Origin of the sequence: Streptomyces sp. NPDC048392, from assembly GCF_043200575.1 — a bacterium.
GTDB lineage: Bacteria > Actinomycetota > Actinomycetes > Streptomycetales > Streptomycetaceae > Streptomyces.
Window position 1 is genome coordinate 1 of record NZ_JBICYB010000022.1, and the last position, 56,973, is coordinate 56,973.

Sequence of the window (56,973 nt, forward strand, 5' to 3'; positions counted from 1 at the left end):
CCTCCGCGTCCCCGGGCGCCCAGGAGTCCACACCGGCGGACGCGTCCGACACCGCCGAAGTCTACCGCCCGCCGGCCCCGGACCCCACCCGGCCCCCGGGCCCCGGCCCCGCCCCCCCCCCGGGCGGCCCCCCCCCCCCCCGGCGGGGCCCCCCCCCCCCCCACTGTTCTCTGGTGACTTGCGGGATCAGAAGGCGCCGCGCGTCGGCAGTGGCCTGCCGTACCAGAGTTCGATGAGGCGGGCCGCGATCGAGATGCCGTAGGGCGGCAGCACCTCGCCGGACTCGAAGGCGGCGCCCAGCTCGTCGCGGGAGAACCAGCGGGCCTCGTGGATCTCGTCGCCGTCGACGTTGATGTCGGTCGAGGTGGCGCGGGCCATGAAGCCCAGCATCAGGCTGGACGGGAAGGGCCAGGGCTGGCTGGCGACGTACTCGACCGGACCGACGGTGACACCGGCCTCCTCCTGCACCTCGCGGCGCACCGACTGCTCGATGGACTCACCGGGTTCCACGAAGCCGGCGAGGGTGGAGAAGCGGCCCTCGGGCCAGTGCATCTGGCGGCCGAGCAGGATCCGGTCCTCGCTGTCCGTGACCGCCATGATCACCGCGGGGTCGGTGCGCGGGTAGTGCTCGGCGCCGCAGGCGGGGCAACGGCGGATGTGGCCGGCCGCTGCGATGACGGTGCGCTCGCCGCAGCGGGAGCAGAACCGGTGCAGGCGCTGCCAGTTCTCCAGGGCCACCGCGTGGGCCATGAGACCTGCGTCGCGTGGCGACAGGAGCAGGCCGGCCTCCCGCAGGCCCGCCGGGCGCGCGGACTGGTCCATGCGGCCGGGCAGTGAGTCCTTCTGGAGGGCGAAGTAGCTGACCCCCTCCTCGTCGGTGCCCAGGAAGTAGCGGTGTGCCTCGGTGAGCGGGGCCTCGAAGGAGGGGGTCATGACGATCTCGGTGCGCCCGTCGGGCGTCTCGTCGATGAGGACCTGGCCGCCGGAGACCACGAAGCAGCGCGTCGAGGGGTGACTCCACGCCGCCGCGAGCCAGGCCTCGTCGAGGCGGTGGTGGGCGGCGCGGTCGATGCCGCCCGGGGCGGTGAGCGAGACGGGACGGTCGGCGGTGTGGTCGGTCCAGGTGGTCACGGGTGCTTCCAACTCCCCCGGTGAGCGGTTCGGTTCGGCAGGCGGGTTCAGCGGTTCGTACGGCGGGTGGTGACCGGGTTCGGGAGGGGCTCGGCGGCGCGGACCGGCCATTTCCAGTGTGCCGCGCGCGATGCCCGTCGGGCCCCGGACCCCGTGCGGTGGGCTCAGGGCGCGTGACGCCAGTGCTCCGCCAGGTCGCTCCAGAGGTGGGCGGAGGTTTCGGCACCCTTGAGCAGCAGATCCAGTTCCACCTTCTCGTCGGGGGCGTGCCAGCCGTCGGACGGGACGGAGATGCCGAGGAACAGCACCGGAGCGCCGAGGACCTCCTGCAGGTCGGCGGCCGGCCCGGAGCCGCCCTCGCGGGTGAAGCGGACCGGTCTTCCGAAGGCCCGGCCCATCGCGCGGACCACGGATTGCAGCGCCGGGTGGTCCAGCGGCGTCAGGCAGGGACGGGTGGCCGAACCGAAGTCGGTCTCGCAGCGGATGCCCGGGGGCACCTGTTCGGCGACCCAGGCACGGACGGCCTTCTCCACGTGGTCCGGGTCCTGGCCCGCGACCAGGCGGAAGGAGAGCTTCACCATGGCGGACGACGGGACGACCGTCTTGCTGCCTGGTCCCTGGTAGCCGCCGCCGATGCCGTTGACCTCGGCGGTCGGGCGGGCCCAGACGCGCTCTAGGGTGGTGTGTCCGGTTTCACCGTGGGCGGCGTACGACTTGGCCGTGCGCAGCCACTGCCGCTCGTCGAAGGGCAGCTCGGCGAAGAGCTCGCGTTCGTGGCCGGTGAGTTCGATCACGCCGTCGTAGAAGCCGGGGATCGCCACGCGCGCGTGCTCGTCGTGCAGGGCGGCCACGAGGCGGGCGAGGGCGGTCGCCGGGTTGGGGACCGCGCCGCCGAAGGATCCGGAGTGGATGTCCTGGTCGGGTCCGTGCAGCCGGATCTCGCACTCGGCGAGGCCGCGCATGCCGGTGCAGACCGTGGGGGTGTCCTCGGACCACATGCCGGTGTCGGAGACGATCACCGCGTCGGCGGAGAGCCGCTCGGCGCGCTCCTCGACGAGGGCGCGGAAGTGCGGGGAGCCGGATTCCTCCTCGCCCTCGATCAGCAGCTTGAGATGCACCGCGGGGGCGGTACGGCCGGTGGCGGCGAGATGGGCGCGGACGCCGAGCGTGTGGAAGAACACCTGCCCCTTGTCGTCGGCCGCCCCGCGCGCGTAGAGACGGTTGTCGCGGACGACGGGCTCGAAGGGCTCGCTGTTCCAGCCGTCCTCGCGGGCGGCGGGCTGTACGTCGTGGTGGCCGTAGACGAGGACCGTCGGCGCCTGCGGGTCTTGGGCGGGCCACTCGGCGAAGACCGCGGGGGCGCCCGGGGTCGGCCAGACCTCCGCGGTCGGGAAACCGGTCTCGTTCAGCTTGGCGGCGAGCCAGTCGGCGCTGCGGCGCACATCGGTGGCGTGGTCGGGCTGGGCCGACACGGACGGGATGCGCAGCCAGTCGGCGAGGTCGTCGAGGAAGGCGGCGCGGTGCTGCTCGATGTACGTGCGGACAGCGCTGACAGCATTGTCAACGGGGTGGCTCATGCCCACGAGCCTATCGGCCCGCACGGACACCCCGATCGTGCGGTTCGTCACCGACCTGCTCGGCCAGCAGCAGCTTCTCCAGCGCCGCGCGGTCCGGCAGCCCCTTGGGCCGTACGACCTCGCCGGTGCGTACGTACAGGAAGGCGGCCGTCACCGAGGCCGGTGGTACGTGCTGCTGCTCGGCCCAGGCAATGCGGTAGAGCGCCAGCTGAAGGGGGTCCGCCGTGGCGGCGCGGTTCGTCTTCCAGTCGACGATCTCGTACGTCGCCGTCCGCCCGTCGCCCTCCTTGTACACCGCGTCGATGCGGCCGCGGACGACCCGGCCGGCGAGCGAGAGCTGGAACGGCGCCTCGACGCGGAACGGGGTGCGGCGGGCGTATTCGGTGCGCTCGAAGGCGTCCTTCAAGAACTCCAGATCGTGTTCGTCGGCGATCTCGGCGTCGCTGCCGGGCAGGTCGTCCGGTTCCAGCAGGGGCAGCGTCAGCGGTTCGAAGCGGGCCTCCACCCAGGCGTGGAAGCGGGTGCCGCGGCGGGCGGCGGGCTGGGGCGGGCGGGGCATGGGCCGGGCCAGCTCCTGTGCGAAGCCGTCCGGGTCGGCGGCCAGGCTCAGCAACTGGGAGGCGGTCAGCGACGCGGGAAGAGGCACGTCGGTGACGCTCTCGCGGGCACGCAGGAGTTCGCCGGTGAGCGCGTCGAGGTCGCGGTCCCAGGAGGCGACGGTACGGGCCTCCTCCGGCGTGAGACGGGCGGGGCCGGCGCCACGAGGCTGTTCGGGGGGCGTCGCCTGGTGCGGGACCGTGGGGCTGTTCGGCGGGACGACGGGGCTGTCCTGGGGGCCGGCGGGCCGGGCCGTGGTCCAGGAGTCCCAGTCGGCGGGGTCCCCGGTCCGGTCGGGATCCGCTGTCTCCGCGAGTGCCTCCTCGCCCTCGGGGGGCGGCGGCCAGTCCGGGTCGTCGTAGGTGTCGGGGATGGCGGGGAGGCCGCCTGCCTGGGAGGCGAGGCCGTCCAGGTGGGCGAGGACCGTCTCGGCGGCGGCCCGGCGCCGGGCGAGTGCCGCCTCGTCCAGGGGCAGGGGCCAGACCTCGTCGACGGCCGCCCGGTGCAGGGCCGGGTTCTCCTCGTCCTCGGCGGGTTCGTCGGCCCAGGCCTCGATCTCGCCGTTTCCGGCGGCGCAGTGCTCGTACAGCGCCGTGAGGAAGTCGGACGGTCCGCGGGGTTTCTTCTGGCTGGGGCCCCACCAGTGGCCGGAGCCGAGGAGGAGGGAGCGGGGGCGGGTGAAGGTGACGTAGCCGAGGCGGAGCTCCTCGGTGTGCTGGTGGTCCTTCATGGCCTCGTGGAAGGCCTTCAGTCCCCGGGAGTCCCAGGAGTCGACGTCGGGCAGGGTCTCGGCGTCGCCGCGCAGGCCGTGCGGCAGCACCTTGCCCTGGGCGGTCCACTTCTCGCGGCCCTGGCCGCTGGGAAAGGCGCCGGTGACCAGGCCGGGCACGGCGACGACGTCCCACTCCAGGCCCTTGGACTTGTGCGCGGTGAGCACCTTCACGGTGTTCTCCCCGCCGGGCAGCGCGTTGTCGAGGCCCTTCTCGTACTGGGCGGCGGTGCGCAGGAAGCCCAGGAAGGCGAGCAGCGTGGCCTCGTCGTCGCCCGCGGCGAAGGACGCGGCGACGTCGAGGAAGTTCGACAGGGTCTCGCGGCGGCGGGCCGCCAGTGCGTGCGGGGACGCCGACAGCTCGACCTCCAGGCCGGTGACGGCGAGGACTCGGTGCAGGACGTCCATGAGCGGGTCGGACAGGGCCCGGCGCAGCTCGCGCAGTTCGGTGGCCAGCCGCGCGAACCGTACGCGCGCGTCCGGTGAGAAGGGCAGCCCGTCGTCGTCCCCGGTGCCGTCCAGCGGCGTTTCCAGGAAGGTGTCGAGGGCGTCCGCCAGCGATATCACCTCGGACGGGTCGACTCCCTCCACGGCCTCGGCGAGCCTTCGGTCGGGGTCGTCGTCGCCGTCCACGCGCGCGTGGCTCACCAGCAGCCGGGCGCGGCGGCCCAGGAGGGCGAGGTCGCGCGGTCCGATGCGCCAGCGCGGGCCGGAGAGCAGTCGGACCAGGGAGGCGTTGGCGCCCGGGTCCTGGAGGACCTCGCAGACGGCGACCAGGTCGGCCACCTCGGGAAGGTGCAGCAGCCCGGAGAGGCCGACGACCTCGACGGGGACGTCGCGGGCCACCAGCGCGCCCTGGATCTCGGCGAAGTCGGTCGCGGTGCGGCACAGGACGGCGATCTCACCGGGCGCCTTGCCGGTGCGCACGAGGTGGGCGACGGAGTCGGCGATCCAGTCGATCTCCTCGGCGTGGCTGCGCAGCAGGGCGCAGCGGACCGTGCCGTCGCGTTCGGCGCCCGGGGCGGGCCGCAGGGCCTCCACGCCCGCGTGCAGGGCGCGCAGGGGCTCGGCGAGGCCGTTGGCGAGGTCGAGGAGGCGGCCGCCGCTGCGGCGGTTCTCGCTGAGCGCCTGACGGGCGGCGGGGCGGCCGTCCGCGTGGGCGAAGTGTTCCGGGAAGTCGTCGAGGTTGGCGACGGAGGCGCCGCGCCAGCCGTAGATCGCCTGGCAGGGGTCGCCCACCGCGGTCACCGGGTGGCCGGTGCCGCCGCCGAACAGGCCCGCCAGGAGGATGCGCTGGGCCACCGACGTGTCCTGGTACTCGTCGAGCAGCACGACCCGGAACTCGTCGCGCAGGACACGGCCCACCTCGGGGAGTCCGGCGAGCTGCGCGGACAGGGCGATCTGGTCGCCGAAGTCGAGCAGGTCCCGTCGGCGTTTGGCGGCCCGGTAGCGGATCACCAGGTCGGCCAGTTCACGGCGCGCGGCGGCTGCCTCGGGAACCTTGCGCAGATCCGCGTTGCTGAGCCGGACGCCCGTCAGAGCGCCCAGCAGGTCGGCGTCCCAGGTGCGCAGGTCCTCGGGGCGTACGAGGTGCTCGGCGAGTTCGGCGTCTAGGGCGAGGAGGTCGCTGACCAGGTCGGCGAAGGACCGGGTGAGTGCCGGGTAGGGGCCGGGAGCCTCGCGCAGGACCCTCGCGGCGAGCTGGTAGCGGGTGGCGTCGGCGAGCAGACGGGAGGTCGGCTCCAGCCCGAGGCGCAGACCGTGGTCGGTCAGGAGGCGGCCCGCGAAGGCGTGGTACGTCGAGATCGCCGGCTCGCCTGGCGGCTGGTCCGGGTCGATCACGTCCGGGTCGGTCACGCCGGCTCTGATCAGGGCCTTGCGGACGCGTTCGGCGAGTTCGCCGGCCGCCTTGTTGGTGAAGGTGAGGCCGAGGACCTGTTCCGGGGCCACCTGGCCGGTGCCGACCAGCCACACCACGCGTGCCGCCATCACCGTGGTCTTGCCCGATCCGGCTCCGGCCACGATCACCTGGGGCGCGGGGGGAGCGACGATGCAGGCCGTCTGCTCCGGAGTGAAGGGGATGCCGAGGAGCTCCTTGAGCTGCTCGGGATCGGTGATGTGGGCGGGCACGTCAAAGAGGCTAGCGGCGGCCGCTGACAGCGGGTGCCGGATCTCGCTGGGGGCCGGGGGAGTCGCAGGTCAGACTGTGTGGTGCGACTTGTCACACCGGCCCCTCGGCTCGGCTTGTCACCGGTCTGGCCTCCGGTACCGGTCTACGGCACCGGTCTACGGCACCGGTCTACGGCGCCGGTCCCGCTGCCGGTCTACGGTCGCGTCCCCGGGCTGCGGTCGTGTCCCTGGGCCCCGGCTCCGGCCCTGGGCCCCCGCTCCGGTGTCTCACTCCACGACGTGCCGTCCCTCGGGCCGCGCGCTGCACGACGCGCGGAAGGCGCAGTGGGTGCAGTGCTGGCCAGCGGCGGGGGTGAACCGCTCGTCGAGGACCTTGCCGGCGGCCGTGGCCAGCAGGTCGCCGACCCACTCCCGCGCCGTGCCCTCCTGCGTCTCCTGTGCCTGCACCTTGGGCAGGGTCTCGCCGCCGTCCCGCTTGGGCGCGCCCTGGCGCAGGTGGACGAGTTCGGCGCCGCCCGGTTCGGGCCGTACGCCGTCGAAGGCCTCGTCGACGGCGCCCTCTCGGACGGCGAGCTGGTACACGGCGAGCTGGGGGTGGCGGGCCACCTCCGAGGATGTGGGCGCGTGTTTGCCGGTCTTGAAGTCGACGACGTAGGCGCGGCCGTCGCCGTCGGCCTCCACGCGGTCCATCTGACCGCGGATGCGCACCTCGTAGTCGCCCGCCTCCAGGGTCACGTCGAAGTCGTGCTCGCTGGCCACCGGGGTGCGCCCGGCCCGGTCCATGACGTGCCACTTCAGGAAGCGTTCGAGCGCCACGCGCGCGTTGGCCTTCTCCTGCGCCGACTTCCACGGCGCGTCGAAGGCGAGCGCGTTCCACACGGAGTCCAGGCGCTCCATGAGGACGGTGAGGTCGGCCGGGGTGTGCCCGGAGGCCACCTCGTCGGCGAGCACGTGCACCACGTTGCCGAAGCCCTGGGCAGCGGTCGCGGGCGCGTCGGCCTTCACCTCACGGCCCAGGAACCACTGCAGGGCGCAGGTGTTGGCCAGCTGGTCCAGAGCGCTGCCGGAGAGCGTGACGGGCTGGTCGCGGTCGCGCAGCGGCACCTTGCTCTCGGTCGGGTCCCACATGCCCCACCAGCGGTAGGGGTGGGCGGACGGCACCAAGGGACGGCCGTCCTCGTCGGCGAGGGCGGCGAGGCGGGCCAGGCGGCGCGCTGCGGCATCCCTCAGGGGTTCGGAGACGCGGGGATCGACGGTGGTGGCGCGCAGTTCGGCGACGAGCGCCGCGACGGCGAGGGGCCGGCGCGGACGGCCGGTGACGTCTGCGGGTTCGACACCTAGCTCGGTCAAGAACCGGGAGGGTTGGTCCCCGTCGTCGGCCGGTGCCTTCACCGCGGTCACGACGAGCCGTTCACGCGCTCGCGTGGCGGCCACGTAGAACAGGCGGCGTTCCTCGGCGAGCAGTGCTCCGGGGGTGAGTGGTTCGGCGAGTCCGTCGCGGCCGATCCGGTCGGCCTCCAGCAGGGATCCACGGCGGCGCAGATCAGGCCACAGGCCCTCCTGAACGCCCGCGACGACGACCAGCCGCCACTCCAGCCCCTTGGCGCGGTGCGCGGTCATCAGGCGAACGGCGGCGGGGCGTACGGCACGCCGTGTGAGGGTGTCGGCCGCGATGTCCTCGGCGTCGATCTCCTCCAGAAAGTTCAGGGCGCCCCGGCCGCCGGTGCGCTCCTCCGCGCGGGCGGCCGTCGCGAACAGCGCGCACACGGCGTCCAGGTCTCGGTCGGCGTTGCGTCCGGCCGCGCCGCCGCGCCGGGCGGAGCGTTCCAGACGGGTGGGCCACGGAGTGCCGTTCCACAGGTCCCACAGCGCCTCCTCGGCGCTGCCGCCCCCGGCCAGTCGCTCACGGGCCTTGCGCAGCAGCGCGCCGAGGCGCTGGGCACCGCGCGCGTACGCGGGGTCGTGCACGGCGAGCCGCTCCGGCTCGGCCAGCGCCCGCGCCAGCAGTTCGTCCGAGGGCGGCGGCAGTGGAATGCCGGCGGCACGCTGCTCGTCGCGGAGGGCGCGACCGAGGCGGCGCAGGTCCGCGGCGTCCATCCCGGCGAGGGGCGAGGTGAGCAGGGTGAGGGCGGTCTCGGTGGGAAGCCAGCACGGGGCGTCCGCGCGACGGGGGCGCTCACCGCGCGCGGACTTCGCCACCTTCGCGTCGGCGGCGGCTTCGGCGGCGGCTTCGGCGGCGGCTTCGGCGGCCTCGGCGGCTTCGGCTTCCGCTTCGGTATTGGCGGCGGCTTCGGTATCGGATGCTGGCGTGGGCGCGGGCACCGGTACGGGTGCCGCGCTCGGCGATGCCTCGGGGGTGGCCTTCACGGCCGGGCCTGCGTCGACTCCGGCACCGGCACCGGCACCGGCGTCGGCTTCAACGTCGGCTTCGGCATCGGCATCGAGTCCGCCACCGCCCACGTCATCGGCCCCGGGGGCGGACTCCGCCTCCGCCAGGCCACCGCCGTCGGCCGCCCGCCGGGCTTCGCCCGCCCCGGGCCGCTCCCCCGCCTCGGCCTCCGCCACGGCTCGCAGTGCCGTCAGCAGGGGTGCCACCGCCGGTTCGTGGCGCAGCGGGAGGTCGTCGCCGTCGATGTCCAGGGGGACGCCGGCCGCGGTGAGGGCACGACGGAGCGTGGGAATGGTGCGCGAGCCGGCGCGCACCAGGACGGCCATGTCGCCCCAGGGGACACCGTCCTCGAGGTGCGCCCGGCGCAGGATGTCGGCGATGTTGTCCAGCTCGGTACCCGAGGTCGGATACGTGTACGCCTCGACCCGCCCCCCGTCCCGCACCGGGGACAGCTCACGGTGGGCACGCACCTTGTCGGCGGGAAGGCGGGTCAGCGGCATGCGCTGGGTCAGCAGCCGGGTGGCGGCCAGCAGGGCGGCCCCGGACCGGCGGGAGGTCCGCAGTACCTCGACCGGCGCGGGACGGCCGTCCACGCGCGGGAAGGCGGTCGGGAAGTCCAGGATGCCGTTCACATCGGCGCCCCGGAAGGTGTAGATCGACTGGTCGGGGTCGCCGAAGGCGACGAGGGTGCGTCCGCCGTCCGCCAGGGCGTGCAGCAGCCGCACCTGGGCCGGGTCGGTGTCCTGGTACTCGTCGACGTACACGGCGTCGTACTGGGAGCTGAGGCGCGCGGCGACCTCGGGACGGCGGGCGAGGAGCACCGCGCGGTGGACCAGTTCCGCGTAGTCGAGCACTCCCTGGAGGTCGAGCACGTCGAGGTACTCGGCGAGGAAGACGGCGGCGGCGCGCCAGTCCGGACGGCCGATGCGCCGGGCGAAGGCCCCCAGGGCGTCCGGGCCGAGTCCCAGTTCGCGGCTGCGGGCGAGCACCGCGCGGACCTCGTCGGCGAAGCCGCGGGTGGTCAGGCAGGCACGCAGCTCGTCGGGCCAGCGGACGTGGGCGAGCCCGAGTCGCTCCAGGTCCACCTGTCCGGCGAGCAGCTCGCGCACCGTTACATCCTGCTCGGGGCCGGACAGCAGCCGCAGGGGCTCCACGAACAGGTCGCTGTCCTGGTGGGCGCGGACCAGGGCGTAACCGAAGGAGTGAAAGGTCGTCGCCCGGGGGGCACGCGCGGCGCCCATGCGCAGCGCCATCCTGTCGCGCAGCTCGACGGCCGCTTTGCGACTGAAGGTGAGCACCAGGATGCGTTCGGGGTCGCCGCCCCGGGCGATCCGGTCCGCCACCGACTCGACCAGTGTGGTGGTCTTGCCGGTGCCCGGCCCCGCCAGGACGAGCAGCGGTCCGGCCCGGTGGTCAACCACGGCGCGCTGTGTGGCGTCCAGACGAGGGGGGTCCATGCGTGCCGGCGGGGTGCGCACCAGTCGGTAGGCGCCACGGCTCCCCCGTCGCCCCTGGGGGTGCGACGGGTGCCCGGTGGAGGAGGAGGAGCTCACGTGGTTCGCCGGTCCTGGTGGGTGTGCTGGTGTGCCGTCCGCGCCGCGGTCGGGGCGGTGGCCGCGGGATGAGGGGGACGCGTGCGGCCGACGCTACGCCGAGGGAAGCGGCGGAAGCAGCGCTTCCTCTTCTCCCCTCGGGTCACTCACGGCACGAGTGCCCCCCGCCCCACGAACGTACGTCATGCCAGGGTGGTGCCCGAAGCGTCCCTTTTGACTCGTACGGATCACAGGCCGCACAGCGGCCGGTCGGATGGCGGAAGCTGTCAGGTGTGACCCTGTGCGCGTCCGTCGCCGTCCCACCGCGCCCGCTTCAGGTCGAGGCGCGGCAGGTGCCCCTCGGCGGCTCTGCTCGCCTCCTTCAGAGGCGTGCCCTCCTCCCGGTAGCGGTCGAGCGCCTCCAGTTCGTGTCCCGCGAGCAGGGCTCCGTCCGCGCGGACGACACGCCACCAGGGGACACCACCGCCGTAGAGGGACATCACCCGGCCGACCTGACGTGGTCCCCCCTCCTCCAGGTACTCGGCGACGTCCCCGTACGTCATGACGCGGCCCGGCGGGATCAGTTCGGTCACATCGAGGACCCGCTCGGCGTACTCGGGCAGCGCGTCCGCGTTCTCCGGGCGGACGCCGCCCGGAAGGCTCTGCTCGCTCATCCGCCCCATCCTGCCGCACCCCACCGACATCGCGACGCGCTCCCGCCGGTGCGCGTCCCTCGCCCGGAAGCGGCCCTTCGGGCAGACTGTGCGGCCCGCACGGGCACCCTGATGCCTGCCGAGACCGACGCGGCATGCCACCATCGTGCGGGCGGTGACCAGTGATACGAGAGCAAGAAGAGGCGATGGAGCAGCAGGGTGCGCACCCCGAGGACGCCGAGGGCACCTCTGACTCCTCGTCGCGCCCGGACACCGCCGACGGGGACGAGGGGAAGGCCGGCGGGCGGGTAGCCGCAGGCGGAGGGGCGACGGCCGCCGACCCCGACGACGTGGCGCACATCGACGAGGTGGAGGGCGACGAACCGCTGCTCCCCGCGCGCGTGCACCGTCCCTCCGACCTGATGCGCCTCCTGGTGGGCGTACTCGCCGTCGCCGTGCTCCTCGCCGTCGCCGCCTTCGCGCACGGCACCACCTCGGGCCTCGAACAGGACATCAACAAGGGCACGGGGCAAGCACCCGACCTGCTCATCAAGATCGCGGGCCTGGCCTCCAGCATCGCGATCCTCCTGGTGCCGGTCGCCTTCGCGATCGAGCGGCTGATCAAACGGGACGGGCTGCGGATCGCCGACGGCGTGCTGGCGGCGGTGCTCGCGCACGGGGTGACCCTCGCCACCGACCTGTGGGTCGCCAAGGCCGCACCCGGTTCCATCCAGGAGGCGCTCACCCAGCCGTCGCCGGCCAACGTCCACGCGCTGACCGACCCCGTCCACGGCTACCTGGCGCCGGTCATCGCGTACATGACGGCCGTCGGCATGTCCCGCAGGCCCCGCTGGCGCGCGGTGCTGTGGATCGTGCTGCTCCTCGACGCCTTCTCGATGCTCGTCACCGGTTACACGACTCCGTTCTCGATCATCCTCACCGTCCTCATCGGCTGGACCGTGGCCTACGGCACGCTGTACGCGGTCGGCTCCCCCAACGTCCGCCCCACCGGCCGGACACTGATGGCGGGCCTGCGGCACGTCGGCTTCCGCCCGGTGACGGCCGCCAGGCAGGAGGCTCCGTCGGACAGCGTGGAGACCGGGGACCGCGGACGCCGTTATTTCGTGACGCTGGAGGACGGCCGGCCGCTCGACGTGACGGTGGTGGACCGGGAGCAGCAGGCGCAGGGCTTCTTCTACCGCGCGTGGCGCAACCTGACGCTGCGCGGCTTCGCGACCCGCAGCAGCCTGCCCTCGTTGCGGCAGGCCCTGGAGCAGGAGGCGCTGCTCGCCTACGCGGCGATCGCGGCCGGCGCCAACGCCCCCAAGCTGATCGCGACGTCGGAGCTGGGCCCCGACGCCGTCATGCTCGTCTACGAGCACACCGGCGGGCGCTCCCTGGACTCGCTGGAGGACGAGGAGATCACCGACGACCTGCTGCGCGACACCTGGGAGCAGGTGCGGGCTCTGCAGTCCCGCCGCATCGCGCACCGCAGGCTGGTGGGCGACGCGGTCCTGGTGGATCGTTCCGGCACGGTGATCCTCACCGACCTGCGCATCGGCGAGATCGCCGCCGGCGACCTGTTGCTGCGCATGGACATCTCCCAGCTTCTGGTGACGCTCGGCCTGCGGGTGGGCGCCGAACGCGCGGTCGCCTCGGCGGTGGACGCACTCGGCCCCGACGCGGTGGCGGACTGCCTGCCCATGCTCCAGCCCATCGCGCTCAGCCGCTCCACCCGCGCCACCCTGCGCAGACTGGCCCGGGAACGAGCCCAGCGCGAGCGCGATGCGGCCGTGGAGTCGTCGCGGCTGGCCAAACCGGCCCGCGCGGAGGCGGTCGGCGGCGACGACACGAGCCCCGCCCCCGAGCACACCGATAAACCCGCGAAAGCCGGCAAACCGGACAAGAAAACCGTGCGTGCCGAGCAACGTGCCGAGAAAAGGGCTGTGGACGAGGCGCTGGAGTGGGCGCGCGAGGAGGATCTGCTCACCCAGATCCGCCACGCGGTGCTGCGCATCAGGCCGCAGGCTCCCGTCGAGCCGGCCCGTCTGGAGAGGGTGCGGCCGCGCACGCTGATCAGCTTCATGGCCGGCGCGATCGGCGCCTACTTCCTGCTGACGCAGCTCACCCACATCGAGTTCGGCCCTCTGATCGCGAACGCCCAGTGGGGCTGGGTGGCGGCGGCCGTGCTGTTCTCGGCGGCGAGCTACATCGCGGCGGCCATGTCCCTGCTGGGCTTCGTACCCGAAAGAGTGCCGTTCCTGCGGACCGTGGCCGCGCAGGTCGCGGGATCGTTCGTGAAGATCGTCGCCCCCGCGGCGGTCGGCGGCGTCGCCCTGAACACCCGCTTCCTGCAGCGTGCGGGCGTGCGCCCGGGGCTCGCGGTGGCGAGTGTCGGCGCGTCCCAGCTGTTCGGGCTCGGCTGTCACATTCTGATGCTGCTGTCCTTCGGCTATCTGACCGGCACCGAGAAGACGCCGTCGCTGTCGCCGTCCCGGACGGTCATCGCGGGTCTGCTGACCGTGGCGGTGCTCGTGCTCGTGGTGACGTCGGTGCCGTTCCTGCGCAAATTCGTCGTCACGCGCGTGCGGTCGCTTTTCGCCGGGGTCGTGCCGCGCATGCTGGACGTGCTGCAGCGACCGCAGAAACTCGTCACCGGCATCGGCGGCATGCTCCTGCTCACCGCCTGTTTCGTGATGTGCCTGGACGCCTCGATCCGCGCCTTCGGCGACGAGTCGACGTCGATCAGTCTGGCGAGCGTCGCGGTCGTCTTCCTCGCCGGCAACGCCCTGGGCTCCGCCGCGCCGACGCCGGGCGGTGTGGGCGCGGTGGAGGCGACGCTGACGGTCGGGCTGATCGCCGTCGGCCTCCCCAAGGAGGTCGCCGCGCCCGCGGTACTGCTGTACCGGCTGCTCACCCTGTGGCTTCCGGTCCTGCCGGGCTGGCTGGTCTTCAACCACCTGACGCGGAAAGAGGCACTGTAGGGGCCTCACACCCGCACCTCAGGGTCGGGCCCGTACGGCCCAGGGGTCAGTCCGTATGGCCCGGGGGGTCAGGTCCGTACTGCCCGGGGTCGATCCGTACTGCCCGTACCGCCTCCTGGCCCGTACCGTCCCGGGCCAGGAGGCGGCCGCCGGCGCACCGGCAGGGGCCGTCCCTCGTACGGCCCCTGCCCCGAGCGCGCCGTCCGGCACGACCGCACGATGGACGCATGCCGAATCACTCCCGGCTGTGCGCCGCCGCCCTAGCCACCACCGCCGTCACGCTGTCCGTCCTGCTGGCGGCCTGCGGCGGCGGACCCCATGAGGACGACGAGGACCTGACGGACCAGAGGCTCGGCTGGAAGGACTGCCCGGCACCCTCCGAGGCCGAGGGAGGCGGCGCCGCCCCTTCCCCGCTGCCGGACGGTGACGAGTGGCAGTGCGCCACCATGAAGGCGCCGCTCGACTGGGACGACCCCAAGGGCGACACGATCGGCCTCGCGCTGATCCGGGCCGAGGCCAGCGGCCAGGCGGACCGGCGGATCGGCTCGCTCGTCTTCAACTTCGGCGGACCCGGCGGATCGGGCGTCACCACACTGCCCGCGTTCGGGCAGGACTACGCGAAACTACGCACCCGCTACGACCTGGTCAGCTTCGATCCGCGCGGGGTCGGCCGCAGCGACCCCGTGGAGTGCCTGAACGACAAGCAGCTCGACGCCTACTTCCAGCAGGACGCGACCCCCGACAACCGGGCCGAGCGGACGGCGCTGGTGAACAACACGGAGAAGTTCAACGCGGCCTGCGAGAAGCACTCGGAGGAGACCCTGCCGCACGTGCGCACCACCGACGCGGCCCGCGACATGGACCTGATGCGCCAGGTCCTCGGCGACGCGAAGCTGCACTACTTCGGCATCTCCTACGGCACCGAACTCGGCGGGGTCTACGCCCACCTGTTCCCCGAACACGTGGGCCGTGCCGTCTTCGACGCGGTGGTCGACCCGACACAGACCGCGGAACAGGGCTCGCTCGGCCAGGCCAAGGGTTTCCAGCTGGCGCTCGACAACTTCGCCGAGGACTGTGTGTCGAAGGTCGAGGACTGCCCCGTCGGGGACACGGCCGAGGACGTCAAGGCACGCATCGCACGGCTGCTGAAGGAGCTCGACCGCGAACCGATCCCCGGCATCTTCCCCCGCGACCTCACCGAGACAGCCGCGACCGGCGGCATCGCGCAGGCGCTGTACTCGAAGGACTTCTGGGAGTACCTCACCGAGGGCCTGGAGCAGGCGTACAAGGGCGACGGGCGGGTCCTCATGGCACTGTCGGACGCGCTGAACGGGCGCAACGAGAACGGCGAGTACAGCAACATCACCGCGGCCAACGTCGCCATCAACTGTGCCGACGACAAACCGCGGTACGACCCCGCCTATGTCGAACGCAAGCTGCCCGAGTTCCGGGACGCCTCCGCACTGTTCGGCGACTACCTCGCCTGGTCCTTGCTCAGCTGCACGGACTGGCCGGTCTCCGGTGCCGCCGGCCATCCGGACGTCAGCGCGCCCGGTGCACCGCCGATCCTGGTGATCGGCAACACCGGCGACCCCGCGACACCGTACGAGGGTGCCGGGAAGATGGTGGCTGCGCTCGGCGAGGGCGTCGGTGTGGAACTGACCTACAAGGGTCAGGGGCACGGTGCCTACGACAGCAAGAACAAGTGCGTGCAGGACGCGGTGCACGGCTATCTGCTGGACGGCAGGGCACCGGCTGCCGGAACCGTCTGCTCCTGACGCGACCCGCCGCCTGACGAATCCCGGAAACAGCCCCCGGGGCGGGCTGCGGACGGCACCAAAAGTTGAGTGAGTTTGCAGGTCACAGCGTTATCCACAGGGGTCGGCGGGCGCTGCCGGATCCACCTACCATGGCATGAACGCCATCCGCCGCACGGCGCGGACGGCTTGCCAGGGGGGAGAGGACATGGCGCGTCTAGTCCGGTGGACGGCTCTGACGGCCGCCGCCGCACTGCTGACGGCGGGCTGCGGCGGCGGCTCGTCCGGCGACGACAGGGACGACGGGGGCAGGAGCAGCGCGGGACCTTCGGCGGCGGCACCGACAGGAGTGCCGGAATCGCTGGCGTCCCAGACGCTGGACTGGACCCGGTGCAAGGGCACCGCCGATGCCCCCGCGCCCGGCGGCGACTGGCGGTGCGCCACGCTCGAGGCGCCGCTGGACTGGTCCGATCCGGACGGCGAGACGATCGATCTCGCGCTGATCCGGGCCAGGGCGACCGGGGACGAGGGCCTCGGCTCCCTGCTGTTCAACTTCGGCGGCCCCGGTGGCTCAGGTGTCTCCATGATGCCGTCCTACGCCGACACCGTCTCCTCCCTGCACAAGCGGTACGACCTGGTGAGCTGGGACCCGCGCGGGGTGGCCGCCAGTGAGGGCGTCCGCTGCCGCAGCGACGAGGCGATCGAGGACGCCGAGTCGGTGGACTCCACGCCGGACACCCCCGCCGAGGAGCAGGCGTATCTGCAGGATGCCGCCGACTTCGGCCAGGGCTGTGAGAAGGCCGCCGGCAAGCTCATGGGACACGTTTCGACCACGGACACCGCGCGCGACATGGACCTGATGCGGCATGTGCTCGGCGACGAGAAGATGCACTATTTCGGCATCTCCTACGGCACCGAACTCGGCGGCGTCTATGCCCACCTGTTCCCCCGGCAGGTGGGGCGCGTCGTCCTCGACGCCGTCGTGGACCCGGGCGCCGACACGATGGGCCACGCCGAGAACCAGGCCAGGGGTTTCCAGCGTGCGCTGGACGACTACCTGAAGTCCACCGGGCAGGAGCCGGAACAGGGAGCACGGAAGATCACCGACCTGCTGGAGCGGTTGGACGCGGAGCCCCTGCCGACGTCCTCGCCGGGACGGAAGCTGACGCAGACGCTCGCCCTCACCGGGATCGTGCTGCCGCTGTACAGCGAGAGCGGCTGGCCGACCCTGACCAGCGCGCTGGCGGCGGCGGAGAAGGGCGACGGCTCGGAACTGCTGGCGCTCGCCGACGGCTACAACGAGCGTGACCCCTCAGGTCACTACGGCACGACGACCCACTCGCAGCGGGTCATATCGTGCTTGGACGACAAGCAGCGGCCGACCCTGGAGGAGACGAAGAGGCTGTTGCCGAGGTTCGAGAAGGTCTCGCCCGTCTTCGGCCCCTTCCTCGGCTGGGACACGGCCGGCTGGTGCCACGACTGGCCGGTGGCCGGTCAGCACGAGACCCCGGAGGTGAGCGCGCCCGGCGCGGACCCGATCCTGGTGGTCGGCAACACGGGCGACCCGGCCACCCCCTACGAGGGCGCCCGCAGGATGGCGGACGAGCTGGGCAAGGACGTGGGTGTGGTGCTGACCTGGAAGGGCGAGGGTCACGGCGCGTACGGGAGCGGGAGCGACTGCGTCGACTCCGCGGTGGACGCCTACCTGCTGAAGGGGACGGTACCGAAGGACGGCAAGGTCTGCTCATGACGGCGGCGGGGGCTCCGGGCACCTGCGGTGCGCGAAACCCCCGCCGTTCGGTGGACGGGTCCGGAGCCCGGTCAGTAGACGGGCTTCTCCGGCTCGATCTGGTTGACCCAGCCGATCACGCCGCCGCCGACGTGGACGGCGTCCGAGAAGCCGGCGGACTTGAGGACCGCCAGGACTTCCGCACTGCGGACACCTGTCTTGCAGTTCAAGACGATCTTCTTGTCCTGCGGGAGGCTCTCCAGGGCCGAGCCCATCAGGAACTCGTTCTTCGGGATCAGCCTGGCGCCCGGGATGGAGACGATCTCGAACTCGTTGGGCTCGCGGACGTCGATGAGTTCGAAGTTCTCGCCGTCGTCGATCCACTCCTTGAGCTGCTTCGGAGTGATTGTGGAGTCGGCGGCCGCAGCCTGGGCCTCCTCGGACACGACGCCGCAGAAGGCCTCGTAGTCGATGAGCTCCGTGACGGTCGGGTTCTCGCCGCAGACCGCGCAGTTGGGGTCCTTGCGGACCTTGACCTGACGGTACGTCATCTCCAGCGCGTCGTAGATCATCAAGCGGCCGAGCAGCGGCTCGCCGATGCCCGCGAGGAGCTTGATGGCCTCGTTGGTCTGGATGGAGCCGATGGACGCGCACAGCACGCCCAGCACACCGCCCTCGGCGCAGGAGGGGACCATGCCGGGGGGCGGGGGCTCCGGGTAGAGGCAGCGGTAGCAGGGGCCGTGTTCGGACCAGAAGACGGAGGCCTGACCGTCGAAACGGTAGATCGAGCCCCAGACATACGGCTTGTTCAGGAGCACGCAGGCGTCGTTGACCAGGTAGCGGGTCGCGAAGTTGTCCGTGCCGTCGACGATCAGGTCGTACTGGCTGAAGATGTCCATCACGTTGTCGGCCTCGAGCCGCTCCTGGTGAAGGACCACGTCCACGTACGGGTTGATGCCCTTGATCGTGTCACGGGCGGACTCGGCCTTGGACCGGCCGATGTCGGCCTGGCTGTGGATGACCTGCCGCTGCAGGTTGGACTCGTCGACCTCGTCGAACTCGACGATGCCGAGCGTGCCGACACCGGCTGCCGCCAGGTACATCAGGGTCGGCGAACCGAGGCCGCCCGCGCCCACGGCGAGCACCTTGGCGTTCTTCAGCCGCTTCTGCCCGTCCATCCCCACATCGGGGATGATCAGGTGGCGCGAGTACCTGCGGACCTCGTCTACGGTGAGCTCGGCGGCCGGCTCGACCAGGGGTGGCAGCGACACGGGGACTCCGTTGGTCGGTCAGTAATTACGGTAGTTCTCCAAGTAACACTGCCACGGCCTTTTTCATTCCGAGACACCTGTCCCGACCCGCGAGACGATCTCGTCCCAGTAGCCGGGCATGGTCTCCCAGGGACCGGTCCGGCCACCGCGGTCCGTCCGGTCGGTGAAGTAGATCGTCTCGGCTCCCTGCCAGCGGGCGATACGCAGCGCCTCATCCAGGTGACCGCGCGGCACGCCGTGGACGAAGTGGCAGAAGCGCTCGGGGGGATGGTCGGCACTCCACTCGGCCGCCTGCGACCAGCGGTAGTCGGCCCAGGCACCGGAGAAGGTGACGAGTTGATCGGCGTTCTCGGCGTAGCCGGGGTGAGGGTGGGTGCCGTGGCCGAGGACGATGTGGGCATCGTCACGGATCGCCCGGAGGGTGGTGACCGTGCGGCGGACCTCGGGGAGGGCGGCCCGTTCGGACGGGCAGTGGTCGAGGAGGAAGCCGTCGACCTGGTACCAGTCGAGATGCCGGTGGGCGTCGGAGATCTGTTCGCCGAGGCTCCGGGCTCCGTACGCGGCGTCGAGGTGGCCGAGGACCCGGACGCCCGCGTTGCGCAGGCGGCCTGCGGCCTCCAGGCAGCTCGGGTCGGGATGGGCTCCGGGACCGTCGGCGATGTTGAGGACGACCCAGTGCAGCGGGGTGCCTAGGCGGGTGAGACCGGCCCACTCGTCGGGGGCGACGAGGGGGTGGGCCAGTCCCGGGACGCCGAGGCCGGTGTGGACTCCGGTGCGCGCGGTGCCCGTTTTGGTACTGGTCAGATACGGCATGCCGCCTCCATCCAGATATCGGCGAGGGACTCTTCCAGGGCGATCCGGGGCCGCCAGCCGAGCCGGTCGCGCGCGGTGCGCACATCGGCCTGCTGCCAGCTGCCGCAGCCGTCCGGGTACGGGTGGGTGACCGGGGACGCGTGCTCGGGGTCGGTGCGCTCGCCGCGGTTCCCGAGGGGGTCCGGGCGGTGATGGCCGAGTCCGTCGGTGCGGTGGTGACCGAGGGCGTCGATGCGGTGGCCCACGGATTCGGTTCGGGGGTGGCCGATGGTCGGCCGCAGTACGCCGGGCGGTCCGTCGAGCTCATGCAGGGCACCGCCGTAGCCGGCGACCCGGGCGAGGGTGGCTGCGGCGTCGCGCAGGCGGACGGCTCGGCCGGAACCGATGTTGATGACGCCCTGCGCCGCGGAGAGCGAGGCGGCGTGCACGGCGCGGGCGACGTCGCGGACGTCGACGAAGTCACGCTGGGCGCCGAGGCCGCCGAGCCGCAGCTCACCGTCGCCGGACTGCATCGCGCGGCGCATGGCCTCGGCGAGACGGCCCAGCGGGGAGCCGGCGGGCGTACCGGGACCGGCGGGCGAGAAGACGCGCAGGACGACGGCGTCCAGACCGGAGCCGAGGACGAGTTCGGTCGCGGCGAGCTTGCTGACGCCGTAGGGGCCGCCCGGGCGGGGCACGGCGTCCTCCGCGGTGGAGGAGCCGGGCTGGCTGGGGCCGTACTCCGCGCTGCAGCCGACCTGCACCAGGCGGGCGCCGCAGCCGCTGCGGCGCAGGGCCTCGCAGACGGTGGCGACGGCGACGGTGTTGTGCCGGGTGAGTTCGCGGGCGCCGCCCCGGGTGGCGCCCGCGCAGTTGACGACCACTCCGGGATGCACCGCGTCGAGGAAGCGGGTGAGCGCGCCGGGACTCCCGGTGGCGAGGTCGAATCGGACGTCGGCGTCGTCACCGCGGCCGAGGGCGGTGAGCTGGACGGCGGGGTCGGCGAGCAGACGGTCGGCGACGAAGCGGCCGATGTAGCCGTTGGCTCCGATCAGCAGGACTCTCATCGGGCGGCTCCCGGTGCCGAGGCGTCGGGTCGGGAGGTGGTCATCTGGGGGCTCCTTCAAAGGGTGATGCGAGGGGGTTGAGGACGTGTGCGGAGCTGTCCGTGCGCGCGCTCACCGCGCGTGCTCCGTCGGCGCGTGCTCCGTCGGCGCGTGGGCGGAGGCCGTGGTCAGGCGACGCCACGCGTGGACCAGGAGGGTCAGGGCGCCGATGCCGCAGGCGGCCGTCGGGACACCGGCCGGGCCACAGGCGGCGACCACGGCCTCCACGGGGGCGGCCAGGAAGCCGCAGCCGGGGAGGCGGCCGGCGAAGAGCGTGGACAGGGCGGCTGCCTCGGTGGCGGCCGTGGTGGTGAGGACGAGCGTGGCGGCGTGGACGTGTCCGTGTACGCCGAGCAGACGGGCGAGCAGGAGCAGGGCGCCCAGCGTGAGGGCCTGGGGCAGGGCGGCGGGCTCGCCGAGCACCGCGCCGGTCAGCGGGAGCAGGAGCGCGAGGGCACCCATGTAGAGGGCGAACGCGCCGAGCAGCAGCGGACGTACGGAGGCGGAGAAGTCGGCCAGACCTCGACTGGACCTGAGTCTGCGGCGGGCGCGGACGGCGAAGAGGTGGGCGCATCCGGCCGCGGGCGCGCAGGACAGCGCGAGCGCCAGCACGGGGGCGACGGTGACGGGCCACGGTCCGTCGGCGGTGCCGTCGGGCAGGCCGTCGGGGCCGCCGCCGACGGCGCTGCGCAGGAGTCCGTCGCCGAGGAGGGCGTAGCCGACGAGCCAGCAGGTCCATGTACTGGTGGTGCGCTTCGCGGCGCTCAACGGCCCGCGGCGCAGTACCGCCCCCAGGGCCAGGGTCACCGCGAGGGTGCCGACGAAGGCCGCGATCAGGCGCGGCCTGCCCTCGGTGAGGCGCAGTCCGGCCACGGTGGCGGCACACAGCGCGCCGGGCAGCAGGGCGAGGATGATCCAGGCGGTGCCCGGCCGGGGTGTCGGCGCGTCCGCGCGGGGTGCGAGCGTGTCGCCGTCGCGCGGGACCCGGGCGTACATCTCCTCCGCGAGGGAGAAGACGTCCCGGTGACGGAAGCGTGCGGCGGTCCGGTCGGTGACGCCGTGCGCCTCCAGGCCCGCCGCGATCTCCAGCGGGTCCACGGCGCGTTCACAGAGTTCACGGTGCCGGTGCATCAACCCCTTCACGGGGTCCGCGGCGGCGCGGCGGCCGGCGGACGCGGACGGCGGCTGTCTGCCGTCGCGGGCCTTTCCCACAGCGACACCCACTTCACGAACGGCGCCTCCCCGGGATCGCTGCCCGCTCCCCGGTCGCCCGCCGCCCCCCGCGTGCCCGAAGGCCGCCGACTGCCCGCGGGCTACCGGGCTCCAGCCGTCCCTCGGACTCCTGCCGGCGCCGACAGTCCCATCCGTCTCGGCGTTTCCGTCGATCCGGCGAGTTTCATCGGCCCCGTAAGTCACTTCGGCCCCGTCCATCGCATCGGCCCCGTCAGGCCCATCGGTCATGTCGGTCACGTCGGTCACGTCCGTCGCGGCAGCGGCCCCATCCGTCACCTCGGTCCCGTCGGTCACCTCGGCCCCCTCCGTCACGTCGACCGGGAACAGGCGGGAGTGCTTGCCCCACGCGCCAGGGCTGCGCGGGGTCTCGGGCCGGTCGAGTTCGCCGAGGCCGCTCACCGGACCGCTCCCTCGGTCGCCGGGGCCGGGGCCGGGGCCACGCCCCGGGAGGGGGTGTCCGTTGCCCAGCCGGGCCCGCCCCGGTCCGCCCCGGCCCCGCGCCGGCCCGCTTGGGTCCCGCCCCTGGCCGCGACACGGGCCGCGGGGTCGCTCCAACGACCGGGGACGTGGGCCTCGGCGGGGACGGCGAAGGGCAGGGGCTCCCCAGTGTCGTCGAGAACGACGCGGCGTACCGGTGTACGCGAGACGATCTCCAGGTAAATGCCGTGAAATGCCGTGATGTTCTGCTCGACGGTGAACAGCTCCAGCGCGCGGGCGCGCGCGGCGGCGCCCAGGCGTTCACGACGTTCGGGGTCGCGCAACAGCGCGACACACGCTTCGGCGAGCGCCCGCGGGTTGCGCGGGGGCACGACGAGTCCGGTGCCCCCGATGGCCTCCACCACCGCGCCCACGTCCGTGGACACCGTCGCGCGACCGCAGAACATGGCCTCGACGAGCCCGGCCGGAAAGCCCTCGACGACACTGGAGAGCACCACCAGGGCACCCGAGGCGTACGCGTCTGCGCGGGACGGCAGTTCGGGCCCACCGGTCTCCTCGAAGGACACCGGATTGCGGCCGACCGCGTGCGGACCGTCGGCCTCGTCGGGGAACAGCTGCGCGGCCAGGCCCTTGCAGTGGGCGAGATACGCCGCACCCTCGGGGCCGGAGGGAGTGCCGACGATCCTGAGCCGTGAGCCCGGTTCCGCCCTGCGGATCTCCGCGAAGGCGTGCAGCAGCGAGACCAGGTCCTTGGCCGGCTCGACGCGGCCGACCCAGACGAGGGTCTGCGGGTCGGCGCACTCCGGGGACTCCCCCGCCTCCGCGAAGGGAGCGGCGTCCATCCCCGGGGGGACCGTGCGCAGCTTGGCGCGGTCGGCCCCGCAGCGCTCCTGCCAGCGTCGGGCGTGCGTGTTGCCGGGGGTGATCACGGCGGCGCACCGGTAGGTCTCGGCGGCCAGCCGACCGTGGAAGGCGGCGAGCAGAGACCGTATCGCGGGCGAGGCATCGGGTTCCGTCAGGTAGTGCGTCCGCAGCCGCACGCCGTACTCGGTCAGCAGCAGCGGCACGTCCAGGAAGTGCCGGGCGAGCAGCCCGGGGAGGGCGGCCGTGCCGCCGGAGGCCGCGTGGCACAAGTCCACCGCGCCCAGGGCGTCGTCCTCGTACCAGTCGAGCGACAGGGGGCGCAGGGCGTGTTCGAGGCGCGCGGCGACGGTCAGCAGGTCGGGGACGCGCGCCTCGCGCGCGGAGCGGTGGGCGCCGGGCGCGCGACAGGCGCGTTCCAGGGCGCGTACGGCGGTCTCCGAGCGGAGTGCGGCCGGCAGTCCGCCCTCGTCGCGGGCGAGTTCGGCGAGACCGTACAGCGCACTGGCGAAACGGTCCGCCTCAAGGGCCGACCCGCCCTCCCGGCCCCCCTCCGCGCTCCCGCACGGCTCTCCGGGGGCGGTGGTGCACAGGGCCGTGGCGAGTTCGCCGTAGCACTCGGCGAAACGCCGGCGTGCGCGCCGTCCGTGGATGATCCCGTCGTCGTCGGCCTCCCACAGCGGGGCGGTGCGCACGCGGCCGACCTGCGGCGGCAGCGCAGTCCATCCTCCGGCCTCCTGACGCTCGCTGCGACTGAGCGCGTAGACGTCGAACTCGTGCTGCTCCAGCCCGCGCACGAGCCGGTCGCACCAGAGCCCGGCCTCACCGCTCACATACGGATAGCCACCCTCCGTAAGCAGTCCGATGCGCACGCGCGCACCCCCGATCTCCCGTTTGGGGAGCCGCCGTTGGCCCGGCGGCTCGCAGCGGGACGAACGTATGCGGACAAGGAGGTGGCGCGATGGACGGTTGTCCGTCGCACCACCAAAAGGGGTGAACGGTCGTAACTTTCCCGTGCGGGGCGCGTTCGGTCGCGCTAAGGGATCATGCGGTCACCTGCGGTGACGCGTGGGCCATACCTGAGCCGAGCCGGGCGGCCCCGGGCTGGGCTGGGCGGCCCAGGGCCGGGCTGGCCTGCGCCGGGTCGGCGGACCGGTCAACCGTTCGGGTAAGCCCAAGGGTTGGGACGGCAGTCGATTCCGTCGTGATCGACGAACTTCGTCTGTTGCTGCATGACCGGGGCCAGTTCGCCGTCCTTGTCGCAGGTGACGTGGTTGAAGCCGATGCGGTGGCCGATCTCGTGATTGATCAGCATCTGCCGGTACGCGTAGATCGCGTCGCCGTACGGCTCGGCGCCCTGCGCCCACCGGTACGCGTTGATCATCACGCGTTCGGTGGCGGCCGAGTCGCAGGACACGTTGTCCTCGGTGGTGTCAAGGCCGGACTTGGCGCACCACTCGGCGGTGGTGCCGGGGCTGGCCAGCGTGATCACGAAATCGGGCTGCCCCGAGTGGATGCGCTCGAAGGTGCGGGCGCCGTCGTGGGCCCAGCTCCGGTCGTCGTTGAGCGTCATCTGCACGGCCTCGGCGAAGAGTTCGCCGTCGAGACCGAGCCCCTGCTCGACGTCCACGCGGTAGGTGTACTTCTGTCCCCTTCCGGGCGCCTTGGCTATGCCCGGGACCGCGTCGAACGTGCCCGAGGCCTTGAGCGTGGCACTGAGCGGGTACGTCTTGCCCATCTTCTGCTCGTACGTCAGCGGCGCCGCGGCTCCCGACGCGGAGGGCGCCGGACGTTCGTCGGCCCGCGACGCGGAGTCGTGGACGTCCCGGGCCTGGCCGGTGGCGGACTGCGAACGCACACCGTCCCCGTCCGGACCGTCGGTGACCTGACCGGCCACGACGACAGCCAGCACGGTGGTGACGGCGGCCGCCGCGATGCCGGTGAAGGTCCGGCCCTTGCCGCCCTTGACCGGCGCCGGTTCACCCGTGGGCGGCTGGTCGTCCGCGTCCGGACCGGCATCGGCATGGACGCCGCCGCCCCCGTCCCCGTGGCCGTCGCTCCAGTCGGTGACGGAGGCATACGGGTCGGCGGGCTGCACCACGTCGGAGGTGTGACGCGGGGGGCGGGCCGCGAAGGCATCGTCGTTCCCGCCGAAGGCGTCCAGGTAGTCCTGCCGCGGCCCTCCCGGAGGCGCCTGCCGCTGTCGTGGGAAAGGCAGGCCGGGCCTCGCGGACCGACCGGGTGGCGCGGAAGCCCCGGGGGCCCCGGACGGAGCAGAGGGCCCGGACCGGGCAGACCGCCCGGACGGTGCGAAGGACTCGGGGGCGTCGGTGCGTGGGCTCCCCGCCGGCCCGCCCCCGGTACCGGGCCGCCCGCTCAAGTCGCCCCAGCCGCCACCGGCTTCGCGTTGCTCGGGGTGGCCGCCCCGGACCCGCGGCACACCGTGCGCCGGGGTGCCGCCGGGGAACCTGGGGGCCCCGCCGGCGGGCGTACCGCCGGGAACCCTCGGGACGCCCTGCGCGGGCGAACCGTCCGCCGTCCGCGGGAATCCCCGCCCCGGCGTACCGTCCGGGACGCCCGGAAGATCATGCGCGGGCGTCCCGCCGGAGACCGTCGGAAACCCGTGGGCCGGCGTGCCGTCCGGCAATCTTGCACCTGGGCCGGGGCGCGGGCTCGCGTACTCCTGGTCGCTATCGGGGGCAGCACCCGGCGCCCCGCCGGGCGCGGCACCGGACCTGTCATTCGTCGGCGGTGTCTGCGGTCCTCGCGAGGTCCCGGCCTGGCGGCGGTCCGGCCGTCCGGGCCGGTTCTCGCGTGTTGCGGCGGCGTCCGCGGCCTCGGCCTTCGGTGCGGGTCCGCGGCGGCTGTGGCGTCCCACGTCGTGCCTCAGCCTCCTGTGGTCTGGTTGGCGGGCTCGTCGTCGACGACCCCGTCGGTCCTCTCGCCGACCGCCGGCTTCCCGGTAGCCGCGGTGTTCGCGAGAGCGGTGTCCGCGGTGTCCGCGAGGAGTTCACGGAACGCCGTGGCCACGGTCTCCGGGTACTCCATCATCGCCACGTGGCCCGCGTCCGGCAGGGTGAGCAGCCGGGAGTCGCGGAAGGCCCGGGCGGCACGCTGGGCCATGCGGTAGCCGACGAGTTGGTCCCGTCCACCGTAGACCAGGAGCGTGGGTGCGAGAACCCGTTCGGCCTGACGCCACAGCGCGTGCTGGCCGCCCAGCGTGTACGCGTTGACGATTCCGCGCGCGGAACGCGCCATCGCGTCCCAGAAGTACGGCAGCCGCAGGCGCCGTTCCATCTCCTCGACGGCGTTGCGGAAGCCCTCCTCGCTCACGCTCCCGGGGTCGCCGTAGCAGAGCGCCGTCACGCCGCGCACCCGCTGCTCCGCGGTCCACTCCCGGGTGAGCCGCGTGAAGAGCGCCGCCACCCCCGGCACCGCCAGCAGCCCCGTCGGCACGGCGCTGCGCTGCACGCGGATCTCCGGCAGCGCGGGCGATACGAGGGTCAGCGTCCGCACCAGGTCGGGCCGCACAGCGGCGGCGCGGGTGACGACGGCACCGCCGAGCGAGTTGCCGAAGAGGTGCACGGGGCCGCGCCCGGAGGCGTCGAGGTAACGGATGACCGCGCGCGCGTGGCCCGTGATCGAGTAGTCGCCGTCGTCCGGTGGCGGGGAGTCGCCGAAGCCCGGCAGGTCGAGCGCCTCGCTGTGGACGACGCCGTCCAGCAGCGGCATGAGCGCGGACCAGTTCTGCGAGGAGCCGCCGAGGCCGTGGACGTAGAGCGCAGGCGGCAGTCCTTCGCGGGCGGGCGGTCTCGACCGCACCGACAGGGTGACGCCGGGAAGGTGGACCGGCCTGAGCCGCTCCCCGCCCGCGACCTTGACGGCCGCGACCTTCGGCAGCACGTTGGCGGGCGGCACGGACGGCGGCTCGGTCGAAGGCATGCGGCAATGTTACGAGACGATCACGCAGTGGTTCATGTGTTCGCCGTCACAGGCTGGGCTGCGGCGGCGCCACGACTGGGTACGCATGCCGACAGCGCGGGGCCGGGCGTCGGCGACGCGTGGCGTCCGGATCGGGTGTCTCCTACGCTCGTGAAGTGGGCACCCGTGTGGCCCCTGCATCCCAGGGACGTTCATAGGAAGGGAGCCCAGCATGACCGTCGACCCGACCGACCCCGAGACCTTCGACGACGAGGCACCGGACCCGGAGGAGCGCGACGTCGAGGCGCCCGACGCCGACACGGCCGAGCAGCGGGCGGAGATCGGGCAGGCTCGCGACGAGCCGCTGACCGGCGTCGAAGCGGACCGCGCCAACGAGGCGGACCTCGCCGAACAGGCCCGGGTGGTCTCGCACGACGAGGACGACTACCGCTGAGGCGACCACCACGACCACCACCCAGGCAACCACCGGGAGAGGCATCACCGGGAGAGACGACCACAGATGAGACCACCACCGTTGAGACCAGAATCTCCGACACGGAGCGGCTGACGCGGAACCGCTGAGACGAAGTCCGAGTCACGGCGCCACGAGGCGGCGGAGAGGCTCTGCCGAGCAGAAGGAAGGTCAGCCTCTGCCCGGCCTGGACCCTTTTGAAACCTGTTGGGCGGCTATCGCCACCGTCCGGTCCGTGAAATTCTGCGCTCGCAGCACACACACCACGGTTACCGAAAAGTACGATGACGACGCGGCGCACACCGCACGAGGACGACTATGGGAGGCGGCGTGACAGCCATCGAGCAGACAGAGGCGGTACGCCCGCGGGGCACACGCCTTCCCCGCCGAGCCCGACGCAACCAGCTGCTGGGCGCCGCACAGGAAGTGTTCGTGGCCCAGGGCTACCACGCGGCCGCGATGGACGACATCGCCGAGCGCGCCGGTGTCAGCAAGCCGGTGCTCTACCAGCACTTCCCGGGCAAGCTCGACCTCTACCTCGCCCTGCTGGACCAGCACTGCGAGGCGCTGATCCAGTCCGTGCGGAGCGCGCTCGCGTCGACCACCGACAACAAGCAGCGCGTCCGGGCGACGATGGACGCGTACTTCGCCTACGTCGAGGACGACGGCGGCGCCTTCCGCCTGGTCTTCGAGTCGGACCTGACCAACGAGCCCGCCGTGCGCGAGCGCGTGGACAAGGTCACGAACGAGTGCGCCGAGGCGATCTGCGAAGTCATCGCCGAGGACACGGGTCTCTCGCGCGCCGAGTCGATGCTGCTGGCCTCCGGCCTGGGCGGCCTCGCCCAGGTGGTGGCGCGTTCCTGGCTGCACAGCGACCGCAGCGTGCCCCGCGACCAGGCGGTCCAGCTGCTCACCTCGCTGGCCTGGCGGGGCATCGCCGGCTTCCCGCTGCACGGCACCGAGCAGCACTGACCGACACGGCGCGACGGGCGGCGGGGGCGCACGGCGAGAATGCGCTCCCGTCGGCTGTTCGCTCCTGGCGTTCTCCGACGCAGCGTGTACGTCCCCTCACCGGGCTAATGTGTGCTGGGTACGGCGCGGAAGATCGCGCACTTCACTGACCGTCGGAGGGACATAGCCGTGGAGGTCAAGATCGGCGTGCAGCACGCGCCCCGCGAGATCGTTCTGGAGAGCGGTCAGAGCGCCGAAGAGGTCGAGCGCGTGGTGGGTGAGGCACTGGCCGGCAAGTCGCAGCTGCTGAGCCTCGTGGACGAACACGGCCGCAAGGTCCTGGTGCCGGCCGACCGTCTCGCCTACGTCGAGATCGGTGAGCCGGCCCCGCGGAAGGTGGGCTTCGGCGCGCTGTAGCCGGCGGACGCGGGACGACGGACGAAGAACGGGTGGGGCCCGGCGGTGATGCACCGCCGGGCCCCACCCGTCTTCCCACCGCGCCGGGCCGCACCCGTCTTCCCCGCCTGCCGTCTCCCCACCGCGCCGGGCCGCAGCCGTCTTCCCCGCCCGCCGTCTTCCCGTTCACGGGCGGAGCACAGTTCACCCACAGAGGGAGGATTGCATTCCGCAGGTCAGGGGTAAGTCGGCTGTGACCGTTTGGGGCAGGCCGGCCATGTGGGAGGGACCTCGACATGCTCTTGGAAGCGCTCAGCGCCGCAATCCTCGGCCTCACCCTGGCATGGGCCGCCGCTCGTCGTCTGCCCCACCGCCTGCCCGCTCCCCTCCTGGTCCTGCCGACCGGGGCGGCCGGAGCCCTCTTCGGGGCGTTCGTCACGCACACCGCGCTGGACGCCGGAGGGCTCGTACTGGTGCTCCTGGGCTCGGTGACGTTCTCCGCGGCCTCGCTGTCGCTGCTGCTGCGCCCCGCGGGAAGACTCCGTCGCAGCTCGGCGACCGCCTGACCGGCAGCCACGGTACCGACCGCGGCCACACACCCGCAGGTCGCACCGCCGGCGACCGTACGGACGCGGATCGCGTCGACTGAGTTCCCGCCAATGGAGACCGCGTCGGCGAAGACCGGCACCGACGGAGATCAGGCGGCCAGCCCCAGTGCCGCCATCCGCTTGGTGTGCGCTTCGGTGATCCGGGAGAACATCCTGCCGACCTCGGCCAGGTCGAATCCGTCCGCGACCCCGCCCACGAGCATCGTCGACAGCGCGTCCCGGTCGGCAACCACCCGCTGGGACTGCGAGAGCGCCTCCCCCATCAGCCGCCGCGCCCACAGCGCGAGCCGCCCGCCCACGCGGGGATCGGCGTCGATCGCCGCACGCACCTTCTCCACGGCGAAACCGGCGTGCCCGGTGTCGTCGAGCACGGCGAGGACCAGCTCGCGGGTGTCCGTGTCGAGGCGGGCGGCGACCTCGCGGTAGAAGTCGCTGGCGATGGAGTCGCCGACGTAGGCCTTGACGAGCCCCTCCAGCCAGTCGGAGGGGTCGGTCTGCTTGTGGAAGGCGTCGTAGGCGGCGACGAACGGCTCCATGGCCCCCGTCGGCTCCTCGCCGATCTCGGCCAGCCGGTCGCGCAGCCGCTCGAAGTGGTGGAACTCCGCGGACGCCATCTTCGCCAGCTCCGCCTTGTCCGCCAGCGTGGGCGCCAGCTTGGCGTCCTCCGCGAGCCGCTCGAACGCCGCCAGCTCGCCGTACGCGAGCGCGCCGAGCAGGTCCACGACCGCGGCGCGGTACTGCGGGTCGGCCGCGGCCGTCGCCCAGTCCCGGGCGGCGACCGTGGTGGCGCCATCGGTTCCGGCGGTCTCGGTGGTTCCGGAGGGGGCGGCTGCGGCGGTGCCAGGCTTGTCAGAGCTCGTCATGCAGCGCACAATAGCCCGCTATTCGGCGGCGGTAAGGCCCTGGTCAGTCAGTGTGACGACGGCTACGTGAGCAAATCGGCCATCGCGTGTGCGCGAATCCGGGGTATGGTGGTAAGGCGCCTGCGGAGTATGTGACGTACGGGTACGTCACATCGTCGTCGGGCCGCACGCATGAGGATGCCCGGTCGGTGGCCCGATCGGCTCCGACCCGACAGCCCTCCCTGCCGTACGCCACGCCGCGTACGCATCCGGAGGGGGACCCTCAGTGGTACGAGCGCTGGAGCGTCGACAGAGGTCCCGTGTCCTACGGCTCACCCGTAAGGCAGCCGACGTCCCCGACACGGTCCGGCACGACCCGCGCGCTCGCCTCGCACCACGTACACAGAAGAGGCAGCACCCTGACTACGACGTTCCGATCCCTCGGGATCCTCCCCGAGACCGCCGAAGCCCTCGAAGCCGTCGGCATCATCGCTCCCTTCCCCATCCAGGAGATGACGCTCCCCGTGGCCCTGTCGGGCACGGACGTCATCGGCCAGGCCAAGACCGGCACCGGCAAGACGCTGGGCTTCGGTCTACCGCTCCTCGAGCGCGTGACCGTGCCCGCCGACGTCGAGGCGGGCCGCGCAGCGCCCGAGGCCCTGACCGACGCCCCGCAGGCCCTCGTCGTCGTCCCGACGCGCGAGCTTTGCCAGCAGGTCACCAACGACCTCCTGACGGCCGGCAAGGTCCGCAACGTGCGCGTCACGGCGATCTACGGCGGCCGTGCCTACGAGCCGCAGGTGGAGGCCCTGAAAAAGGGCGTCGACGTGATCGTGGGCACCCCGGGCCGTCTGCTGGACCTGGCGGGCCAGAAGAAGCTGAGCCTCAAGCACGTCAAGTGCCTGGTCCTCGACGAGGCCGACGAGATGCTCGACCTGGGCTTTCTGCCCGACGTCGAGAAGATCATCAACATGCTTCCGGTCAAGCGCCAGACCATGCTGTTCTCGGCCACCATGCCGGGCGCGGTCATCGGACTGGCCCGCCGTTACATGTCGCAGCCCACGCACATCTCCGCCACGTCGCCGGACGACGCGGGCGCGACGGTCGCGAACACGAAGCAGTTCATCTACCGCGCGCACAACATGGACAAGCCCGAGATGGTGGCGCGCATACTGCAGGCCGACGGCCGGGGACTGGTCATGGTCTTCTGCCGCACCAAGCGCACGGCGGCCGACCTGGCCGACCAGCTCAAGCAGCGCGGCTTCGCCTCCGGCGCGGTTCACGGCGACCTCGGCCAGGGCGCCCGCGAGCAGGCCCTGCGCGCCTTCCGCAACGGCAAGGTGGACGTGCTCGTCTGCACCGACGTCGCGGCCCGCGGCATCGACGTCGAAGGCGTGACGCACGTCATCAACTACCAGTCGCCCGAAGAGGAGAAGACGTACCTGCACCGCATCGGCCGTACCGGCCGCGCGGGCGCCAAGGGTACGGCGATCACACTGGTCGACTGGGACGACATCCCCCGCTGGAACCTGATCAACAAGGCGCTGGACCTGGGCTTCAGCGACCCGCCGGAGACGTACTCCACCTCCCCGCACCTGTACAGCGACCTCGGCATCCCCGGGGGCACCAAGGGCGTGCTGCCGCGTGCGGAGCGCACCCGCGCCGGGCTCGACGCGGAGGTGCTCGAGGACCTGGGCGAGCCGGGCGGCCGCGGTGGCCGCGCGCGCGGCGACCGGGGTGGTCGGGGTGGCCGCGACGACTCGCGTTCCGGCGAGCGCGACCACGACCGTTCGTCCCGTACGGAGCCGCGTCGCCGCCGTCGGTTGCGCGGCGGTGCGCCGGTGGACGCGGAGACCTCCACCTCCACCACCGCGGCCGAGGCCGTGACCGGCGGCGCGGACGGCGCCGCCGACGCGAGCACCGACGCGGCCCAGGGCTCCCGCACGCTGCGCCGTCGACGCCGTACGCGCAACGGTGAGGCGTCGCGCCGTCCGGAGACGGCCACGACGGCCGGCGCCCCCGCGGCGCAGGCCGCCGAGGACACCGCGCTCGCTGCTTCCGAGGCCCCGGTCACCGGTCCCGCGGAGGCCACGGAGGTCGTGGAGGCCCCGGCGAAGTCGCGTCGCCGACGCACCCGCAAGCCGGCGGAGGAGGCCCCGGCCGCCCCGCTGGAGGCCGCTCCTGCCGCGACACCGGCGGCCACCGCCACAGCGGCGGTCGTGGAGGCCCCGGCGGTCGTGGAGGCCGCGGCGGCCGAGGCGCCCGCCGAGAAGCCGCGTCGCCGCACTCGCAGGACCACGGCCGCCGAGGTGACGGTCGACACGGCGGAGGGGGCGCCCGAGCCCGCGTCCGAGCCGATGGAGACGGAACCGAAGCGCCGTACGCGCAAGGCGGCCACCGCCAGGGCAGAGGCCGCCGCCGGCACCGCCGAGGCCGCGGAGGCCAAACCCCGCCGCCGCACCCGCAAGACCGCCGAGACCGCCGAGGTCACCGAGACCGCGGCCGACGTCCCGGCGCAGACGGCGCAGGTGCCGGAAGCGGCCGAGGCCAAGCCCCGCCGTACCCGCAAGACGGCCACCGCCAAGGCAGAGGCCGCCGCCGACACCGCCGAGGGCACGGAGGCTGAGGCCGAAGCCAAACCCCGCCGCCGCACCCGCAAGGCCACCGAGACGGCCGTGCAGGCTCCGGAAACCGAGTCCAAGCCCCGCCGCACCCGGAGGACGGCCACCGCGAAGGCGGAAGCCGTACCGGACGCGGTGGAGGCGGAGGCGAAGCCGAAGGCACGCCGCACCAGGAAGGCCGCCGAGGCGACCGCCGAGATTCCGGCTCAGGCCTCGCAGGAGCCGGAAGCGGCCGCACCGCGGCGTCGGGCGCGTAAGGCCGCGGCCGCCGTCGAGGCGCCCGCCGAGGCCGCCGACACGGCGGAGGCGAAGCCGAAGGCGCGTCGCGCCCGCAAGACGGCCGTGGCCGCGCAGCCCGCGGAGTCCGGCGAAAGCTGACCCGCGCCGCTCAGCCAACGACCGCCGGCCCGGCCCCCCGACCCACGCGGGGCCGGGCCGACGGCGTCGTGACACCCGGAGTACGGCGACAGCGGCCGTACACCGGCGAGCCGACCGGCCGTCCCGCCCTCCCCGGCCCACCCCGCACAGCCCAGCCGCCCCAGCCTCGTCCCGTCCCTCCCGATAGCCTCTGCCCGTGAGCAGGAACGCCGCCTTCGGCCCACCCCCGGACGCACGTGCGTATCGGCTGCGTACCGCGCGTGGTGAGTTCGCCGTCGTCGACTCACCCGTGGCCGGCGGGGCGGAGCCGAAGGGCGTGGTGATGATGCTGCCCGGGTTCACGGGGAGCAAGGAGGACTTCACGCTGCTGCACCAGCCCCTCGCGGCGCGCGGGTACCGCACGGTCGCGGTGGACGGACGGGGGCAGTACGAGTCGGACGGGCCCGAGCACGACGAAGCCGGGTACGCCCGGACCGAGCTGGCCCGGGACGTGCTCGCGCAGGTCGCGGCCCTCGGGACGCGTGTGCATCTCGTCGGGCACTCCCTGGGCGGCCAGATCGCGCGGGCCGCCGTCCTGCTCGACCACGCGCCGTTCCTGTCCCTCACGCTGATCTCCTCGGGTCCGGCGCGCATCTCGGAGTCGCAGCGGCAGCGCGTGAAGCTCCTGCGGGACGCGCTCGGCACGATGACGATGGCGGAGGTCTGGAAGGTGATGCAGGCCATGGGACCGCCCGAGGAGGCCGGCGCCCCGGCTCCCGCCCACGGCCCGGAGGACCCGGAACGGCTGCGCGACCGCTGGCTGGGCACCAGGCCCGCTCAACTGCTCGCCACCGGACGGCAGTTGTGCACGGAGCCGGACCGCGTCGCCGAGCTCGCCGCCGTACGGCTGCCGTACCACGTGCTGTCGGGCGCCTACGACGACACCTGGCCCGTACCCCTCCTGGACGAGATGGCCGTACGGCTGGAAGCGCGCCGGACGGTCGTCTCCGGCGCCGAGCACTCCCCCAACACCGACCAGCCTCTGCCGACCGCCCGCGCCCTCGCCGACTTCTGGGACGACCTCCCCGGACAGAACACCTAGTACTGGGCCCGCAAGTGCTCCCAGAAGCCGTCCCGCAGCGCCCGCCGCAGATCGGCCTGGCCGCGCAGCGAGTACTGGAGCAGCCCCTCCGCCTCCACCAGCAGATCCTGGTCGACCGAGCCGGGGAGGTAGGGGTGGCCGGGGAGCAGTTCCACCAGTGCCGCGCGCCCCCGCGCCGCCAGCCACTTCGCCGCGATCTGCGCGCCCACGAAGCGGACGTCCTCACGGGCCGGACGGGTGACACCCGTCGCCTCGAAGGCATGGGCCGTGCGCCGGGAGACGTACGGCTTGAAGAAGTCGAGGTCGAAGGTGCGCTGGCTGTCGACCTCCCAGAGCAGCGGCTCGGCCTGGTTGCGGCCTTCGGGGGCCTCGATGCCCCACAGGTGGACGCGGGCGCCGTACCCCTGGGCGGCCTCGACCGCGGAGACCAGGTCCTCGTCCCCGCCGAGCAGGGCCGCGTCGCTGATGGCGCGGTGCCGGGCGAGGGACTCCAGGTCGGAGCGGATGAGGGAGTCGACGCCCTTCTGCTGGTTGTTGGCGTTGAGATTGCCCAGCCGCACCTTGACGTCCGGCAGCTCGGCGATGGACTGCTGCTCGGCGGTGTGGATGCGGCGGCGGGCGCCGTCGTACCAGTACACGCGCAGCAGACGGCTGTCCGCGAAGATGGTGCGCGCCTTGTCGATGAGCGCCTCGATGAGTCCCCCGGCGTCCAGGTCGAAGGCCCGGCGGTCCTCGGTCCCGGCCACCAGCCGCCCCGCCGCCGCGTACAGGTAACCGGCGTCGACGAAGATCGCGTGGGTCGAGGGTGTCTTCGCCACCTCGGCGAGCATGCGCTGGAGCAGCTCGTTCGTGCGATCGATGCGAGCGTTCAGGGAGGCGAGGTCGTCGTTCATCACCTCCATTCTTCCGGCGGTCACGCTGCGAACACAACCGGTCCCGGTCAGTCTTGTAACAGACACCTATCCACTCGTAACAAGCGACTTACCTGTCAGTAATTAGTCGAGCGAAAAATTTCCTTAGCGTAGGGAATGTTTGCAGAGGGCACCCCGTTGACCATGACGGAAGCCCGGGCACCGACGACCCAGGAGCCACACCAGTAGTTCTCCGCAGGAGGATGACCAGATCAAGGGAGAGGCCATGCGCTTCGAAGTCATGCGACTCGACGATGTCGACGGGACCCCCGTGGACACGACTGTCGTGGACGCAGCCTCCGTGAACGGCATCGTTCAGCAGGCCGCCGCCATCGGGCAGCGCCTGTGGATCCGCCCCGCCGACACCTCGGCCTTGTAGGGCGGACTCTTCACACACGCTCAGGGCCCCCGCACGGACTACCGTGCGGGGGCCCTGTTCTCGTGCTCACGCGCCCTGGATCACCTGCGTGACGCCGTTGATGATCTGCTGCACGGCGATCGCGGAGAGCATCATGCCGGCGAGGCGGGTCACCAGGACCACACCTCCGTCCTTGATGATCCGGATGATCAGCAGCGAGTACCGCATCACCAGCCAGAGCACCACGTGGATGGCGAGGATCGCCGCCCACACCGAGATCTGCGTGGTCACGCTGCCCGCCTTCTGCACGGCAAGGATGACCGACACGATCGCCCCGGGCCCGGCGAGCAGCGGCATGCCCAGCGGTACGAGTGCGACGTTGACGTCCTTGGTCTGTTGCGGCTCGTCGGTCTTGCCGGTGAGCAGGTCGAGCGCGATCAGCAGGAGCAGCAGCCCACCCGCGATCATCAGGGCGGGCACGGACACGTGCAGGTAGTCCAGGATCTGGTGCCCGAGCAGACCGAACACCGTGATCACGCCACCGGCGACGCAGACGGCCTGGAGGGCCATCCGCTTCTGCACCTTGGCGGGGCGGCCCGAGGTCAGCGCGAGGAAGATCGGAGTGATCCCGGGGGGATCCATGATGACGAAAAGGGTCAGGAACAGGGAGCCGAAGACGGCGACGTCGAACATGGGTGAGCTACTGGCCTTGCGGGAGAGTGGAAGGTGGACGCGCGGGAGGTGAGGTTCAGGCCCCGCCGGCCCCCGGCACGGGGAACGCCCCGAACGCCCGTCGCGTGATTTCCCCGTACACCTCGGGGTCCGTCGTGTACTCGCCGAGCACGCAGGTCTTGCGGCTGCCGTGGTAGTCGCTGGAGCCGGTCACCAGGAGCCCCAGCTCCTTCGCCGTCCCGCGCAGCCGCACCCGGGTGTCCGCGTCGTGGTCCATGTGGTCGACCTCGATGCCGTCGAGCCCGGCGGCGGCCAGGTCCGCGATCGCGGCATCGGGCACCGTACGGCCCCGCTTGGCGGCGGCCGGGTGCGCGAACACGGCGACCCCGCCCGCGCCCTTGATCAGCCGGACCGCCTCGAAGGGGTCGGTCTCGTGCTTCGCCACGAAGGCCCGGCCGCCGTCGGCCAGCCAGTCCTGTGTGAAGGCGTCGCTCACGGTCGGCACGACACCGAGTTCCACGAGTGCGGAGGCCACGTGCGGCCGGCCGACCGATCCGTCCCCCGCGATCCCGGCGACCTGCTCCCAGGTGACGGGCACGCCCAGCTCGTTGAGCCGGGCGACCATGCCCCGGGCCCGCGGCACGCGGTCGTCCCGGACCAGTTCGCGCTCGGCGAGCAGGGCGGGCTCCTCGGGGTCGAAGAGATAGGCCAGCATGTGCATGCTGACGCCGTCGAGACGGCAGGAGAGTTCGGCGCCGGTGACGAGGGTCAGCCCCTCGGGCAGTGCGGCGACGGCCTCGGCGTGCCCGCGGGTGGTGTCGTGGTCGGTCAGCGCGACGACGTCAAGACCGGCCGCGGCCGCCTTGCGCACCAGCTGGGCCGGGGTGTCCGTGCCGTCGGACGCGGTGGAGTGGGTGTGCAGATCGATGCGCACGACGCTGACTCCAAGCGGTGACGGGACGGAAGGGGACGCTCAAGGGTAACCGGAACCCGACCCCCGCCGTCACACCCGCAGCGACCCTGCGCCCCCTACGCGTCCCGCCGACTACGGCGCCGACGGATCGATCAGCCGAGGCGACAGCGCCCCGCACGGCACCAGGTCCACCTCGGCCCCCGCGTCCCGCAGGTCGGTCAGCACCAGTTCCTCGTACATCAGCAGCCCCGACCGCTCCGGCCACACCACGGCCCACAGCCACATCCCGAGGGCCTCCCCGGCGAAGACTGCGCGGTCGACCGGGCCGCCGGAGACGTGCCAGAGAGGGGTCGGACGGCCCGCGGCCAGGACCTTGGCCTGGGGCGGCTTCTCGACGTCCAGGTACGGCCCGGGGTCCGGGCCGTCGAGGCCCGCGTACCGCGCGCCGAGGCCGACACCGAGCTCCTCGGCCACCAGGATCAGCTCACCGATGCCGCCGAGCGGGCCGGGTCCGGAACAGGCGACGGCGGTGGCCCTGCCGCCGCTGCGGTCGTCGCCCGCGCAGGCCACGCCGGTGAACAGCCAGCCGACCGGCAGCGGCCAGGGCATCCACACCGGCACCTGGGTGCGGTGCACCACCACGCCGAGCGCCTCCACGCTGGGCGGGAGTACGGGCTGCAGCGGGTGCACGGTGCCGTGCAGGTCGCACTGCCAGGAATCGGCGAAGAGGCCGGGAGCCCTGACCCGGCCACCACACTTCGGGCAACTGGGTTCGCCCCTCATAGAGCCCCACGGTCCTACCCTCGCTCCCCCACGTCAAGGACGATCACCCATCCGGGCGGAAGGGCGCCGACCGGACGATGACCGGACGATGACCGGCGAATCCGGTGCATGTTGCATTAATTAGCGAAGCTAACTTACTATGTGCATACACCAACCATTCGTGGACCATCTCGTCGGCATTGGAGAGCAGGCATGGACCCCTTCGACGCGGGTGCGGGCGGTATCCTGCGGCAGCCCAAGGCCGTGTGGGCGACCGCGGGCGCGTCCGTCGTGGCCTTCATGGGCATCGGGCTCGTCGACCCGATCCTTCCGTCCATCGCCAAGGGCCTGGACGCCGACGCCGGCCAGGTCTCCCTCCTGTTCACCTCGTACTTCCTCATCACCGCCCTGGCGATGCTGATCACCGGCTTCGTCTCCAGCCGCATCGGCGGCCGCAGGACCCTGCTCCTCGGCCTGGCCTTCGTCGTGGTCTTCGCGGGCCTCGCCGGCACCTCCGACACCGTCGGCCAGCTCGTCGGCTACCGGGCCGGCTGGGGCCTGGGCAACGCTCTGTTCGTCTCGACGGCCCTCGCGGTCATCGTCGGCGCGGCCGCCGGTGGCAGCTCCGCCGCGATCCTGCTCTACGAGTCCGCCCTCGGCCTCGGCATGGCCTGCGGCCCGCTACTGGGCGCGCTGCTCGGCGACGCCAGCTGGCGCTACCCGTTCTTCGGCACGGCCTTCCTGATGGCGATCGGCTTCCTGTGCATCACGGCGTTCCTGAGGGAGCAGCCGACACCGGCCCGCAAGACATCGCTGCTCGACCCGGTCAGGGCACTGGGCCACGGTGGCCTCGCCTCCGCCGCGGTCTCGGCGTTCTTCTACAACTACACGTTCTTCACGGTGCTGGCCTTCACGCCGTTCGTGCTGAACATGAGCCCGTACTGGTCCGGCGCCGTGTTCTTCGCCTGGGGCGTGCTGCTCGCCGTCTTCTCGGTCCTGGTCGCGCCACGCATGCAGAAGCGCTTCGGCTCGCTGAAGGTGCTCGGCGGCTCGCTGGTGCTGCTCGCGGCCGACGTCCTGGTCCTCGGCTACGGCAACCACTCCGCGGCGATCGTCTGCACGGTCCTGTCCGGCGCCTTCATCGGCGTGAACAACACCGTCTACACCGAGCTGGCCCTCGGGGTCTCGGACGCGCCGCGTCCGGTGGCGAGCGCGGGCTACAACTTCGTGCGCTGGTTCGCCGCGGCGGCCGCTCCCTACTTCGCGCCGAGGATCGAGGAGTGGACCGACGTCCACGTCCCGTTCGTGGTGGCCGCGGTGAGCGCCGTGCTCGGCGCGGTCGTGGTCGTCGTGCGGCGCCGCGCGCTCACCCACGAAGCCGAGGAACTGGAGCCGCGGCACGCGGCCGAGGACTCGGTCACGGTCTTCGCCGACTGACGGGGCGGGACGGGCGTTTTTCTCCGGCTGAACGGGACGGGACTAGCGTGTTTCGACGACTGACGAGACAGGGCGCGTGTTTCGCCGACTGACGAGACAGGACGGGTGCGTTGCGTCACTCCAGCGGGACGGACCTGCGGGACGGATCGCGCAGGTCCGTCCCGTGGGTCAGCCAGCGCTCCTGGAGCGCCGGCGCACCGTGCACGCGCTTCCAGGCGGCCTCGTTCGGTGTCATCGGCAGCAGCGGCAGGAACCGCACGGCCTCCAGCGGGGCGTCCAGCTCCAGGTCCTCGACCAGGCCGCCCGGCTCGGCCACCAGCACCGAGGTGAACGGGGCCCCGGGCCACAGCGCCTCGCCCACGTCGAGAGAGGCGCCCGGCGCCACGATCACGCCCTCGACCTGCGGGGAAGCGGCCAGTACGGCGAGGGGACGCAGCACCCTGCCGGTGTCGGCCACCCCGGCCCGCACGGAGAGCACCAGCTCGGCACGAGGGCCCTTGACCGGGTCGGCGAGCGCGGCCGTGGGGTCCGCCATGGGCTGCGCCGACATGCCGAGGGTGGCGTAGCGGACGACGTCGCCCTCCTGACCGCCGGCGGGGAAACGCAGCACCTCGATGCGGTCGGTGCCGAGGAAGGTGACCGCCGCGCGGGCGTCCGGCTCGCCCAGCGCGCTGCGCAACCGGGCCTCGACCAGAGGAAGAACATCAGCCATGCGGCGAGCATAGAACTCGCCAGTACGCGGCAAAGCGGCGCCTTGACACGTCGGGCGACTGGTACTCTGACCCAGCGGTTCGGGGCAGCACGCAGCGCGTCGCGATCAAGCCCCCGACGCTGTGAACACTCCCCTACGGGGAACCCCTCCAAACAAGGGGAATGGATCGTCCCTCACGAGGGACCGGCCGGAGGAGGTGGGCGGCATGGACCGAAGTCGACCGTGCAGTACCACCCGCTCTTCCGGCCGCTGACGCAGCGGTTCCCGGGTCTTCCCGCTGCCGCTTTTCGTCCGCGCGCTTTACACGGAAGAGCACTTCGTCTCGTACTGCCTGATCTTTTGCCTGATCCGATCCATCGACGCGGCCTGCGTCGATCCGTATCAGCAGCTGAATCAGCAGCGAAGTCGGCCACCGCGACGGTGCGGTGCCCCCCGCTTTGTGGACGCGCCGAGCACGTGTGGTCAGGACGTCCTCATTCCGGGCGGTTCCACCCGTCACCGGCCTCGTTCGCTGCCCGTCGCGAAGGAGCCTGCCATGTCGATGATCCGTGACCTGCGCGCCGCGGTCCGCCCGTCCCGCGTCTCTCTGCGCAAGGACAGCGGCGCCTACGACACCACCCGCGACCCGGCGACGGCCTCCGCCGTCGTCGACTGCGCCGTCTACCGCGACGGCACCCGCGTCGAGACCGGGACACCGCTGACCCCGCACACGGCGATGCGCCAGGTGCGCCGCGACGGCGGCTTCGTGTGGATCGGTCTGCACGAGCCCACCGAGGACGAATTCGCCGGCATCGCCCGGGAGTTCGGGCTGCACCCGCTGGCCGTGGAGGACGCGGTCCAGGCCCACCAGCGGCCCAAGCTGGAGCGCTACGACGACTCGCTGTTCACGGTCTTCAAGACCGTCCACTACGTCGACCACGACCAGCTCACCGCCAACAGCGAGGTCGTCGAGACCGGCGAGGTCATGTGCTTCACCGGGCGGGACTTCTTCATCACCGTCCGGCACGGCGGGCAGGGCTCCCTGCGCGCGTTGCGGCACCGGCTCCAGGAGGACCCCGAGCTGCTCCTCAAGGGCCCCTCGGCGGTGCTGCACACCATCGCCGACCACGTCGTCGACGGCTACATCGCGGTCGCCGACGCGGTGCAGGACGACATCGACGAGGTCGAGACGGAGGTGTTCTCGCCGGGCCGCAAGGGCACCCCGCGCGGCACGGACGCCGGCCGGATCTACCAACTCAAGCGCGAGGTGCTGGAGTTCAAGCGGGCGGTGGCGCCGCTGCTGCGCCCCATGCAGCTGCTCAGCGAGCGGCCGATGCGGCTGATCGACCCGGAGATCCAGAAGTACTTCCGGGACGTCGCCGACCACGTGGCGCGGGTGCAGGAGCAGGTCATCGGCTTCGACGAACTGCTGAACTCCATCCTCCAGGCCAACCTCGCCCAGGCGTCGGTCGCCCAGAACGAGGACATGCGCAAGATCACCTCATGGGCGGCGATCATCGCCGTGCCGACGATGATGTGCGGCGTGTACGGCATGAACTTCGACTACATGCCGGAGACGCACTGGAGGTTCGGCTACCCGCTGGTCCTGTCGGTGACGGTCGTGATCTGTCTGGGCATCCACCGCACGCTCAAGCGCAACGGCTGGCTCTGAGGCCGCCCACGGGCTCCTGGATAGGCTGACCGCATGACAAGTGAGCTGCTCGACCAGGCCCTCGTCGAGGAGGCCACGAAGAAGTCCGGCCTCATCTGGGTCAGGGGCGCCGGGGTGCCCGCCCGGGCGCTGTGGCACGTCTGGCACGAGGGCGCGGCCTGCGTCGTCGGCGACGGGCCCGGCGAGCAGCCGCTGCCGGGGCTGGCCGACGGTGCGGTGGCCGAGGTGACGGTGCGCAGCAAGGACAAGGGCGGCCGGCTGGTCTCCTGGGCGGCCCGCGTCCTCGAACTGCCGCCCGACTCCGAGGCGTGGCGGGCCGCGGTCGGCGGCCTCAAGGGCAAGCGCCTGAACGCTCCGGACGGCGAGGCCATGACCGGCCGCTGGGCCCGCGAATGCCGGGTACTGCGCCTGGAGCCGACCGGGAGCACGGCGCCGCTGCCCGACGGCTCCCTGGCCGAGCCACCGCTGCCGAGTCCGGCGACGACCCGCAAGCCGGCCCCGGAGGGCCTGCCGCGCCTGCTGCTGAAGCGCCGCGGACGCCGCTAGCGGGCGCTCGGTACGCCTCAGGACGTCGGCAGCTGCTTGCCGTAGTCCAGGGTGTCGTCCGTGGCCGGCTGCTCCAGGGCGAAGTCCTTGTTCCAGTCCGAGAAGCTGAGCGTGCCCGCGCTGCCGGCCCGCACCAGCCGCAGCGGGTACGGCCTGCCCTCCAGCGAGACGTCGAGCGAGCCGCCCGCGCCGTCGTCGCCGGTGATCCGGATGGTGCGCACGCCCGCCTGCTCGTGCCGGCCGTCCGTCTTCACCGGGCCCTGCAGGGTCAGCAGACCGCCGAGGAGGACGTCCTTGTCCGTGAACCCGCTGAACTTCTTGTACACGGGGTCGCTCTCCGGCACCTTCACGTACTTGCCGGCCAGCTTGTCGGCCGCCTTGGCGTCGCCGTCGTCGTGGCTCCAGAACGCGGCATCGGCCTTGAGGAAGAGCTGGTCGCCGACGCGCAGCAGTCCGAACGTCGTCCCCTCGGCGGCGACCGACCCGGTCCCTCCGTCGTCCTTGAGCCGCATGTCGAGGGTGTACGTGTTCCCGCCGGCGTCCACCGTGCCGTGCAGGCGGACCGTGTCGGCGGCCTCGGCGGCCGTACCGGCCTTCGCGTGGATCTCGTCGGCCGGAAGTCTCCCGAGGCCGTTGGTGCCCGCGTCGGGGTCCTCGCTGCTGCATCCCGTAAGCCCGGCCCCCGTCACCGCCAGGGCGCACACCGCGCCCAGCCATGCGGCCCTGCGGATTCGGCGCCGGGGAGTCACAGACACAGGTGGGACTACCTTTCTGACCATGCTGGCAGGACCGACCGGCGCCGGCGGGGACCGGCCCCCGGGTCCGAGCGGGCGTACCGCAGCGTACCGGGGCGGTGGACGGCGAACGGAGCCAGTCCGTCCGGACCGGCCACCAGGGCGAGGCCGATCGGGACGGGCTAGCCTGAAGCCCGTCCGAGCGGGCAATTCGGAAAAGAGACACCGTACGAATCAGCTCTCACGCGTCTCTCGCGCGATCTGAGGCACGCCCACGACGTTCGAGAAAAGGAGCCGCGGCCATGGCAGCGGGCGCCCCCCGGATCTTCGTCTCCCACCTCTCCGGCATCGCCGTCTTCGACCCGGCCGGTGACCAGGTGGGGCGCGTACGCGATCTGGTCGTCATGCTCCGCGTCGGCCGCAAGCCCCCGCGCGTGCTCGGGCTGGTCGTCGAACTCACCACCCGCCGCCGCATCTTCCTGCCCATGACCCGGGTCACCGGCATCGAGTCCGGCCAGGTCATCACCACCGGCGTGCTCAACGTCCGGCGTTTTGAGCAGCGGCCCACCGAGCGCCTCGTCTTCGGCGAGCTGCTCGACCGGCGGGTGACGCTCACCGAGACCGGTGAGGAGGTGACCGTGCTGGACCTGTCGGTGCAGCAGCTGCCCGCGCGCCGGGACTGGGAGATCGACAAGGTCTTCGTCCGCAAGGGCAGGAAGGGCAGCGCCTTCCGGCGGGCCAAGGGCGAGACGCTGACCGTCGAGTGGTCCGGCGTCACCGGCTTCTCCGTGGAGGAGCAGGGGCAGGGCGCCGAGAACCTCCTGGCCACCTTCGAGCAGTTGCGCCCCGCCGACCTCGCCAACGTCCTGCACCACCTGTCCGCCAAGCGCCGGGCCGAGGTCGCCGCCGCCCTCGACGACGACCGCCTGGCCGACGTGCTGGAGGAGCTCCCGGAGGACGACCAGATCGAGATCCTCGGCAAGCTCAAGGAGGAGCGCGCCGCGGACGTGCTGGAGGCGATGGACCCCGACGACGCGGCCGACCTGCTCGGCGAGCTGCCCGAGGAGGACAAGGAACGGCTGCTGAGCCTGATGCAGCCCGACGACGCGGCCGACATGCGGCGCCTGATGGCGTACGAGGAGCACACGGCCGGCGGTCTGATGACGACCGAGCCGATCGTGCTGCGGCCCGACGCGACCGTCGCCGACGCCCTGGCCCGTATCCGCAACCCCGACCTGTCCCCGGCGCACGCCGCCCAGATCTACGTCTGCCGCCCGCCCGAGGAGACACCGACGGGCAAGTACCTGGGCACGGTGCACTTCCAGCGGCTGCTGCGCGACCCCCCGTACACGCTGGTCGGCTCGATCATCGACGATGATCTGCAACCCCTGGATCCGGACGCCGCGCTGCCCGTGGTCGCCGGGTTCTTCGCCGCGTACGACATGGTCGCGGCGCCCGTCGTCGACGATTCCGGCGCGCTGCTGGGCGCGGTCACCGTGGACGACGTACTGGACCACATGCTGCCCGACGACTGGCGGGAGACCGAGTACCACCTGGAGGAGACGGCGGGGGAGGTGCGCGCCGATGGTGCCTGAGCGCGAGAGTGCGCCCCGTGAGCGGGCCGCGTCGGGAGCCACCGCGGCCTCCCGCACCCGGGCGCGCCTGGACCAGCCCCGTCCGCCGCGCCGCAGGCTGCTGCCCGAGTACGACCCGGAGTCCTTCGGCAGGCTGTCGGAGCGCGTCGCGCGCTTCCTGGGCACCGGGCGGTTCATCGTCTGGATGACGGTCGTCATCATCCTGTGGGTGGTGTGGAACGTGTCGGCGCCGAGCGGTCTGCGCTTCGACGAGTACCCGTTCATCTTCCTGACGCTGATGCTGTCGCTCCAGGCCTCCTACGCCGCCCCGCTGATCCTGCTCGCGCAGAACCGGCAGGACGACCGGGACCGGGTCAACCTGGAGCAGGACCGCAAGCAGAACGAGCGGTCGATCGCCGACACCGAGTACCTGACCCGGGAGATCGCGGCCCTGCGCATCGGCCTGGGCGAGGTCGCGACGCGGGACTGGATCCGCTCCGAGCTGCAGGACGTGCTCAGGGACCTGGAGGAGCGGCGAAACGGCCACCATCCCGACCGTGGGGCATTCCCGGCGGATCGGTCGCCGGGGCGTGACGTACGCGACCGTTGACGGGGCTTTCCGTGCCCGGCGGGCGGCGCCGTACCATCGACCCCATGGCTACGGAAGACGCGGTGCTTGAAGCACTGGCGACGGTGAACGACCCCGAGATCAACCGGCCCATCACCGAGCTGGGGATGGTCAAGTCGGTGAAGGTCGGCGCGGACGGAGCGGTCGCGGTCGCCGTGTACCTGACGGTGTCCGGCTGCCCCATGCGGGACACCATCACGCAGCGCGTGACGGACGCGGTGGCGCGGGTCGAGGGTGTCACGCGCGTCGACGTCGAGCTGGACGTGATGAGCGACGAGCAGCGCAAGGAGCTGGCCACCGCCCTGCGCGGCGGACAGACCGAGCGCGAGGTGCCCTTCGCCAAGCCGGGCAGCCTGACCCGGGTGTACGCGGTGGCGTCCGGCAAGGGCGGCGTCGGCAAGTCGTCGGTGACGGTGAACCTGGCGGCCTCGATGGCGGCGGACGGCCTGAAGGTCGGTGTCGTCGACGCCGACATCTACGGCCACTCGGTGCCGCGCATGCTGGGCGCCGAAGGACGTCCCACCCAGGTCGAGAACATGATCATGCCGCCTTCGGCCAACGGGGTGAAGGTCATCTCGATCGGCATGTTCACCCCCGGCAACGCGCCGGTCGTCTGGCGCGGCCCGATGCTGCACCGCGCGCTCCAGCAGTTCCTGGCGGACGTGTACTGGGGCGACCTGGACGTTCTGCTCCTGGACCTGCCGCCCGGCACCGGCGACATCGCGATCTCCGTCGCGCAGCTCGTGCCGAACGCCGAGATCCTGGTCGTGACGACCCCGCAGCAGGCCGCCGCCGAGGTGGCGGAGCGGGCCGGCGCCATCGCCGTGCAGACCCACCAGAAGATCGTGGGCGTGGTCGAGAACATGTCCGGCCTGCCCTGCCCGCACTGCGGCGAGATGGTCGACGTCTTCGGCACCGGCGGCGGTCAGTCGGTCGCCGACGGTCTGACCCGCACCACGGGAGCGTCGGTCCCGGTCCTCGGCTCCATCCCGATCGACGTCCGGCTGCGCGAGGGCGGCGACGACGGCAAGCCCGTGGTCCTGTCCGACCCGGACTCCCCGGCGGGCGCGGCCCTGCGCTCGATCGCGGGCAAGCTCGGCGGACGGCAGCGGGGCCTTTCGGGGCTGTCGCTGGGGATCACGCCGAGGAACAAGTTCTGACCGACGCGTCCTGACACCTCGTACGGGACCGGGGGCGCTGTCCGGGAGGACGGCGCCCCTTCGTCGTATCCGCGTCGGTTTCGCCGTACCCCGTCAGGCGTACGCGGCGATGTCCTTGACGACGGCGAAGGCCAGCCCGTAGGCGCTCATGCCCCGGCCGTACGCACCGAGGTGGACGCCCTGCCCGGTCGAGCCCGCGAGCACCCAGCCGAACTCGGACTCCCGGTAGTGGAAGGGCGTCGGCACGCCGTCCACGGGGAGGGACAGCGTCGACCAGTCCGCTCCGTCGAGATCGTCCGCGAGGACCCACGCGGTCTCCGTCTGCTGCTCCAGCCAGTCGTCGCGCAGCGAGTGGTCCATCTGGCCGGGCCAGGTGAAGGACAGCAGCCCCACACCGGCCAGCCAGGCCGCCGAGGAGACCGAGGTGGCCTCCAGCAGGCCCGTGCCGTCGGCACTGCGCCGGTCGGGGTTGGCCGCGACGGTCACGACGACCGCGAACTTCTCCTTGGCGTCCTGCTCGTCGCCCGCCACGTGCTCGTTGCGCACCGACGGTTCGTCGCCGTGCCCGATCGAACCGTGCTCCACGGCCCCGTCGGCCGCCGTACCGACCTGCATCAGCCAGCGCCGCCCCGTGAAAGCCTCGTCGAGGCCGTACCACGGGAAGGGCGCACGCAGGTAGCCGTCGACCGTACGCCGGCCGGAGGGTGTCTCCGCTCCGCCCTCCGCGGCCGGCGTCTGCGCGACTGCCCGACTCGTCGTCTCCATGTGCCCGGACGCCTCCTCGCTCTCGTCGGACCGGAACGGCCCGCCCCCCTTCGGGCGCACTCGTCCGATCCGCACAACAACTCGGGCAGCATAGCCACCCCGTGGGCGGCAGCCGGGGAATCGCCCGGCGCGTGGGCCGCGCGGACGTCACCTCGGGGGCCTGCGCGCCCCGTCCGGAGTATGAGACACGTCACGTTCGCGGCCCGCGGGCCGGACTCGGAGAGCGGGGATCAGGTGGCGTCCGCGTCGAAGGGCGGACGGCCGTCGCCGGGCTTCTCCGACGTCTCGGGCTTCTTCGACATGTCGATCCGGCCACTGCCGCCGGACGACGAGGAGGGAGCCGGGGACGAAGCGGACGAGGACCCGGAGGACGAGGGGTCGGCGTCGCGCCCGTGGACCGCGTCGGTGACCTCGGCCATCTCCTTCTTCAGGTCGAAGCCGTTGCGGAGCTCCTTGATACCCAGCTCGTCGTTGTCCATCTGCTTGCGGAGGAACGTCTTGGGGTTGAGGTCCTCGAACTCGAAGTCCTTGAACTCGGGGCCCAGCTCCTGGCGGATGTCCTGCTTGGCGCTGTCCGAGAACTCCCGGATCTTCCGGATGGTGCGCGTCACGTCCTGGATGACCTTGGGGAGCTTGTCCGGACCGAAGACGAGCACGGCGAGGACGACGAGCGTCACCAGCTCTAGTGCGCCTATGTCATTGAACACCTGAAGCTCCTTGGGATGCCGGGCCGCCACCACGGTACCCGCCGAGCCCGTCCGACCGGTACCGTCCCGTGAGCCCCGGGTGCGTGTGGGTGAGCGCTTTCCGAATTGTTTGCCTTCCTGTCCCCTTGTGGGGACCTGGGTGACGGTCAGTCGCCACCGGCGGAGCCGAGCACGAGCGAGACCTTCGTCTCCTCGCCGTCGCGCTCCAGGGTCAGCTCCAGACGGTCGCCGGGGCGGTGGGCTCGGGTCTTGACGATGAGTTCCTCGCCGGAGTGCACGCGCTGTCCGTCGACTGCGGTGATCACGTCCCCCGGCTCGATACCGGCCTCGGCGCCGGGACCGCCCCCGGTGACCGCGGGTCCGCCGCCACTGCCCTTGGCACCCACCCGGGCGCCGTCACCGGCGTAGTTCATGTCGAGGGTGATGCCGATGACCGGGTGGGTGGCCCTGCCGGTGTTGATCAGTTCCTCGGCGACGCGCTTGCCCTGGTTGATGGGGATGGCGAAGCCCAGCCCTATCGAACCGGCCTGGCCGCCGTCCGTCTCGGCGCCGCCGCTGTCGGCGGAGCGGATGGCGGAGTTGATGCCGATGGCCCGGCCCCGGGCGTCCAGGAGGGGGCCGCCGGAGTTGCCGGGGTTGATGGGGGCGTCGGTCTGGAGGGCGTCGACGTAGGAGACGTCGCTGCCGTCGCCCTCCCCGCCGCCCGCGGTGATGGGCCGTTCCTTGGCGCTGATGATGCCGGAGGTGACCGTGCCGGCCAGGTCGAAGGGCGCACCGATGGCGACGACGGGGTCGCCGACCCGCACGCTGTCGGAGTTGCCGAGCGGCATGGGGGTGAGGCCGCTGACGCCCTTGACCTTCACCACGGCGAGGTCGTATCCGCTGTCCCCGCCGACGACCGTGGCCTCGGCGGTGTCGCCGCTGTTGAAGGTCACGGTTATCTCGCCGCCGCTGCCGGCGGGCTCCACGACGTGATGGTTCGTCAGGATGTGGCCGCGGCCGTCGAGTACGAACCCGGTGCCGGTACCCGCCGCCTCGCTGCCGCTGACGTGCAGGGTGACCACGCTGGGCAGGGCACGCGCGGCGATGCCGGCGACGGAGTCCGGGGCCCGCTCGACCGCCTCGGGTCCGGCCTGCGGCAGCTCGACCGTCCCGACGCCGCCGTTCCGTTCCAGGTACGTGCCCATGGCGCCGCCGATGCCGCCGGAGACCAGGGCGATGAGCAGCGCGCCGCCGACCAGCGTCTTCGTCGCCCGTCCGCGTCGCTGCCGAGGCGTCCGGACGGCCGCGTCGTGGCGCTGGAGGGACGCGGCGGCGGAGGCGGCCCAGGGGTCGTAGCGCCCCCAGGGATCGGGGGCGGGTTCGGCGCCGGGAGCCGGGTCCGCCGGCTCCGCCCACGGGTCGGACGCTCCCGCCTGCGACGGGCCGGAGGCCGGGACGCCGGGCGAGGAGGCCGACGCGGAGCCGGGTGCCGAGGCGGGCGCGGCGCTGGCGTGAACCCCGGTGTCGTACGCCGGTGGCGCCGCCGGATGCCGCGCCTGCCCCGTCTGCGGTACCGGGGCCGGGGCGTCGGCGAGGGACGGGTCGGACGCAGCACCCGGAGGCGGAGCCACGGACGACGCGCTCGCGGGCGGGACCGGTGCGTGGGCGGCCGGAGCCTGCGGAACCGGTGCGTGCGGGGCCGACGCGTGGACCGGTGCGTGCGGGGCCGGTACTTCCGCAGCCGGCACGCAGGAGGCGGGAGCCGACGGAACCGGTACCTGCGCCGCCGACACGGGCGGGACCGGTGCGTGGGCGGCCGGAGCCTGCGGAACCGGTGCGTGCGGGGGTGCCGTCACCGTGCCGTGCGCCGGTGTGGCCGCCGGGTGCTGGACCGGCGGAGCGGGGGCCCAGGGGCCCGGCTCACCGTACGGCGGGGTGCTGTACGGGTCGGGTTCGTGCAGCGGCTTGGGACGCTCGGCGGTGGCTTCGGCAGTCGGCGTGCCGTGGGCGGCCGGGGAGGAGCCGATGCCCAGGCGCGGTTGCGCACCCGCGTCCACGGACGGGGCGGCGCCTGGACCCGCCTGCCGATGTGACCCGGCGTCCACGGACTGAGCGTCCTCCTGTCGCTGCCCGCCCGCGTCCACGGACTGAGCGTCGCCCTGTCGCTGCCCGCCCGCCTCCTCGGACTGAGCGTCGCCCTGTCGCTGCCCGCCCGCCTCCTCGGCCGGATGGACGTCGGTGTCGGCCTGTGGAGGCGGAGCGGCGTCCGTGGGGGTGGCCGCGTCGGTGTGGGGCAGGTCCAGCTCGTAGTCGCCCTCGCCGGACACGCGGGCCGCCGACGGGCGTGCCAGCTCGAAGTCGTCCCCGTCGGTCTCCCGGCCGAGGGTGCCGGCGCCTGCGGTGTGCACCGGGCGGGGGCCTTCCAGTTCGAAGTCGCCGCCGCGCGGGTCGTCGGACGAGCGGGGACGACTCCACCACTTCGTCTTCGTGGGCTTCCCCTCGTTCATGTTCTCCCCCGCGCTGGCCGCAGATCGTCGGCTCCAAGGGCTCTGGCGCCACCCCGGATTCAATCAGGTTCCCGGGCCCGCGCGCAGACCCCGTCAGCGAGCGGGGCGGAAGGAGGCGGCCGGGGAGGCCGCCGGATAGGGGGACGGAGCGGGGGCGGGGGCGGCGAGCAGGCCGGGCGGCCTGACCTCGGGGGCCGTCGACCAGGAGCTCAGGGAGAGCGGCGGGACGGCTTCCAGCGGGCGTATCAGCGGGGACATGGCGGCGGCGCCCGCCGTCACCGGCGCGGTCAGCGCACGTACGGCCTGCTGACGCGCATCACCCCCGGAGGGGGCCGGCACCCCGGGCAGCAGCGGTGCGGAGGCCGTGGTGGAGGCGACGGGGAGGTCGCCCGGCGCCCGCTGGCCCTGCCCGAGCAGCGGACCGCCCGCGCGGCGGCGCTGGCTCTCGGGGGCGGTCGCTCCCGAGCCCTGGGTACGCATCGGCGTCACATTGCTGCCGCTGCCCGAGCCGCGTGCCTCGGTGGTGGTGTCCGGCGTGCCGAGGGTGACGCCGCCCAGCGCGATCGCGGCCAGCGACACCGCCCCGGCGGCGGCGAAGGCGAAGCGCAGGCCGCGCGAGCCCGGGCGGTCGGACTCCTGCCGGCTCACGTCGTGGATCCGGAAGCCCCGCCCCGGCGAGGAAGGAGGCAGCACCGAGGCGTGCGACCGGGCGGGAACGTAGTCGAACTCGAACCGCTCGCCCCGCTTCGTGCCGAAGACGCCGGAGCCCGGGGAGACCCCGAACCCTCGTGACAACCCGAGCGGTGAGCCGCCACCGTCCGTGTCACCGCCCCCGGGGAGCCCTTGGAGGCGGGCCAGGAAGCTTTCCGAGGGGGCAGGCGGGGCCGCTTCCGCGAAGACGTTCTTCAACCGGCGCTGCGCGTCGACCTCCGCCTTGCACTTCGGGCAGGTGGCCACGTGCGCCAGCACGCGCTCACGCGCGTCATGACCGAGCTCTCCGTCCACCAGGGCGGAAAGTCGGTCTCCCAGATGCTGCTCTGCGAGGTGTCCCTCGGACTGAGGCCGTGACCCACTCACGCGCTCGTGCCCCCTCCTCCCAGTGCGGGAACACCGGCCGCGAACGAGCGACGCTCGCCCCGCGCCTTGGGGGAACGGTGCGCGAGCGCCTTCCGCAGCTGGGAACGGCCGCGGTGGATACGGGAACGCACCGTGCCGAGCTTGACGCCGAGGGTCGCGGCGATCTCCTCGTACGACAGCCCCTCGATGTCGCACAGGACGACCGCGGCACGGAACTCGGGCGCGAGGGTGTCCAGCGCCTGCTGGACGTCCGCGTCGAAGTGGGCGTCGTGGAAGAGCTGCTGCGGGGTGGGTTCCTTGCTGGGCAGCCGCTCGGCCGCGTCGTCGCCGAGCGCGTCGAACCGGATGCGCTGCTTGCGGCGGACCATGTCGAGGAAGAGGTTGGTGGTGATGCGGTGCAGCCAGCCCTCGAAGGTGCCCGGCGTGTAGGTCGACAGGGAGCGGAAGACGCGGACGAAGACCTCCTGGGTCAGGTCCTCGGCGTCGTGCTGGTTGCCCGTGAGGCGGTAGGCGAGACGGTAGACCCGGCCGCTGTGGGTGCTGACGATCTCCTCCCAGGTGGGCGGAGTCCACCCCTGCCCGTCCGCGTCGACGGCGAAGGTCGCGGTCTGGGCGGGTCCCGTGGGGGGACCGTCGGCGTGGCGGTGGTCAGCAGCGGTGTCGTTCACGGATTTCGGCCTGCCTGCCGATCCGAGGAAGCGCCTCAGCACTCCGCCCCGATCCGCGGGCGCGGCCGCACCTCCCCTGTCGGCTCTGGTGGTGTCCAGTGGAGCCCCTACCATAGCCACCTCGCCCGTTAGCTCCGGATAAGCGGTTTTACGAGAATTTGATCTGGGTCGGCACGGCTCGTGCGGCCGCGGCGCCACCTGCCCGACGCCCTGCTTCATCCGCCGCCCCCGTCCCGGCCCCGGCCGCTCGGTCGTCTCTTTGCTGTCCCCTTTTAACGGCTGGTCCCATCTGCGGGTTCCCGACGCCAACGGATACAGTCACGCCGAGGCAACGACGGGGACAGGAGAGGGTCATTACCGGCAACCGGCAGACGAGCTGGGCGTTCGCCGACGCCTATGTCGCCGAGGACGACGCGCTGCTCTGGGCACGCGACCGGGCCCGCGAGGCCGGCCTGCGCTCGGTGACCCCGGGCACGGGCTCCGCCCTGGGGTTGCTCGCCGCCGCCGTGGACGCCAAGGCGGTCGCGGAGATCGGCACCGGCTGCGGTGTCTCCGGGATCCATCTGCTGCACGGCATGCGGCCGGACGGGGTGCTGACCACGGTCGACCCGGAGCCGGAACACCAGCAGTTCGCCCGCCAGGCCTTCCGCGCGGCGGGCTTCGCGAGCAACCGGGCCCGGTTCATTCCCGGGCGCGCCCTGGAGGTGCTGCCCCGGCTCGCGGACGTCGGTTACGACCTCGTCTTCTGCGACGGCGACCGTCTGGAATACCTGGACTATCTCGCCGAATCGTTGCGTCTGCTGCGCCCCGGGGGTCTGGTCGCCTTCGAGGGCGTCTTCGGCGCCGGCCGGACGATCGACTCGGGGCCGCAGCCCACCGAGGTGCTGCGGGTGCGGGAACTTCTGCGCGCGGTGCGGGAGAGCCAGGAGCTGGTGCCGTCGCTGCTTCCGGTGGGCGACGGGCTGCTGTGCGCCGTGAAGCGCTGAAAGAAAGACGCCCGGCGCCGGGGAAATATCACCACGCCAATCGCCCCGGCACCATGTGCGGTCCCGGGGCGATTGAACGGGTATGGTCGCTCGCGCGTCAGCCGACGACCTTCTTGAGGGCGTCGCCGAGCGCGTCGGCCTCGTCGGGGGTCAGCTCGACGACGAGTCGACCGCCGCCTTCGAGCGGAACGCGCATGACGATGCCCCGCCCCTCCTTGGTCACCTCGAGCGGGCCATCACCCGTCCGCGGCTTCATGGCCGCCATGCTCGTTCCCCTTCCTGATACCAGCTCACCGTCACCGCCGACGGCCCGTGAGGGCACGCGCAGTCCGGCGTGGACGCGCGACACCGGCATCGAACACATTGCTTCCCAGGCATTATCCCGCATCCCAGGACCCGATGACCAACATCGGTCGGCATCGCTTGGGCAACGCACGCGAGCAAAACCACTCAATTCGGCGATGTGACTGCGATAGTGCGTGCCCTCACGCACTTCCGCCGAATGGATACGGCCGGGAATTCTTTGACGCAGGTCACATCTCCCGAGCGATCCGTCGCCGGTGATCTCCGTCATGCTGTCTCCCGGACACATGCCACTGCATGCCACTACGCGGAGGGGATTCCCATGGCCGACACCGTGCTCTACGAGGTGGGCGACGGGCTCGCGACGATCACGCTGAACCGCCCCGGGGCGATGAACGCGCTGAACATCGAGACCAAGGTCGCGCTCCGGGACGCGGTGCGCTCCGCGGCGGTGGACGACGCCGTACGGGCGGTGCTGCTGACCGCGGCCGGGGAGCGGGCGTTCTGCGTCGGCCAGGACCTCAAGGAACACATCGGGCTGCTGGCCGCCGACCGGGAGTCGGGTTCGGGCCGCACCATGAGCACGGTGCGCGAGCACTACAACCCGATCGTGCGGGCGCTCGCCGGGGCCGAGAAGCCGGTGGTCGCCGCGGTGAACGGCGTGGCGGCCGGGGCGGGCCTCGGTTTCGCGCTCGCGGCCGACTACCGGATCGTCGCGGACACGGCGGCGTTCAACACGTCCTTCGCGGGCGTGGCGCTCACCGCCGACTCGGGCATCTCCTGGACGCTGCCGCGTGTCGTCGGCCCCGGGCGCGCCGCCGATCTGCTGCTCTTCCCGCGCAGCATCGGCGCGCAGGAGGCGTACGAGCTGGGCATCGCCAACCGGGTCGTCGCCGCCGCCGACCTGCGCGCCGAGGCCGAGAAGACGGCGCGGGCGCTGGCCGAGGGGCCGACCGTGGCGTATGCGGCGCTGAAGGAGGCGATGGCCTACGGGCTGACGCACTCGCTCTCCGAGACGCTGGACAAGGAGGACGAGCTGCAGTCGCGGGCGGGGTCCTCGGAGGACCACGCGATCGCGGTGCGGGCCTTCGTCGAGAAGGAGAAGCCGAAGTACCTGGGCCGGTAGGCGGCCGACGGGCCAGGTCCGGCGGGCCGCGTCCGGCGGCTCAGGCCCGACCGGCCGCGTCCGGCGGGCCAGGCCCGACCGGCCACATTCGACCGCTCAGGCCCGACCGCCCACAATTGACCCCCCACGTCCCACCGCTCAGGCCCGACCGCCCACATCCGACCGCTCAGGCCCCACCGCTCAGGTCCGGCGGGCCACGCAGGACGCCAGGTGGTCGTCGACCAGACCGCACGCCTGCATCAGCGCGTACGCCGTCGTCGGGCCGACGAAGCGCAGGCCCCGCTTCTTCAGCGTCTTCGACAGGGCCGTGGACTGCGGGGTGACGGCCGGGACGTCGGCGAGGGTCTCGGGGGCCGGTCGTCCGGCCGGGTCCGGGGCGTGCGACCAGATCAGCTCGTCCAGGTCGCCCGGGGCCCACTCGGCCAGCACGCGCGCGTTGGCGAGGGTCGCGTCGATCTTGGCGCGGTTGCGGATGATGCCGGCGTCGGCGAGCAGACGCTCGCGGTCCTCGTCGGTGAAGGCGGCGACCTTGGCGATCTCGAAGCCGGCGAAGGCGGCGCGGAATCCGGTACGGCGGCGCAGGATGGTGATCCAGGACAGGCCGGACTGGAAGGCCTCCAGGCTGAGCCGCTCGTACAGGGCGTCGTCACCGTGGACCGGGCGGCCCCACTCGTCGTCGTGGTACGTGACGTAGTCCGCGGTGGACAGGGCCCAGGGACAGCGCAGCGCGCCGTCCGGGCCCGCGGCGGCCTCCCCCGCGCTCACTGCTGCTCCTCCTGGGCGGGCTTGTCCATCACTACGTGGCGGTGGACCGCGGCGGCCCTGGCGCCCGCCAGTGCGGACTCCAGGTCGGCGATCCGGGCGTCGCGCTCGGCCAGCTCGGCGCCGAGGCGGCCGAGGGCGTCGTCGACGTCCGCCATGCGATACCCGCGCACGACGAGCGGGAAGCGCAGCCGCTCCACGTCGCCGCGGCCCACCGGGCGGTCCGGGGGCAGCGAGTCCCGCACCCGCTCGGGTTCGGCGTCGGGCAGCGGCCCGCTGTCGCCGCCGCCCACCACGGCGAGCGTCACCGCGGCCACGACGACGGCCAGCGCGATGACGAGGAACAGGAACATGACCATCGCTGGGGCCCCCATGGTCGGGTCGGGCGCGGCGATCCCGTCGGTTCGGCGGGGATCGCGCGACTGGTTGGATCGGAGTCCGGTCCGAGTCGGAGTCGGTTGTGTCGGGTCCGATCGTGCCATGCGAGTCTGACAGCCGGGGCCGCGGCCGCCGAAGGGCCGCGGACCCGGGGTCGAGAGCGGGACGAGGGAACGGTAGGGACGAGGAGATGTCACAGGGGATGCTCAGGCTGGGCGGGCGCGCGTTCGCGGCGCACGAGCCGGTGATCATGGCGATCGTGAACCGGACCCCGGACTCCTTCTACGACCGGGGGGCGACCTTCCACGACGAGCCCGCACTCGCGCGCGTGGAGCAGGCGGTGGCCGAGGGCGCCGCGATCATCGACATCGGCGGGGTGAAGGCCGGCCCCGGAGACGAGGTGTCGGCCGAGGAGGAGGCGCGGCGGACGGTGGGGTTCGTCGCGGAGGTGCGGCGGCGGTTCCCGGACGTCGTGATCAGCGTGGACACCTGGCGGCACGAGGTCGGCGAGGCCGTGTGCGAGGCGGGGGCCGACCTGCTGAACGACGCGTGGGGCGGCGTCGACCCGAAGCTCGCGGAGGTCGCGGCGCGGTACCGGGTGGGACTGGTGTGCACGCACGCGGGGGGCGCCGAGCCGCGGACCCGGCCGCACCGGGTGACGTACGGCGACGTCATGGCCGACATCCTGCGGGTGACGCTGGGGCTGGCCGAGCGGGCGGTGTCGCTGGGGGTGCCGCGGGAGTCGGTGCTGATCGACCCCGGGCACGACTTCGGGAAGAACACCCGGCACAGCCTGGAGGCGACGCGGCGGCTCGGCGAGATGGCGGAGACGGGGTGGCCGGTGCTGGTGTCCCTGTCCAACAAGGACTTCGTCGGGGAGACGCTGGACCGGCCCGTGAAGGAGCGGGTGATCGGCACGCTGGCGACGACCGCGGTGTCGGCGTGGCTGGGGGCGCGGGTGTACCGGGTGCACGAGGTGGCGGAGACGCGGCAGGTGCTGGACATGGTGGCGACGATCGCGGGTCACCGGGAGCCCGCGGTGGCCCGGCGGGGGCTGGCATAGGCACCGGGGCCCCGCCCCTCGCCCTCCCCCGCGGCCACGCGCTACACGCCCGCCTCCTTGGAGACCAGGGCCACCGCCTCGTCCACGTCGTCGGTGACGTGGAAGAGCAGGAGGTCCTTCTCCGCGGCCTTGCCCTGGGCCACCAGGGTGCCGCGGAGCCAGTCGACCAGGCCGCCCCAGTACTCGGAGCCGAACAGGACGATGGGGAAGCGGGTCACCTTCTGGGTCTGCACCAGGGTGAGGGCCTCGAAGAGTTCGTCGAGCGTGCCGAGGCCGCCGGGCAGGACGACGAAGCCCTGCGCGTACTTCACGAACATCATCTTGCGGACGAAGAAGTAGCGGAAGTTCAGGCCGATGTCGACGTAGGGGTTG

47 protein-coding genes (1 of these 47 only partly in view) are annotated in these 56,973 nt (G+C 72.6%); 19 read left to right on the forward strand and 28 right to left on the reverse strand.

Translation table 11 applies throughout. The features are described 5' to 3' along the window. Nucleotides 1–186 precede the first annotated feature (186 nt). From nudC to ACGFYH_RS25530, 5 genes are all read right to left on the reverse strand, one after another. Complete coding sequence (gene nudC / locus ACGFYH_RS25510; protein WP_393805492.1) at nt 187–1,131, reverse strand: NAD(+) diphosphatase; 945 nt, start codon at nt 1,129–1,131, stop codon at nt 187–189. A 164-nt stretch (nt 1,132–1,295) separates the two neighbouring features. Further along, entirely contained in the window at nt 1,296–2,708 is a 1,413-nt protein-coding gene (locus ACGFYH_RS25515; protein WP_393805493.1) for a dipeptidase, read from the reverse strand. A gap of 10 nt (nt 2,709–2,718) precedes the next feature. Continuing rightward, nucleotides 2,719–6,204 (reverse strand): UvrD-helicase domain-containing protein, encoded by a 3,486-nt coding sequence (locus ACGFYH_RS25520; RefSeq protein WP_393805494.1) that lies wholly within the window; start codon nt 6,202–6,204, stop codon nt 2,719–2,721. A 267-nt stretch (nt 6,205–6,471) separates the two neighbouring features. Continuing rightward, nucleotides 6,472–10,050: an ATP-dependent helicase gene (locus tag ACGFYH_RS25525; protein WP_393805495.1), complete on the reverse strand. Its 3,579-nt coding sequence runs from the start codon at nt 10,048–10,050 to the stop codon at nt 6,472–6,474. A 362-nt stretch (nt 10,051–10,412) separates the two neighbouring features. After that, nucleotides 10,413–10,799 carry an MGMT family protein gene (locus ACGFYH_RS25530; protein ID WP_393805496.1) on the reverse strand — a complete coding sequence of 129 codons (387 nt, stop codon included), beginning with the start codon at nt 10,797–10,799 and terminating at the stop codon, nt 10,413–10,415. Nucleotides 10,800–10,984: 185 nt separating this feature from the next. Between ACGFYH_RS25530 and ACGFYH_RS25535 the strand changes: the two genes are divergently transcribed. From ACGFYH_RS25535 to ACGFYH_RS25545, 3 genes are all read left to right on the forward strand, one after another. Continuing rightward, entirely contained in the window at nt 10,985–13,762 is a 2,778-nt protein-coding gene (locus ACGFYH_RS25535; RefSeq protein ID WP_393805497.1) for a lysylphosphatidylglycerol synthase domain-containing protein, read from the forward strand. Between the two features lie 227 nt (nt 13,763–13,989). Then, the gene (locus tag ACGFYH_RS25540; RefSeq protein ID WP_393805498.1) at nt 13,990–15,540 is read left to right on the forward strand and encodes an alpha/beta hydrolase; all 1,551 of its coding nucleotides are present in this window, start codon (nt 13,990–13,992) and stop codon (nt 15,538–15,540) included. A gap of 187 nt (nt 15,541–15,727) precedes the next feature. Next, nucleotides 15,728–17,269: an alpha/beta fold hydrolase gene (locus ACGFYH_RS25545; protein ID WP_393805499.1), complete on the forward strand. Its 1,542-nt coding sequence runs from the start codon at nt 15,728–15,730 to the stop codon at nt 17,267–17,269. Between the two features lie 71 nt (nt 17,270–17,340). Here ACGFYH_RS25545 and moeZ read toward each other — a convergent pair whose 3' ends face one another. From moeZ to ACGFYH_RS25580, 7 genes are all read right to left on the reverse strand, one after another. Beyond that, nucleotides 17,341–18,519 (reverse strand): adenylyltransferase/sulfurtransferase MoeZ, encoded by a 1,179-nt coding sequence (gene moeZ / locus ACGFYH_RS25550; protein WP_393805500.1) that lies wholly within the window; start codon nt 18,517–18,519, stop codon nt 17,341–17,343. A 63-nt stretch (nt 18,520–18,582) separates the two neighbouring features. Continuing rightward, nucleotides 18,583–19,332: a spherulation-specific family 4 protein gene (locus ACGFYH_RS25555; protein WP_393805501.1), complete on the reverse strand. Its 750-nt coding sequence runs from the start codon at nt 19,330–19,332 to the stop codon at nt 18,583–18,585. Then, entirely contained in the window at nt 19,320–20,378 is a 1,059-nt protein-coding gene (locus ACGFYH_RS25560; RefSeq protein ID WP_393805502.1) for an NAD-dependent epimerase/dehydratase family protein, read from the reverse strand. The genes ACGFYH_RS25555 and ACGFYH_RS25560 overlap by 13 nt, the downstream gene beginning before the upstream one ends. A 111-nt stretch (nt 20,379–20,489) precedes the next feature. After that, complete coding sequence (locus ACGFYH_RS25565) at nt 20,490–21,548, reverse strand: hypothetical protein (protein WP_393805503.1); 1,059 nt, start codon at nt 21,546–21,548, stop codon at nt 20,490–20,492. Nucleotides 21,549–22,045: 497 nt separating this feature from the next. Continuing rightward, entirely contained in the window at nt 22,046–23,821 is a 1,776-nt protein-coding gene (locus ACGFYH_RS25570; RefSeq protein ID WP_393805504.1) for a DUF3492 domain-containing protein, read from the reverse strand. Between the two features lie 284 nt (nt 23,822–24,105). Beyond that, nucleotides 24,106–25,827 carry a DUF3152 domain-containing protein gene (locus ACGFYH_RS25575; RefSeq protein WP_393805505.1) on the reverse strand — a complete coding sequence of 574 codons (1,722 nt, stop codon included), beginning with the start codon at nt 25,825–25,827 and terminating at the stop codon, nt 24,106–24,108. A gap of 8 nt (nt 25,828–25,835) precedes the next feature. Then, nucleotides 25,836–26,891: an alpha/beta fold hydrolase gene (locus ACGFYH_RS25580; protein WP_393805506.1), complete on the reverse strand. Its 1,056-nt coding sequence runs from the start codon at nt 26,889–26,891 to the stop codon at nt 25,836–25,838. A 211-nt stretch (nt 26,892–27,102) separates the two neighbouring features. On the opposite strand from ACGFYH_RS25580, the gene ACGFYH_RS25585 reads away from it, so the two are divergent. The 4 genes from ACGFYH_RS25585 (at nt 27,103) to ACGFYH_RS25600 (ending at nt 29,255) form a co-directional block, all read left to right on the forward strand. After that, a complete protein-coding gene (locus ACGFYH_RS25585) occupies nt 27,103–27,324 on the forward strand; it encodes a hypothetical protein (protein WP_393805507.1) in 222 nt (73 codons plus the stop codon). Between the two features lie 348 nt (nt 27,325–27,672). After that, nucleotides 27,673–28,314 carry a TetR/AcrR family transcriptional regulator gene (locus ACGFYH_RS25590; protein ID WP_393805508.1) on the forward strand — a complete coding sequence of 214 codons (642 nt, stop codon included), beginning with the start codon at nt 27,673–27,675 and terminating at the stop codon, nt 28,312–28,314. Between the two features lie 168 nt (nt 28,315–28,482). Continuing rightward, the gene (locus ACGFYH_RS25595; protein ID WP_007444428.1) at nt 28,483–28,710 is read left to right on the forward strand and encodes a DUF3107 domain-containing protein; all 228 of its coding nucleotides are present in this window, start codon (nt 28,483–28,485) and stop codon (nt 28,708–28,710) included. A 275-nt stretch (nt 28,711–28,985) separates the two neighbouring features. Continuing rightward, nucleotides 28,986–29,255 (forward strand): hypothetical protein, encoded by a 270-nt coding sequence (locus ACGFYH_RS25600; RefSeq protein WP_393805509.1) that lies wholly within the window; start codon nt 28,986–28,988, stop codon nt 29,253–29,255. 131 nt (nt 29,256–29,386) lie between these two features. On the opposite strand, the gene ACGFYH_RS25605 is transcribed toward ACGFYH_RS25600, so the two are convergent. Then, nucleotides 29,387–30,160 carry a ferritin-like domain-containing protein gene (locus ACGFYH_RS25605; RefSeq protein WP_393805510.1) on the reverse strand — a complete coding sequence of 258 codons (774 nt, stop codon included), beginning with the start codon at nt 30,158–30,160 and terminating at the stop codon, nt 29,387–29,389. A gap of 491 nt (nt 30,161–30,651) precedes the next feature. Here ACGFYH_RS25605 and ACGFYH_RS25610 point away from each other — a divergent pair, with 491 nt between their 5' ends. Continuing rightward, the gene (locus ACGFYH_RS25610; RefSeq protein ID WP_393805511.1) at nt 30,652–33,138 is read left to right on the forward strand and encodes a DEAD/DEAH box helicase; all 2,487 of its coding nucleotides are present in this window, start codon (nt 30,652–30,654) and stop codon (nt 33,136–33,138) included. A 196-nt stretch (nt 33,139–33,334) separates the two neighbouring features. Next, on the forward strand, nt 33,335–34,219 hold the full coding sequence (locus ACGFYH_RS25615) for an alpha/beta fold hydrolase (protein ID WP_393805512.1): 885 nt from the start codon (nt 33,335–33,337) through the stop codon (nt 34,217–34,219). On the opposite strand, the gene ACGFYH_RS25620 is transcribed toward ACGFYH_RS25615, so the two are convergent. Continuing rightward, nucleotides 34,216–35,121, reverse strand: a complete 906-nt coding sequence (locus tag ACGFYH_RS25620; RefSeq protein ID WP_393805578.1) for an NYN domain-containing protein — start codon at nt 35,119–35,121, stop codon at nt 34,216–34,218. The genes ACGFYH_RS25615 and ACGFYH_RS25620 overlap by 4 nt on opposite strands. A gap of 235 nt (nt 35,122–35,356) precedes the next feature. Between ACGFYH_RS25620 and ACGFYH_RS25625 the strand changes: the two genes are divergently transcribed. Then, nucleotides 35,357–35,509 carry a hypothetical protein gene (locus tag ACGFYH_RS25625; RefSeq protein ID WP_393805513.1) on the forward strand — a complete coding sequence of 51 codons (153 nt, stop codon included), beginning with the start codon at nt 35,357–35,359 and terminating at the stop codon, nt 35,507–35,509. 66 nt (nt 35,510–35,575) lie between these two features. On the opposite strand, the gene ACGFYH_RS25630 is transcribed toward ACGFYH_RS25625, so the two are convergent. The 3 genes from ACGFYH_RS25630 to ACGFYH_RS25640 form a co-directional block, all read right to left on the reverse strand. Continuing rightward, on the reverse strand, nt 35,576–36,181 hold the full coding sequence (locus tag ACGFYH_RS25630) for a MarC family protein (protein ID WP_393805514.1): 606 nt from the start codon (nt 36,179–36,181) through the stop codon (nt 35,576–35,578). A 55-nt stretch (nt 36,182–36,236) separates the two neighbouring features. Beyond that, a complete protein-coding gene (locus ACGFYH_RS25635; RefSeq protein ID WP_393805515.1) occupies nt 36,237–37,094 on the reverse strand; it encodes a PHP domain-containing protein in 858 nt (285 codons plus the stop codon). A 111-nt stretch (nt 37,095–37,205) separates the two neighbouring features. Continuing rightward, nucleotides 37,206–37,856, reverse strand: coding sequence for a DUF6758 family protein (locus ACGFYH_RS25640; RefSeq protein WP_393805516.1), 651 nt, complete (start codon nt 37,854–37,856; stop codon nt 37,206–37,208). A 192-nt stretch (nt 37,857–38,048) separates the two neighbouring features. Between ACGFYH_RS25640 and ACGFYH_RS25645 the strand changes: the two genes are divergently transcribed. Then, complete coding sequence (locus tag ACGFYH_RS25645) at nt 38,049–39,272, forward strand: MFS transporter (RefSeq protein WP_393805517.1); 1,224 nt, start codon at nt 38,049–38,051, stop codon at nt 39,270–39,272. 115 nt (nt 39,273–39,387) lie between these two features. Here ACGFYH_RS25645 and ACGFYH_RS25650 read toward each other — a convergent pair whose 3' ends face one another. Continuing rightward, a complete protein-coding gene (locus ACGFYH_RS25650) occupies nt 39,388–39,984 on the reverse strand; it encodes a suppressor of fused domain protein (protein ID WP_393805518.1) in 597 nt (198 codons plus the stop codon). Nucleotides 39,985–40,519: 535 nt separating this feature from the next. Here ACGFYH_RS25650 and ACGFYH_RS25655 point away from each other — a divergent pair. Continuing rightward, nucleotides 40,520–41,635 carry a magnesium and cobalt transport protein CorA gene (locus tag ACGFYH_RS25655; RefSeq protein ID WP_393805519.1) on the forward strand — a complete coding sequence of 372 codons (1,116 nt, stop codon included), beginning with the start codon at nt 40,520–40,522 and terminating at the stop codon, nt 41,633–41,635. Between the two features lie 33 nt (nt 41,636–41,668). Continuing rightward, nucleotides 41,669–42,181, forward strand: coding sequence for a hypothetical protein (locus ACGFYH_RS25660; protein ID WP_393805520.1), 513 nt, complete (start codon nt 41,669–41,671; stop codon nt 42,179–42,181). A gap of 17 nt (nt 42,182–42,198) precedes the next feature. Here ACGFYH_RS25660 and ACGFYH_RS25665 read toward each other — a convergent pair whose 3' ends face one another. Then, nucleotides 42,199–42,960, reverse strand: coding sequence for a hypothetical protein (locus tag ACGFYH_RS25665; RefSeq protein ID WP_393805521.1), 762 nt, complete (start codon nt 42,958–42,960; stop codon nt 42,199–42,201). A gap of 257 nt (nt 42,961–43,217) precedes the next feature. Here ACGFYH_RS25665 and ACGFYH_RS25670 point away from each other — a divergent pair, with 257 nt between their 5' ends. From ACGFYH_RS25670 to ACGFYH_RS25680, 3 genes are read left to right on the forward strand one after another with little or no spacing between them, the layout of a single operon-like run. After that, complete coding sequence (locus ACGFYH_RS25670; RefSeq protein ID WP_393805522.1) at nt 43,218–44,510, forward strand: magnesium transporter MgtE N-terminal domain-containing protein; 1,293 nt, start codon at nt 43,218–43,220, stop codon at nt 44,508–44,510. After that, nucleotides 44,500–45,099, forward strand: a complete 600-nt coding sequence (locus ACGFYH_RS25675) for a DUF1003 domain-containing protein (RefSeq protein WP_393805523.1) — start codon at nt 44,500–44,502, stop codon at nt 45,097–45,099. The genes ACGFYH_RS25670 and ACGFYH_RS25675 overlap by 11 nt, the downstream gene beginning before the upstream one ends. A 44-nt stretch (nt 45,100–45,143) precedes the next feature. After that, nucleotides 45,144–46,277, forward strand: a complete 1,134-nt coding sequence (locus ACGFYH_RS25680) for an Mrp/NBP35 family ATP-binding protein (RefSeq protein WP_393805524.1) — start codon at nt 45,144–45,146, stop codon at nt 46,275–46,277. A gap of 93 nt (nt 46,278–46,370) precedes the next feature. On the opposite strand, the gene ACGFYH_RS25685 is transcribed toward ACGFYH_RS25680, so the two are convergent. From ACGFYH_RS25685 to sigE, 5 genes are all read right to left on the reverse strand, one after another. Then, the gene (locus ACGFYH_RS25685; RefSeq protein ID WP_393805525.1) at nt 46,371–47,042 is read right to left on the reverse strand and encodes a hypothetical protein; all 672 of its coding nucleotides are present in this window, start codon (nt 47,040–47,042) and stop codon (nt 46,371–46,373) included. A gap of 230 nt (nt 47,043–47,272) precedes the next feature. Further along, nucleotides 47,273–47,749: a sec-independent translocase gene (locus ACGFYH_RS25690; protein ID WP_393805526.1), complete on the reverse strand. Its 477-nt coding sequence runs from the start codon at nt 47,747–47,749 to the stop codon at nt 47,273–47,275. A 146-nt stretch (nt 47,750–47,895) separates the two neighbouring features. Beyond that, nucleotides 47,896–50,238: a trypsin-like peptidase domain-containing protein gene (locus tag ACGFYH_RS25695; RefSeq protein ID WP_393805527.1), complete on the reverse strand. Its 2,343-nt coding sequence runs from the start codon at nt 50,236–50,238 to the stop codon at nt 47,896–47,898. 93 nt (nt 50,239–50,331) lie between these two features. Further along, nucleotides 50,332–51,315 (reverse strand): anti-sigma factor family protein, encoded by a 984-nt coding sequence (locus ACGFYH_RS25700; RefSeq protein ID WP_393805528.1) that lies wholly within the window; start codon nt 51,313–51,315, stop codon nt 50,332–50,334. After that, nucleotides 51,312–51,983: an RNA polymerase sigma factor SigE gene (sigE, locus tag ACGFYH_RS25705; protein WP_393805529.1), complete on the reverse strand. Its 672-nt coding sequence runs from the start codon at nt 51,981–51,983 to the stop codon at nt 51,312–51,314. Before sigE ends, ACGFYH_RS25700 begins: the two co-directional genes overlap by 4 nt. Before the next feature lie 287 nt (nt 51,984–52,270). Here sigE and ACGFYH_RS25710 point away from each other — a divergent pair, with 287 nt between their 5' ends. Beyond that, nucleotides 52,271–52,969 (forward strand): O-methyltransferase, encoded by a 699-nt coding sequence (locus tag ACGFYH_RS25710; protein WP_393805579.1) that lies wholly within the window; start codon nt 52,271–52,273, stop codon nt 52,967–52,969. 97 nt (nt 52,970–53,066) lie between these two features. Here the strand turns inward: ACGFYH_RS25710 and ACGFYH_RS25715 are convergent, their stop codons facing one another. Further along, nucleotides 53,067–53,234, reverse strand: coding sequence for a DUF3117 domain-containing protein (locus ACGFYH_RS25715; RefSeq protein WP_003966491.1), 168 nt, complete (start codon nt 53,232–53,234; stop codon nt 53,067–53,069). Between the two features lie 360 nt (nt 53,235–53,594). On the opposite strand from ACGFYH_RS25715, the gene ACGFYH_RS25720 reads away from it, so the two are divergent. Next, the gene (locus ACGFYH_RS25720; RefSeq protein WP_393805530.1) at nt 53,595–54,398 is read left to right on the forward strand and encodes an enoyl-CoA hydratase/isomerase family protein; all 804 of its coding nucleotides are present in this window, start codon (nt 53,595–53,597) and stop codon (nt 54,396–54,398) included. Nucleotides 54,399–54,578: 180 nt separating this feature from the next. Here the strand turns inward: ACGFYH_RS25720 and ACGFYH_RS25725 are convergent, their stop codons facing one another. Both ACGFYH_RS25725 and ACGFYH_RS25730 read right to left on the reverse strand, forming a co-directional pair. Then, nucleotides 54,579–55,163, reverse strand: a complete 585-nt coding sequence (locus ACGFYH_RS25725) for a DNA-3-methyladenine glycosylase I (protein ID WP_393805531.1) — start codon at nt 55,161–55,163, stop codon at nt 54,579–54,581. Beyond that, nucleotides 55,160–55,519, reverse strand: coding sequence for a DivIVA domain-containing protein (locus tag ACGFYH_RS25730; protein WP_393805532.1), 360 nt, complete (start codon nt 55,517–55,519; stop codon nt 55,160–55,162). The genes ACGFYH_RS25725 and ACGFYH_RS25730 overlap by 4 nt, the downstream gene beginning before the upstream one ends. A 221-nt stretch (nt 55,520–55,740) precedes the next feature. Here ACGFYH_RS25730 and folP point away from each other — a divergent pair, with 221 nt between their 5' ends. Further along, complete coding sequence (gene folP, locus ACGFYH_RS25735) at nt 55,741–56,601, forward strand: dihydropteroate synthase (protein ID WP_393805533.1); 861 nt, start codon at nt 55,741–55,743, stop codon at nt 56,599–56,601. A 41-nt stretch (nt 56,602–56,642) separates the two neighbouring features. Here folP and ACGFYH_RS25740 read toward each other — a convergent pair whose 3' ends face one another. Continuing rightward, on the reverse strand, nt 56,643–56,973 hold the final stretch of the coding sequence (locus tag ACGFYH_RS25740; RefSeq protein WP_393805534.1) for a TIGR00730 family Rossman fold protein. Its footprint extends 428 nt past the window's final position; the window shows 331 of its 759 coding nt (coding positions 429–759); the start codon falls outside the window, past its right edge; the stop codon is at nt 56,643–56,645.

Excerpts from the sequence above, each read along its gene's own strand:
- ACGFYH_RS25515 (WP_393805493.1), bottom strand. The coding sequence starts at position 2,708 with ATGAGCCACCCCGTTGACAATGCTGTCAGCGCTGTCCGCACGTACATC.
- ACGFYH_RS25630 (WP_393805514.1), bottom strand. The coding sequence starts at position 36,181 with ATGTTCGACGTCGCCGTCTTCGGCTCCCTGTTCCTGACCCTTTTCGTC.
- ACGFYH_RS25640 (WP_393805516.1), bottom strand. The coding sequence starts at position 37,856 with ATGAGGGGCGAACCCAGTTGCCCGAAGTGTGGTGGCCGGGTCAGGGCT.
- ACGFYH_RS25645 (WP_393805517.1), top strand. The coding sequence starts at position 38,049 with ATGGACCCCTTCGACGCGGGTGCGGGCGGTATCCTGCGGCAGCCCAAG.
- ACGFYH_RS25605 (WP_393805510.1), bottom strand. The coding sequence starts at position 30,160 with ATGACGAGCTCTGACAAGCCTGGCACCGCCGCAGCCGCCCCCTCCGGA.
- ACGFYH_RS25610 (WP_393805511.1), top strand. The coding sequence starts at position 30,652 with ATGACGCTCCCCGTGGCCCTGTCGGGCACGGACGTCATCGGCCAGGCC.
- ACGFYH_RS25730 (WP_393805532.1), bottom strand. The coding sequence starts at position 55,519 with ATGGTCATGTTCCTGTTCCTCGTCATCGCGCTGGCCGTCGTCGTGGCC.
- folP (WP_393805533.1), top strand. The coding sequence starts at position 55,741 with ATGCTCAGGCTGGGCGGGCGCGCGTTCGCGGCGCACGAGCCGGTGATC.
- ACGFYH_RS25525 (WP_393805495.1), bottom strand. The coding sequence starts at position 10,050 with ATGGACCCCCCTCGTCTGGACGCCACACAGCGCGCCGTGGTTGACCAC.
- ACGFYH_RS25650 (WP_393805518.1), bottom strand. The coding sequence starts at position 39,984 with ATGGCTGATGTTCTTCCTCTGGTCGAGGCCCGGTTGCGCAGCGCGCTG.
- ACGFYH_RS25565 (WP_393805503.1), bottom strand. The coding sequence starts at position 21,548 with ATGCACCGGCACCGTGAACTCTGTGAACGCGCCGTGGACCCGCTGGAG.
- ACGFYH_RS25600 (WP_393805509.1), top strand. The coding sequence starts at position 28,986 with ATGCTCTTGGAAGCGCTCAGCGCCGCAATCCTCGGCCTCACCCTGGCA.
- ACGFYH_RS25530 (WP_393805496.1), bottom strand. The coding sequence starts at position 10,799 with ATGAGCGAGCAGAGCCTTCCGGGCGGCGTCCGCCCGGAGAACGCGGAC.
- ACGFYH_RS25670 (WP_393805522.1), top strand. The coding sequence starts at position 43,218 with ATGGCAGCGGGCGCCCCCCGGATCTTCGTCTCCCACCTCTCCGGCATC.
- ACGFYH_RS25545 (WP_393805499.1), top strand. The coding sequence starts at position 15,728 with ATGGCGCGTCTAGTCCGGTGGACGGCTCTGACGGCCGCCGCCGCACTG.
- ACGFYH_RS25540 (WP_393805498.1), top strand. The coding sequence starts at position 13,990 with ATGCCGAATCACTCCCGGCTGTGCGCCGCCGCCCTAGCCACCACCGCC.
- ACGFYH_RS25620 (WP_393805578.1), bottom strand. The coding sequence starts at position 35,121 with ATGGAGGTGATGAACGACGACCTCGCCTCCCTGAACGCTCGCATCGAT.
- ACGFYH_RS25560 (WP_393805502.1), bottom strand. The coding sequence starts at position 20,378 with ATGAGAGTCCTGCTGATCGGAGCCAACGGCTACATCGGCCGCTTCGTC.
- ACGFYH_RS25665 (WP_393805521.1), bottom strand. The coding sequence starts at position 42,960 with ATGGTCAGAAAGGTAGTCCCACCTGTGTCTGTGACTCCCCGGCGCCGA.
- ACGFYH_RS25625 (WP_393805513.1), top strand. The coding sequence starts at position 35,357 with ATGCGCTTCGAAGTCATGCGACTCGACGATGTCGACGGGACCCCCGTG.
- ACGFYH_RS25655 (WP_393805519.1), top strand. The coding sequence starts at position 40,520 with ATGTCGATGATCCGTGACCTGCGCGCCGCGGTCCGCCCGTCCCGCGTC.
- ACGFYH_RS25580 (WP_393805506.1), bottom strand. The coding sequence starts at position 26,891 with ATGCCTTCGACCGAGCCGCCGTCCGTGCCGCCCGCCAACGTGCTGCCG.
- ACGFYH_RS25680 (WP_393805524.1), top strand. The coding sequence starts at position 45,144 with ATGGCTACGGAAGACGCGGTGCTTGAAGCACTGGCGACGGTGAACGAC.
- ACGFYH_RS25535 (WP_393805497.1), top strand. The coding sequence starts at position 10,985 with ATGGAGCAGCAGGGTGCGCACCCCGAGGACGCCGAGGGCACCTCTGAC.
- ACGFYH_RS25555 (WP_393805501.1), bottom strand. The coding sequence starts at position 19,332 with ATGCCGTATCTGACCAGTACCAAAACGGGCACCGCGCGCACCGGAGTC.
- ACGFYH_RS25585 (WP_393805507.1), top strand. The coding sequence starts at position 27,103 with ATGACCGTCGACCCGACCGACCCCGAGACCTTCGACGACGAGGCACCG.
- ACGFYH_RS25715 (WP_003966491.1), bottom strand. The coding sequence starts at position 53,234 with ATGGCGGCCATGAAGCCGCGGACGGGTGATGGCCCGCTCGAGGTGACC.
- ACGFYH_RS25675 (WP_393805523.1), top strand. The coding sequence starts at position 44,500 with ATGGTGCCTGAGCGCGAGAGTGCGCCCCGTGAGCGGGCCGCGTCGGGA.
- ACGFYH_RS25685 (WP_393805525.1), bottom strand. The coding sequence starts at position 47,042 with ATGGAGACGACGAGTCGGGCAGTCGCGCAGACGCCGGCCGCGGAGGGC.
- ACGFYH_RS25695 (WP_393805527.1), bottom strand. The coding sequence starts at position 50,238 with ATGAACGAGGGGAAGCCCACGAAGACGAAGTGGTGGAGTCGTCCCCGC.
- ACGFYH_RS25720 (WP_393805530.1), top strand. The coding sequence starts at position 53,595 with ATGGCCGACACCGTGCTCTACGAGGTGGGCGACGGGCTCGCGACGATC.
- ACGFYH_RS25660 (WP_393805520.1), top strand. The coding sequence starts at position 41,669 with ATGACAAGTGAGCTGCTCGACCAGGCCCTCGTCGAGGAGGCCACGAAG.